Annotated in this window: 55 protein-coding genes and 1 tRNA gene (1 of these 56 running past the window's edge); 36 read left to right on the top strand and 20 right to left on the bottom strand. The window is 69.4% G+C overall.

The window, feature by feature from the left end; genetic code table 11:
- A protein-coding gene (locus tag ABZ659_RS20200; RefSeq protein ID WP_360221594.1) for a hypothetical protein crosses the window boundary here: on the bottom strand, positions 1–186 show its beginning. Its footprint begins 225 nt before the window's first position; 186 of the gene's 411 nt are visible here — the first part of the coding sequence; the start codon lies at positions 184–186; its stop codon lies beyond the left edge, outside the window.
- Positions 187–1,281: 1,095 nt separating this feature from the next.
- On the opposite strand from ABZ659_RS20200, the gene ABZ659_RS20195 reads away from it, so the two are divergent.
- The 4 genes from ABZ659_RS20195 (at position 1,282) to ABZ659_RS20180 (ending at position 3,996) form a co-directional block, all read left to right on the top strand.
- Positions 1,282–2,028, top strand: coding sequence for a hypothetical protein (locus ABZ659_RS20195; RefSeq protein WP_360221591.1), 747 nt, complete (start codon positions 1,282–1,284; stop codon positions 2,026–2,028).
- A 1-nt stretch (position 2,029) separates the two neighbouring features.
- Positions 2,030–2,896 (top strand): DNA-processing protein DprA, encoded by an 867-nt coding sequence (locus tag ABZ659_RS20190; protein WP_360221588.1) that lies wholly within the window; start codon positions 2,030–2,032, stop codon positions 2,894–2,896.
- Positions 2,897–2,968: 72 nt separating this feature from the next.
- Positions 2,969–3,415 carry a GntR family transcriptional regulator gene (locus ABZ659_RS20185; protein WP_360221585.1) on the top strand — a complete coding sequence of 149 codons (447 nt, stop codon included), beginning with the start codon at positions 2,969–2,971 and terminating at the stop codon, positions 3,413–3,415.
- 11 nt (positions 3,416–3,426) lie between these two features.
- A complete protein-coding gene (locus ABZ659_RS20180) occupies positions 3,427–3,996 on the top strand; it encodes an HD domain-containing protein (protein ID WP_360221582.1) in 570 nt (189 codons plus the stop codon).
- On the opposite strand, the gene ABZ659_RS20175 is transcribed toward ABZ659_RS20180, so the two are convergent.
- On the bottom strand, positions 3,984–4,457 hold the full coding sequence (locus ABZ659_RS20175; RefSeq protein ID WP_360221579.1) for an NUDIX domain-containing protein: 474 nt from the start codon (positions 4,455–4,457) through the stop codon (positions 3,984–3,986). The genes ABZ659_RS20180 and ABZ659_RS20175 overlap by 13 nt on opposite strands.
- Positions 4,457–5,224, bottom strand: coding sequence for a helix-turn-helix transcriptional regulator (locus ABZ659_RS20170; RefSeq protein ID WP_360221576.1), 768 nt, complete (start codon positions 5,222–5,224; stop codon positions 4,457–4,459). The genes ABZ659_RS20175 and ABZ659_RS20170 overlap by 1 nt, the downstream gene beginning before the upstream one ends.
- A gap of 592 nt (positions 5,225–5,816) precedes the next feature.
- Here ABZ659_RS20170 and ABZ659_RS20165 point away from each other — a divergent pair.
- The 13 genes from ABZ659_RS20165 to ABZ659_RS20105 all read left to right on the top strand — a co-directional run bounded on the left by ABZ659_RS20165 (position 5,817) and on the right by ABZ659_RS20105 (position 16,995).
- Complete coding sequence (locus ABZ659_RS20165; RefSeq protein WP_360221909.1) at positions 5,817–6,107, top strand: hypothetical protein; 291 nt, start codon at positions 5,817–5,819, stop codon at positions 6,105–6,107.
- 23 nt (positions 6,108–6,130) lie between these two features.
- A complete protein-coding gene (locus ABZ659_RS20160; protein ID WP_360221906.1) occupies positions 6,131–6,556 on the top strand; it encodes a Pycsar system effector family protein in 426 nt (141 codons plus the stop codon).
- Positions 6,553–7,695, top strand: a complete 1,143-nt coding sequence (locus tag ABZ659_RS20155; protein WP_360221573.1) for a conjugal transfer protein — start codon at positions 6,553–6,555, stop codon at positions 7,693–7,695. The genes ABZ659_RS20160 and ABZ659_RS20155 overlap by 4 nt, the downstream gene beginning before the upstream one ends.
- The gene (locus tag ABZ659_RS20150; RefSeq protein WP_360221570.1) at positions 7,692–8,516 is read left to right on the top strand and encodes a phosphoadenosine phosphosulfate reductase; all 825 of its coding nucleotides are present in this window, start codon (positions 7,692–7,694) and stop codon (positions 8,514–8,516) included. The genes ABZ659_RS20155 and ABZ659_RS20150 overlap by 4 nt, the downstream gene beginning before the upstream one ends.
- 77 nt (positions 8,517–8,593) lie before the next feature.
- Positions 8,594–10,819 carry a cell division protein FtsK gene (locus tag ABZ659_RS20145; protein ID WP_360221567.1) on the top strand — a complete coding sequence of 742 codons (2,226 nt, stop codon included), beginning with the start codon at positions 8,594–8,596 and terminating at the stop codon, positions 10,817–10,819.
- A gap of 141 nt (positions 10,820–10,960) precedes the next feature.
- Complete coding sequence (locus tag ABZ659_RS20140) at positions 10,961–11,212, top strand: hypothetical protein (RefSeq protein ID WP_360221564.1); 252 nt, start codon at positions 10,961–10,963, stop codon at positions 11,210–11,212.
- A gap of 18 nt (positions 11,213–11,230) precedes the next feature.
- A complete protein-coding gene (locus ABZ659_RS20135) occupies positions 11,231–11,425 on the top strand; it encodes a hypothetical protein (RefSeq protein ID WP_360221557.1) in 195 nt (64 codons plus the stop codon).
- A 16-nt stretch (positions 11,426–11,441) separates the two neighbouring features.
- Complete coding sequence (locus ABZ659_RS20130; protein WP_360221554.1) at positions 11,442–11,909, top strand: hypothetical protein; 468 nt, start codon at positions 11,442–11,444, stop codon at positions 11,907–11,909.
- Between the two features lie 12 nt (positions 11,910–11,921).
- A complete protein-coding gene (locus ABZ659_RS20125) occupies positions 11,922–12,389 on the top strand; it encodes a hypothetical protein (protein WP_360221551.1) in 468 nt (155 codons plus the stop codon).
- Between the two features lie 136 nt (positions 12,390–12,525).
- Complete coding sequence (locus ABZ659_RS20120; protein ID WP_360221548.1) at positions 12,526–13,401, top strand: bifunctional DNA primase/polymerase; 876 nt, start codon at positions 12,526–12,528, stop codon at positions 13,399–13,401.
- Positions 13,402–13,729: 328 nt separating this feature from the next.
- Entirely contained in the window at positions 13,730–15,277 is a 1,548-nt protein-coding gene (locus ABZ659_RS20115) for a YfjI family protein (protein ID WP_360221903.1), read from the top strand.
- A 321-nt stretch (positions 15,278–15,598) separates the two neighbouring features.
- Complete coding sequence (locus ABZ659_RS20110) at positions 15,599–15,820, top strand: helix-turn-helix domain-containing protein (RefSeq protein ID WP_360221545.1); 222 nt, start codon at positions 15,599–15,601, stop codon at positions 15,818–15,820.
- Positions 15,817–16,995: a site-specific integrase gene (locus ABZ659_RS20105; RefSeq protein WP_360221542.1), complete on the top strand. Its 1,179-nt coding sequence runs from the start codon at positions 15,817–15,819 to the stop codon at positions 16,993–16,995. Before ABZ659_RS20110 ends, ABZ659_RS20105 begins: the two co-directional genes overlap by 4 nt.
- 65 nt (positions 16,996–17,060) lie before the next feature.
- Here ABZ659_RS20105 and ABZ659_RS20100 read toward each other — a convergent pair.
- From ABZ659_RS20100 to ABZ659_RS20090, 3 genes are all read right to left on the bottom strand, one after another.
- A tRNA-Pro gene (locus tag ABZ659_RS20100) sits at positions 17,061–17,134 on the bottom strand.
- Positions 17,135–17,167: 33 nt separating this feature from the next.
- Complete coding sequence (locus ABZ659_RS20095) at positions 17,168–17,935, bottom strand: Pr6Pr family membrane protein (RefSeq protein ID WP_360221539.1); 768 nt, start codon at positions 17,933–17,935, stop codon at positions 17,168–17,170.
- Positions 17,936–17,999: 64 nt separating this feature from the next.
- The gene (locus ABZ659_RS20090) at positions 18,000–18,929 is read right to left on the bottom strand and encodes a metallophosphoesterase (protein ID WP_360221536.1); all 930 of its coding nucleotides are present in this window, start codon (positions 18,927–18,929) and stop codon (positions 18,000–18,002) included.
- A gap of 185 nt (positions 18,930–19,114) precedes the next feature.
- On the opposite strand from ABZ659_RS20090, the gene ABZ659_RS20085 reads away from it, so the two are divergent.
- The 3 genes from ABZ659_RS20085 (at position 19,115) to ABZ659_RS20075 (ending at position 23,298) form a co-directional block, all read left to right on the top strand.
- Positions 19,115–19,579: a GatB/YqeY domain-containing protein gene (locus ABZ659_RS20085; protein WP_360221533.1), complete on the top strand. Its 465-nt coding sequence runs from the start codon at positions 19,115–19,117 to the stop codon at positions 19,577–19,579.
- Positions 19,580–20,146: 567 nt separating this feature from the next.
- Complete coding sequence (locus ABZ659_RS20080) at positions 20,147–22,387, top strand: glycoside hydrolase domain-containing protein (protein ID WP_360221530.1); 2,241 nt, start codon at positions 20,147–20,149, stop codon at positions 22,385–22,387.
- Between the two features lie 143 nt (positions 22,388–22,530).
- Entirely contained in the window at positions 22,531–23,298 is a 768-nt protein-coding gene (locus tag ABZ659_RS20075) for a hypothetical protein (protein ID WP_360221527.1), read from the top strand.
- A gap of 115 nt (positions 23,299–23,413) precedes the next feature.
- On the opposite strand, the gene ABZ659_RS20070 is transcribed toward ABZ659_RS20075, so the two are convergent.
- Positions 23,414–23,920: a hypothetical protein gene (locus ABZ659_RS20070; RefSeq protein WP_360221524.1), complete on the bottom strand. Its 507-nt coding sequence runs from the start codon at positions 23,918–23,920 to the stop codon at positions 23,414–23,416.
- Between the two features lie 197 nt (positions 23,921–24,117).
- Positions 24,118–26,400 carry a transglycosylase domain-containing protein gene (locus tag ABZ659_RS20065; RefSeq protein ID WP_360221521.1) on the bottom strand — a complete coding sequence of 761 codons (2,283 nt, stop codon included), beginning with the start codon at positions 26,398–26,400 and terminating at the stop codon, positions 24,118–24,120.
- A 601-nt stretch (positions 26,401–27,001) separates the two neighbouring features.
- Between ABZ659_RS20065 and wblA the strand changes: the two genes are divergently transcribed.
- Positions 27,002–27,340 (top strand): transcriptional regulator WblA, encoded by a 339-nt coding sequence (gene wblA / locus ABZ659_RS20060; protein WP_210923016.1) that lies wholly within the window; start codon positions 27,002–27,004, stop codon positions 27,338–27,340.
- Between the two features lie 149 nt (positions 27,341–27,489).
- On the opposite strand, the gene ABZ659_RS20055 is transcribed toward wblA, so the two are convergent.
- Positions 27,490–28,857 carry an ArsA family ATPase gene (locus ABZ659_RS20055; RefSeq protein WP_360221899.1) on the bottom strand — a complete coding sequence of 456 codons (1,368 nt, stop codon included), beginning with the start codon at positions 28,855–28,857 and terminating at the stop codon, positions 27,490–27,492.
- Positions 28,858–29,003: 146 nt separating this feature from the next.
- Positions 29,004–29,981, bottom strand: a complete 978-nt coding sequence (locus tag ABZ659_RS20050; protein WP_360221518.1) for an ArsA-related P-loop ATPase — start codon at positions 29,979–29,981, stop codon at positions 29,004–29,006.
- A 137-nt stretch (positions 29,982–30,118) separates the two neighbouring features.
- Between ABZ659_RS20050 and ABZ659_RS20045 the strand changes: the two genes are divergently transcribed.
- The 4 genes from ABZ659_RS20045 (at position 30,119) to ABZ659_RS20030 (ending at position 32,659) form a co-directional block, all read left to right on the top strand.
- Positions 30,119–30,280, top strand: a complete 162-nt coding sequence (locus ABZ659_RS20045) for a DUF4177 domain-containing protein (RefSeq protein ID WP_003975360.1) — start codon at positions 30,119–30,121, stop codon at positions 30,278–30,280.
- A complete protein-coding gene (locus ABZ659_RS20040; RefSeq protein ID WP_360221515.1) occupies positions 30,277–30,744 on the top strand; it encodes a RidA family protein in 468 nt (155 codons plus the stop codon). Before ABZ659_RS20045 ends, ABZ659_RS20040 begins: the two co-directional genes overlap by 4 nt.
- A gap of 218 nt (positions 30,745–30,962) precedes the next feature.
- Positions 30,963–31,832, top strand: coding sequence for an NUDIX hydrolase (locus ABZ659_RS20035; protein ID WP_360221512.1), 870 nt, complete (start codon positions 30,963–30,965; stop codon positions 31,830–31,832).
- Positions 31,829–32,659 (top strand): MBL fold metallo-hydrolase, encoded by an 831-nt coding sequence (locus ABZ659_RS20030; protein ID WP_360221509.1) that lies wholly within the window; start codon positions 31,829–31,831, stop codon positions 32,657–32,659. Before ABZ659_RS20035 ends, ABZ659_RS20030 begins: the two co-directional genes overlap by 4 nt.
- Before the next feature lie 36 nt (positions 32,660–32,695).
- On the opposite strand, the gene ABZ659_RS20025 is transcribed toward ABZ659_RS20030, so the two are convergent.
- Positions 32,696–33,370 carry a Crp/Fnr family transcriptional regulator gene (locus ABZ659_RS20025; protein WP_020129286.1) on the bottom strand — a complete coding sequence of 225 codons (675 nt, stop codon included), beginning with the start codon at positions 33,368–33,370 and terminating at the stop codon, positions 32,696–32,698.
- Between the two features lie 330 nt (positions 33,371–33,700).
- Here ABZ659_RS20025 and nth point away from each other — a divergent pair, with 330 nt between their 5' ends.
- The 3 genes from nth (at position 33,701) to ABZ659_RS20010 (ending at position 36,743) form a co-directional block, all read left to right on the top strand.
- Positions 33,701–34,621, top strand: coding sequence for an endonuclease III (gene nth, locus ABZ659_RS20020; protein ID WP_360221506.1), 921 nt, complete (start codon positions 33,701–33,703; stop codon positions 34,619–34,621).
- Positions 34,622–34,772: 151 nt separating this feature from the next.
- A complete protein-coding gene (locus tag ABZ659_RS20015; RefSeq protein ID WP_360221503.1) occupies positions 34,773–35,468 on the top strand; it encodes a CoA pyrophosphatase in 696 nt (231 codons plus the stop codon).
- Between the two features lie 75 nt (positions 35,469–35,543).
- The gene (locus tag ABZ659_RS20010) at positions 35,544–36,743 is read left to right on the top strand and encodes a MarP family serine protease (RefSeq protein ID WP_360221500.1); all 1,200 of its coding nucleotides are present in this window, start codon (positions 35,544–35,546) and stop codon (positions 36,741–36,743) included.
- Between the two features lie 34 nt (positions 36,744–36,777).
- On the opposite strand, the gene ABZ659_RS20005 is transcribed toward ABZ659_RS20010, so the two are convergent.
- From ABZ659_RS20005 to ABZ659_RS19980, 6 genes are all read right to left on the bottom strand, one after another.
- A complete protein-coding gene (locus ABZ659_RS20005; RefSeq protein WP_360221497.1) occupies positions 36,778–36,960 on the bottom strand; it encodes a hypothetical protein in 183 nt (60 codons plus the stop codon).
- A 155-nt stretch (positions 36,961–37,115) separates the two neighbouring features.
- Positions 37,116–38,066 (bottom strand): alpha/beta hydrolase, encoded by a 951-nt coding sequence (locus ABZ659_RS20000; RefSeq protein ID WP_360221494.1) that lies wholly within the window; start codon positions 38,064–38,066, stop codon positions 37,116–37,118.
- Positions 38,063–38,569: a phage holin family protein gene (locus ABZ659_RS19995; protein ID WP_360221490.1), complete on the bottom strand. Its 507-nt coding sequence runs from the start codon at positions 38,567–38,569 to the stop codon at positions 38,063–38,065. The genes ABZ659_RS20000 and ABZ659_RS19995 overlap by 4 nt, the downstream gene beginning before the upstream one ends.
- A gap of 78 nt (positions 38,570–38,647) precedes the next feature.
- Positions 38,648–40,078, bottom strand: a complete 1,431-nt coding sequence (gene nhaA / locus ABZ659_RS19990; protein WP_360221487.1) for a Na+/H+ antiporter NhaA — start codon at positions 40,076–40,078, stop codon at positions 38,648–38,650.
- A gap of 221 nt (positions 40,079–40,299) precedes the next feature.
- A complete protein-coding gene (gene acs, locus ABZ659_RS19985; RefSeq protein ID WP_360221484.1) occupies positions 40,300–42,255 on the bottom strand; it encodes an acetate--CoA ligase in 1,956 nt (651 codons plus the stop codon).
- A gap of 272 nt (positions 42,256–42,527) precedes the next feature.
- Complete coding sequence (locus ABZ659_RS19980) at positions 42,528–45,344, bottom strand: SulP family inorganic anion transporter (protein WP_360221481.1); 2,817 nt, start codon at positions 45,342–45,344, stop codon at positions 42,528–42,530.
- Positions 45,345–45,653: 309 nt separating this feature from the next.
- Here ABZ659_RS19980 and ABZ659_RS19975 point away from each other — a divergent pair, with 309 nt between their 5' ends.
- Positions 45,654–46,925 (top strand): hypothetical protein, encoded by a 1,272-nt coding sequence (locus ABZ659_RS19975; RefSeq protein WP_360221478.1) that lies wholly within the window; start codon positions 45,654–45,656, stop codon positions 46,923–46,925.
- Positions 46,926–47,082: 157 nt separating this feature from the next.
- On the opposite strand, the gene ABZ659_RS19970 is transcribed toward ABZ659_RS19975, so the two are convergent.
- Positions 47,083–48,066: an ATP-binding protein gene (locus ABZ659_RS19970; protein ID WP_360221475.1), complete on the bottom strand. Its 984-nt coding sequence runs from the start codon at positions 48,064–48,066 to the stop codon at positions 47,083–47,085.
- Positions 48,067–48,184: 118 nt separating this feature from the next.
- Here ABZ659_RS19970 and ABZ659_RS19965 point away from each other — a divergent pair, with 118 nt between their 5' ends.
- Positions 48,185–49,012, top strand: coding sequence for an oxidoreductase (locus ABZ659_RS19965; RefSeq protein ID WP_360221472.1), 828 nt, complete (start codon positions 48,185–48,187; stop codon positions 49,010–49,012).
- A gap of 354 nt (positions 49,013–49,366) precedes the next feature.
- Here the strand turns inward: ABZ659_RS19965 and ABZ659_RS19960 are convergent, their stop codons facing one another.
- Positions 49,367–50,200, bottom strand: a complete 834-nt coding sequence (locus ABZ659_RS19960) for an HAD-IB family hydrolase (RefSeq protein ID WP_360221468.1) — start codon at positions 50,198–50,200, stop codon at positions 49,367–49,369.
- 575 nt (positions 50,201–50,775) lie between these two features.
- Between ABZ659_RS19960 and ssd the strand changes: the two genes are divergently transcribed.
- On the top strand, positions 50,776–51,876 hold the full coding sequence (gene ssd / locus ABZ659_RS19955; RefSeq protein WP_360221465.1) for a septum site-determining protein Ssd: 1,101 nt from the start codon (positions 50,776–50,778) through the stop codon (positions 51,874–51,876).
- Positions 51,877–52,012: 136 nt separating this feature from the next.
- A complete protein-coding gene (locus ABZ659_RS19950; RefSeq protein ID WP_360221462.1) occupies positions 52,013–52,888 on the top strand; it encodes a TadA family conjugal transfer-associated ATPase in 876 nt (291 codons plus the stop codon).
- A 28-nt stretch (positions 52,889–52,916) separates the two neighbouring features.
- On the opposite strand, the gene ABZ659_RS19945 is transcribed toward ABZ659_RS19950, so the two are convergent.
- Entirely contained in the window at positions 52,917–53,312 is a 396-nt protein-coding gene (locus ABZ659_RS19945; protein ID WP_360221459.1) for a helix-turn-helix transcriptional regulator, read from the bottom strand.
- A gap of 134 nt (positions 53,313–53,446) precedes the next feature.
- On the opposite strand from ABZ659_RS19945, the gene ABZ659_RS19940 reads away from it, so the two are divergent.
- The 4 genes from ABZ659_RS19940 to ABZ659_RS19925 all read left to right on the top strand — a co-directional run bounded on the left by ABZ659_RS19940 (position 53,447) and on the right by ABZ659_RS19925 (position 55,602).
- Positions 53,447–53,683, top strand: a complete 237-nt coding sequence (locus ABZ659_RS19940; RefSeq protein WP_360221456.1) for a helix-turn-helix transcriptional regulator — start codon at positions 53,447–53,449, stop codon at positions 53,681–53,683.
- Positions 53,680–53,871 carry a hypothetical protein gene (locus tag ABZ659_RS19935; protein ID WP_360221453.1) on the top strand — a complete coding sequence of 64 codons (192 nt, stop codon included), beginning with the start codon at positions 53,680–53,682 and terminating at the stop codon, positions 53,869–53,871. Before ABZ659_RS19940 ends, ABZ659_RS19935 begins: the two co-directional genes overlap by 4 nt.
- Positions 53,872–53,959: 88 nt before the next feature.
- Positions 53,960–54,961, top strand: a complete 1,002-nt coding sequence (locus ABZ659_RS19930; protein WP_360221450.1) for a hypothetical protein — start codon at positions 53,960–53,962, stop codon at positions 54,959–54,961.
- Positions 54,958–55,602, top strand: a complete 645-nt coding sequence (locus ABZ659_RS19925) for a hypothetical protein (RefSeq protein WP_360221447.1) — start codon at positions 54,958–54,960, stop codon at positions 55,600–55,602. The genes ABZ659_RS19930 and ABZ659_RS19925 overlap by 4 nt, the downstream gene beginning before the upstream one ends.
- Positions 55,603–55,715: the final 113 nt, after the last annotated feature.

The following is a 55,715-nucleotide window of genomic DNA, read 5'->3' as shown; positions in this document are numbered from 1 at the left end:
TTCGACCTCGAGTGGAGTGCCGGCCGGTGCCGCCGCCACCCGAGACCAGTTGAACGTGATGTCCAGGCTGTCGACTGCCTCGCTGTTCACGACCTTCGACAGCGCTTGGCACAACTCGTAGGAGACGCCCTCCCCAATGGAGTCGGTGATCTCACTGGGAGTGGGGACCCTGTCGGTGCCAGCCATCTCCTCCAGTACGCCTAGCGCTCGCGGCGTGTGCCTCGTCAGCCCGCATGTCGGCGTCCGTCCTCCGTTGTCCGGGCTCGTCGATATTGCTCAGCACTGACAGGCACGTCGCGTTCGTCGAACGAGCCCCCTCCGCGGCCCATGTCCACAGGGCATGACGGAGCTCCCAGGCTCGGAGTTCTGAGGCACCTCCACGGTCGAGTCGGCGACTGGTCGTTCGCGAACGTGCAGGTGCGGGTCGGCGCAGCTGAGACATGTTGCTAATGCTCGACGATCACCTGTTGGGAGACGCCGACCAAGATCTTCTCCCGGACTTCTCCCAAACGATCACCGGAGACGCAGGAAGGGCCTGATCCGTTTCCGGATCAGGCCCTTGACCTGGTACTTCACTGTCGGGGTGGCGGGATTTGAACCCACGACCTCTTCGTCCCGAAGCAATCTTGGTAGTGATCAGACCAGGGAGAATCAAGGCGCTGACCTGCTCCGACTGTCCCTGAACGTGCGTGGACGTGCGCCACCGTACGCGGTCGTTGTCACGCAGTTAGACACACAGGTTGCGCGGACGCCGGCGTTCCCAGGACGGATGAGACCTGATCCGATACCAGGCCCCATCTGGCTGGACGCTTGAGGTCAGCGTGCGCAACGGATGTTATCCACAGGCCCTCACGTGGTTGCCCGCTACGGCATACGGTGCTGCTCCCTGTTCAACGACCCGGGAGCGCGGATGCCGTACAAGTCGAGGCTGACGTTTCAAGTGGAGCCCGCTGCTTACACAGCACTGGACAGGCGGGCGGGCGGTGCGGCGGGTTGGCCGCCGTCGACGACCTGGTGCACGCACTGCCTCGATCGTGCACGAGGCCTGTTGTCAGTGCCCACGTCCATACTGCCCTCATGACCAGATTCGAACGTGTGATCCATTGCTGCGAAGGGCTGACGGGCAAGCGCGAGAGGGCTCCGTGATCCTTGAGACAAGCCTCCCCCGTGTCACTAGGCTGACTTGGTTAGCCAGTTGGTGGAGGGGGTGGCCAGGTGCGCATCGTGTGGCCCGCATTCATACCGGATGGTCGTGCGAACCGCCTGAAGGAGTACGCGCTGATGAAGCTCGCCGAGAAGGTGGCGCCGGATCGGTGGCTCTATCTTTGCGGCCCGGAGGAAGTAGCGCACCAGATACGGCTGCTCGGTAAGTGCACGCCTGAAGAACTCGCGGACGAAAAGAGGAGGGAATGGACTCATAGATTCCATCTAGTGGAATCAGATAAAGAAGAGCTCCGTTCCGTGTGTGAACTCCTTAAGGTCGTTTTATCTTTGACGACAAAGGATGACCTCGACTTCGCGATCGCCTTCGATTGGTACAAAGATCCAGTCGGGGACGATCCCATGAAGTGGCCTAACACGGAATCTGGTGAGCTCATTTATCGAAGTAAGTACTACTCGCCGGGAACGGCTAGAAATAGGGCTCGAACGGAACTGCTGGACAAATTTTCCAGCGTGATCGATAGGCATCCTCTTCTTCGGGAATGCCCTAATATCGTAACAGTTCCAGGCCATAAGGCGGACGGGCAGAGCTTCGGGGAGCAGCTTGCGGCTAAAGTGGCATCGGGTACCGGCAAGCAAATCATACGAACGGAATCTCCGGGTGGATCGCGGCCTCAGGCTAAAGAGGGGACGGCGGCAATAGCTGACGGTCACTTCGCAATGCCTGGCGGGATTTCCGGCGACGTGATCGTCTTGGATGATGTTTATAGGAGCGGCACGACAATGAATGCAGTCGCTAGAGCAGCGAAGCGTGCTGGTGCACGGCGCGCCTTTGGTCTGGCGGCGGTGCGAACGATGAGGAACTGAGATGTCTCAAAAGAAATATGACTCGATGTTCCTAGCTCTGGTTGCCTTCGAGACGGCAAGGACCCCGGCGCGCATAGACGCTGTACTGCGCGAAAAGGGGCCCGCAGGGCTGGAGGAACTAGCACTCGACCTAGACGAGGCAGTGACTCAAGCGTGCCGCCAGAAGGCGGCAGCGCTGGCTGAGCGCGGGGTCTATGCCGTCCTGCGTGGGGAGTCATCCTATCCGGACATGTTAATCCATCGGGAGAAGTCGAGCGCTCCTGTGCTTTTCTGCTACGGCAATGCAAACTTGCTGAAAGCAGAAGGAATCGGAATGTGTGGCTCCCGTGCTGTTAGTGATCTAGGCCTTAAAGCAGCGATTGCTTGCGGGGAAGAGGTGAGTAACCGTGGCTTGAGTGTGATTTCGGGATACGCGAAGGGCGTGGATACGGCTACTCACTTGGCGGCACTCCGTAGCGGGGGCTCCACGGTTATAGTCCTTGCCGAAGGGTTTGACCACTTCAAGGTCAAGAAGGCTTTTGCTGAGGATTTCGATCGCGATCGTGTACTTGTCCTCTCGCAGTTCCCGCCCACCCAACCCTGGCTAGCCCATGCCGCAATGACGAGGAATAGGATCATCTACGGTCTAGGCCGGGCGCTTGTGGTTGTCGAAGCGGGAGAGCGGGGCGGGACACTGGCCGCAGGTGAAGGCGCCATCCGGATGGGTCGGCCAGTCCTGGTTCTGAACTTTGGAAAGGAAACCCCTGCCGGAAACAGAATTCTGCTCGGCAAGGGGGGATTTCCGGTTGATTCGCGCGAATCACTTGGCCGCATCCTTGATAAGCGACCTCGCAACAACGGCGCTTCACAACTAACTCTGCCTGTTTGATGGCCTCAACCCCTCCCACGTGCCTGTGGCACCCTTGGCATCGAGTGTCGGAGTGAAGCGAGAGGAGCCGAAGTGCCGGAGGCCAGTCCGCGCGGAACCTACCTGGTCATCGCAGAGGCACTGCGAACCGCGATCGAAGAGGGGGAGGGCATCGAGACCCTGCCGTCGGAAGCCGACATGATGCGGTCGCACGGCGTCGGCCGCAACACGATCCGTCGCGCCCTCAAGGTTCTCGAAGCCGACGGCCTTGTTGAGTCGGCCCCCGGAATTGGGTGGCGCGTCGCTAAGGGTGAGGACCGCCGGTCTCTCGCCGAGCGTATGACCGACGTGATCGCAGAGGACTCGCTGTCGGTGGGCGACACGTACCCGTCCGAAGCGAAGCTCTGCGAGCGGTTCGGCGCGTCTCGTACTGCCGTGCGCCGTGTCCTTGCCCAGATGGAGGGAAACGGCCTGCTCGCCACGGTCCACGGCAAAGGGCGAACCGTGCGCGCTCTCCCGACTCCCACCGGCCGGCCGTAGTCTTGGCAGCCATGGGACTGACTGAGTGGGCGTACGCGCTCTCTGAATCGCTGCTTTCCGATCCGCTCCCGCGCCGGTGGGCGCACTCGCTCGGGGTCGCCAAGCGCGCTCGCTCCCTGAGCCCGATTCTGGGAGACGACGCGGAGCTGTTGGAGGCCGCCGCCGTGCTGCATGACATCGGCTACTCGCCAGCCATTGCCGCCACGGGGTTCCATCCCTTGGACGGTGCGCGGTTTCTCAGGAATCAGGAAGGTGCGGACGAACGGGTTGTTCGTCTTGTGGCGCATCACTCCTGTGCCTTGCTGGAAGCGGAGGAACGCGGACTTCGGCAGGAACTTGAGGGCGAGTTCGAGCTAGAGCGTCCCGACCTGGTTGACGCCTTGCTCTACTGCGACATGACGACGACGCCGGACGGGACGCAGACGACGCCGACTGAGCGGTTGGATGAGATCGTGCAGCGATACGGCCCCGACACCATCGTCGGGCGGTTCATCCAGCGCGCGGCCCCCGAGATCCATGCAGCGTCGAAGCGCGTAGGGGAGCGGATGGCGGACGCCTCCGTTGGTGGTCAGCCGATGTAGGGCTCTCGCCGCGCGGCATCGAGACCGTGCCGGATGCGCAACATCATCGAAGGGTGGATGTCCAGCCCGTCAAGGTCCGCCGGATCAATCCATCGGACCTCTTTCGATTCGCTGCTTGTCCGTAGGGAACCGCCGACCGGGTGGGCCCGGAAGCAGATGGAGAACTGTTGCCGGACCTCGCCGTCGTCGTACGCCAACACGTGCTCGGGGTCGGTGTAGAGCCCGACGATGTTGTCTACCTCAACGTCGATGCCGGTCTCTTCACGTACCTCACGAACGACCGTGTCCGCGATGCGCTCGCCGATGTCGTGGCCACCACCAGGCAGGGCCCAAAGGTCGTTGTCGGTCTTGTGGATGAGCAACAGCCGTCCCGCATCGTCCCGGACAACCGCCGTCACCGACGGGACCACCGAGTTGGCCTCAGGGGCGTGCGGGTCGCGGAAGTAGTCAATCCGGCTCATCAGCGTGTGCCTTCCCAATCGGCGGGTGACGAGATCGGACGGGCCGACTGCCACACCTTTTCAACGCTCTCAGCGTAGGCGTCGAAGAGTTCACCGCCGGGGACGCGTCGCAGATGGAGCACGGGAGCCATGTAGGCGCCTACCCCGTAGAGGTGGCCGTTCGCCAGCATCTCGTCATCGGCCCGGTAGATCGAGTTGTAGAGCGTGGTGCCGTGCAAGCGGAACTCGACACCCGGGAGGCCGAAGAGCGGGGCGTAGTTGATGAGGGCGTTGCGAATCTTGCCCGCCATCGCGGCGCCGATCCCTTCGTCGTCGCCCCTCACGGCCACGGCCGGCGAGTCCGGTTCTCCCAGCATGAAGCGGATGGGGACTCCGTCAGCCGCCTTCTCCTTCACGATGCGGTGAAACGTCGCATCCTCGGTGAGCCAGAACCCCGAGTACACCAGTAGGTCAAACTGCCGGGTCGCCTTGGAGTACAGGTTGGTCCAAAGGGTCTGCATCACGACGGACCGGTGCGGATACAGCCTGACCAACTCTGCGTTGCCGGTTGCGGTCACTTCGGCTGACGTGCGTTCGTCCGGCCAGAGGTACGAGACTTCGCACTTCAGAAGTGAGGCGGTCGCGTACTGGAAGCGGCGATACGGCTTGCGGTCCGGGTCGTTGATCCAGCGTTCGACCGTCTTGGCCGAGACACCGAGACGTTCGGCGACCTCATCAAGGGTCAGGCCCAAGTCGACTATCGCGCCGCGCAGTCGCTCGTTCGCCACGTCCAACCTCCGCTCAGTCGGGACGACTTGGTACGACTTCACGCTAGCTAAGAACGACCTGAGTCGTACAGGTGCGAAGTCGAGCGTCGCGGTCGTCGGCGCCACTCTGTAGGTACATCGAGCGCGAGGGGCGCGCGAACTCCAACAGCCGAAGGGCTTGACGGGGCGAACTCCCCTCTGCAGGATGAGGAACACGTAATACATGTTCCTCTCGATCAGGAAGCTTCGGCGATCCGATCGAGCGCACGAAATGGGCCCCGAGAGGGGTCATGAGGCCCCGCTTCGGCGGGGGCGAGGGACCCGGGGCCCTTGGCACTCCCGGAGGGCTTAGACCGAAAGGTCACGTCTCCATACGCCTGAAACGGGAGCCCGTGTTCCCGAAGGAGACAGCGCATTACCCCACCTCGCCGCCGTGCTTCGGCCCGGCGGCTGGCTGCCTCCCCCGCTCGTCTCGTACGAGCGGGGCTGAGGGGAGCCGGAACAGTGCCCAACCTCCCGCCGCACTCGCGGCCCGGCTTTCCGGGCGGTCGCCTCTCGCCAAAGACCGCGACCGCACCGGCACCCCTTCGACGTCAGGAGTTCTGTCATGCGTATGCGCACCTTTGTTGGGGACCAAGAGGCCCACGGTGAGGCCGAGTTCGCTGAACTGGCCCTCGGTATCGACATCGACCTGTTCCGGGGCCCGCTGGAGTTCGAGACGGACGACGAGCGTGCGGCCCGTGAGGACGCGGCCCGTGACGTGCTCGCCGACCTGGTCGCGATGGGCGAGGCCGGTGACGAGATCGCCGGTTGGGACGCCTTGTACGCCGACGCGCTGACCCGCACGGTGCCGTTCCTGCGCGCCGTGCGTGGCCACCGATCGGGGACGGGGGAAGCGGCGTGACCACCACCGCTACGCAGAACCTGATGGCCGCGCACGCTGAGGTGAAGGCGGAGATTGCGCGGACCGACGCCAAGACGGCGCTGTTGCTGGCGTTCGTCGGGGCGGTGCTCGCCGGTGCGTGGACGGTCGCCCGTGACCTGCCGTTGAACGTCCCCGCGTACGTGGCGGGCGGGTTGGGGCTGGCGCTGCTGATCGGGGCGGCGGGTCTGCTGCTGTGGTCGGTGCGCCCCAACATCAAGGGGCGGCACGGTTTCCCGCTGTGGGCCACGCTCACCGCGCAGGAGATCACCGACGTTGCCGCGTCCCGGGACCTCGCCGCTGACATCGCGGGTCTGTCCCGGCTTGCGGTCGCCAAGTTCACCTGCCTGCGCCGCGCGGTCGACCTGACGTGCGCGAGCGGGGCCCTGCTCATCCTGTCCGTCGTGTTCGCCCTGGGAGGTGTGGCATGAGCGAGACCCGTAAGCCTCTGACGAAGGTTCAGGTCGGTGTGCTGACGGCCGCGTTCGTGCCGATGCTGGCCACGGGCGTGGTCGGCGGTATCGGCACGTACAGCAACATCGGGCATGCCTACGGCACCGGTACCGCCCTCGGTGCTCTCGGCGCCGGTGAGGGCGCGACGGCCGTGCTCGCCCTGGTTCTGCTGGGCCTGACCATGCTGGGCCAGTCCTCCCCGCGCGTCGTACGGATCGGGCTGTGGGCGCTGCCGGCCGCCGCCGCCGTCATGGGTGCGATGGCCGCGCCGGACGCGGGCCGGACGGTCGTCTACGCGCTGACCCCGATGGGCATGTCCGTCTCGGCTGAGGGCATGGCGTTCCTCGCCCGCCGCATCGTCGTCCACACCGATGGCCGCGACGCGGAGAACGAGCGGCACACCGCCGACATCGTGCAGGCTCTCGCCTACCACCGCGCCCGTGCCGCCCACCACCCCAGCGACCGGGTCAGGAAGCGGTCGGACCGGGCGTCATGGCGTCTGGCCCGCAAGGTCGGAGTCGGGGACGCGGCGCTCGGATCGAGGCTTCTGGATGTCCAGCGCGCCCGGGTGACCGCCGGTGCGGATGTCGCGCTCGCGTCGATGTTCGGCGGCTCTGCCCCCGCGCCCGCCCTCGATCCCGCCCCGGTCACGAATGCGGAGGAATCCACCGAGACTGTAAGGAATCGGTCTATGGCTGACCTGCGGGAATCGACCCCGGCGCCGTCGGTGGTGCTGACTCGATTCTCGGTGCCCGATCCGGTGGCGGTCGACTTCGTGAAGCCGACGCTCCCGCTCAAGCCCGTGCCCGCGATCGCCCCGGCGGTCGACCCGGTCAAGGCCGATCCGGCGCCGACCGGGCGGCGGGCGGTGGCGGCCGACTCTCCCCGGTCCCGCCGGGCGACCGGCAAGGTTCCGGTCGTGGCGAGGTCGCCCCGACCGAAGCGCACGGCGGATCAGTTGCTCGCTGAGGCCCGGACCGCGACCGCCGATTGGCCGGACAGCCGGATCACGGCGGAGGGCATCCGCCGCGAGATCCGTACCTCGCCGGCGAACGCGCGGACGCTGCGGGACACGCTCCTTGCGGAGCGGGCCCGCACGGCGGAGGTGGCGTCATGACCACCCCTGTCGTCGCGCCGGTCAAGGCGTTCAGTTTCGGTGGCGGGGTGCAGTCGACGGCCGCCCTGGTTCTCGCGGCCACGGGTGAGCTGGACTTCCGCACGTTCCTCATGGCGAACGTGGGCGACGACTCCGAGCACCCCGGCACCCTCGCCTACCTGCGCAAGTACGCCATCCCGTACGCCGAAGCGAACGGCCTTGAGCTGGTCGTCCTGGACCGGGTGATGAAGCGCTCGGGTGAGGTCCGCACGCTGTATCAGGACCTGACCCGGGAGGGCTCGCGGTCGCTGAAGATCCCGGTGCGGATGTCGAACGGGGCCCCCGGCACCCGTTCGTGCACGGCTCAGTTCAAGATCAAGGTCATCGGCGATGAACTCAAGCGCCGTGGGGCGACGAAGGACGCGCCCGCGACGGTCGGGATCGGGATCAGCCTCGATGAGATCTCCCGGGCCAACAACCGGCGCTGTGAGCCGCATGAGCGGATCGAGTATCCGCTGTTGGAACGCGGTATCCGGCGTATCGACTGCGCCCGCATCATCCGTGAGGCCGGTTTGCCGGTGCCGCCGAAGTCGTCGTGCTGGTTCTGCCCGTTCCACCGCCCCGAGACCTGGCACGACATGCGCCGCGACGAACCCGACCTGTTCGAACGCGCCTGCCAGCTCGAAGAACTCCTCAACCGCCGCCGTGACGAACTCGGCAAAGACCACGTCTGGCTGACCCGGTTCAACCGGCCGCTGCGCGCCGCGATCCCGGACGGCGTGGACACCCTGCCGTTCGACGAGTGGGACTCCGGATGTGACTCCGGATGGTGCATGACCTGACCACCCCTGCCGGGCCCGGCCGCCCACCTTCCACAGCAACCGGCCGGGCCCCCAACTCCCGAAGGAGCACGTACATCGTGACCGAGACGACGACGTTCACGCCCGCCGGGGACCCGGAGGGCACCGAACAGCCGACGGCCGACATCGTGCCGTTCCCGCTGAAGAAGACCGACCCCGCCGACCCGGTGACGCCGGCCGGTGTGGTGAAGCCGGGGGAGTGGGAGGCCGAACTCCCCGACACCGACGACCCGGAGGCCGACGGCCTGAGCGAGGGGGCCCCGGTCGACCCGCCGCGCGAGGTCTACCCGCCCTCGGTCGCGGAGTGGATGGAGGCCAAGGACAAGGCCCGTCTGCCGGTGCTGCCGGACTGGGTGAAGCTCCCTGACCAGCGCACGGCTGTCCGCAAGTGGGCCATCCGGCACTACTCCGCCGTGGTCGGCTACCACGCCGTGCGGCTTCCGCTGGTCTACACGCCGAAGATCTGCCTGTACTCGCCGCGCGGCGCGTGGCGGTGGTCGACCGCGATCGGCCGGTGGGTGTTCGACGCGGAGGGCAAGGCTCTGCGGCTCGCCTCTGTGGCGAACGAGGACGCGGCGGAGTACCTGAAGCTGTCGCGGCAGCGCAACGACCGTGTCCGGCTGCGGGGGATCGTGGCGACGATCGCCGGTTTCGTCGGTCTGGCCGCCGCGCTGACCCTGTACGTCATGGCGCCGTCGTGGCTGCTCATGCTGGCCGTGGCGACGCTGACCACTACCCTCGGTGTGGTCGGGGCCCCGGCGGACCGGCCGCTGATCGGCCTGGCCAAGGTGACGTTCCGCAAGCGCAAGCTGTCCTCGGACATCGTCATCCGCGCGCACGAGGTGGCCGGGCTGACCAGCAAAGACCAGACCATCGCCTTCCCCCGGCCGATCGGCCGTGACGGGGACGGCTGGCGCGTGGTGGTGGATCTGCCGTACGGCAAGACGTTCGAGGACGCGATGAAGGCTCACGCGCGTCTCGCGTCCGGTATGGACATCGCCCCCACTCAGCTCTTCCTCGACAAGGACGAGACGAGCGGGCGGCGGGTGTCGTACTGGATCGCCGACCGTGACCCGCTCGCCGTGCCGTCGGGCAAGTCCCCGCTGCTGGGGGCGACGCGGGTGGACTTCTGGAAGCCGTTCCCGTGGGGTGTCGACGAGCGCGGCAACCCGGTCATGGCCACCATGCTGTGGCTGTCGCTGCTGGTCGGCGCCGTGCCGCGTCAGGGCAAGACGTTCTCCGCCCGCACGATCGCGCTCGCCGCCGCGTTGGACCCGTACGTCAGGCTGTACGTGTTCGACGGCAAGGCGTCGCCGGACTGGCGCACGTTCGCCAAGGTCGCCCACCGCATCGGGTTCGGCATCGTGCCCAAGAACGGGTTTGACCCGGTTCAGCACCTGCTGACCTCGCTGCGGGAACTCAAGGCGGACGTCGAAGACCGGTACCACCGGCTCTCCGAACTGCCGCTGCACGTCTGCCCGGAGGGCAAGCTCACCCCGGAGATCAGCCGGGACAAGAAGCTGAACATGCCCCTGACCCTGTTCGTGGTGGACGAGGTGCAGGAGTACCTGACCCACCCCGAGCACGGCAAAGAGATCCTGTCCCTGATGGTCTACCTCGCCCGGGTCGCCCCGGCCGTCGGTGTCTCGGTGATGACCGCGACGCAGAAGCCGGACGACAAGGCGTGCCCCTCGGAGCTGCGTGACCAGCACCAGGCCCGGTTCGCCCTGCGGGTCGGCGCCTACCAGGTGTCGGACACCATCCTCGGTGCGGGCTCGTACTCGGAGGGGCTGGACGCGTCCAAGCTGCTGAAGTCCCACAAGGGCGTGGGTCTGCTCAAGGGCATGTCGGACGACTCCGGGATCGTACGGACCTACCTCGCCGACGGCCGCGACGCCGACCGCATCCTGACCCGCGCCGCCGCCCTGCGCGAGGCCGAAGGCACCCTGTCCGGCGACGCGGCCGGCGAGGCCCCGGCCCCGGAGACGTCCGTGACGATCCTGGACGACGTCGCGACCGTGCTCGGTAAGGGCGAGGCCAAGGTGTGGTCCGAAACCATCGTGGACCGGCTTGCCGACCTGCGCCCGGATGTTTACGGCCCGTGGGCGGAGCTGGAGGCCAAGCCCAAGGCCGAAGCGCTCACCGCCGCGCTCAAGCCGTACGGGGTGGCCACCGAGCAGATCAGCCGCCGCATCGACGGCAAGGTGGTCAACAAGCGCGGCATCAAGCGCGAGGACATCGCCGCCGCGATTACGGAGCGCAACAATAAGCGGGACGCCGGATAGGTCCCCGGGGTCGCTTGCGCAAGCACAGAGCGTCGCTTGCGCAAGCGACCCCGCTAGCGACCCAAACAGCCCCTGATCAGGCCGCTAGCAACTAGCGGCCGACCTGCGAAAACCCCTCCAACCCCCTCAGAGAGGCCCCTGATGAGCCTTGCTCTGCTCGCTTCCGCCTGCCTACTGATCGTCACCCTCGGTTACGTCGTCAAGTGCTGGCTGAGCCCGTTCGGGGACTGCCGCAAGTGCGACGGCATGGGCCACGGCTTCAAGACCGACCGCAAGGGCAAGACCCGGCGCGGCAAGGACTGCCGCCGCTGCCACGCCACCGGCAAGCGCATACGCGTCGGCCGCTGGATCTACAACCGCGCCGCGCGCACCTACCGCGCCGGCACCCGCTGAGACCCGCCCGGAGGCCCCGTGGACATCACCATCTCGCTCGTTCTGCTGCTCGCCGTCGGCGTCGCGCTGCTGCTGCGCTTCAAGGCCGTCGGCGCCGGTGCGGCCGTCGTCGTCGCGCTCTTCGGCTTCTACCTCGCCGGCACCGACGCGAGCGACACCGTCAACCAGCTCGTCACCGCCGTCACCGGCGCCCTCGCCGACGCCGGCCGCTAGAAGGGAGACCAGCACCGTGAACGAACCCACCGCGTACGGCCGTCCGGCCGGACACGAGACGGCGGCCGTGGAAGTCCACACCCCCACCCCGATCGTCCCCGCCCACACCGCCCCGCTCATGCCCGTGCAGTCGGGCACCATCCCGGCCGTGGCGAGCGTCGTCCTCCCGGACGGCCGGGTCGTCACCGGCTACGCCATCGGGCCGGCCAAGCCCGAACCGGTCGCGCACAAGCCGGCCGTCTCCCGCGCGGCGGTGAACATCGCGCTTGGGGGCGTGGGGTTCCTCGCCGTGTGCGGCGGACTGCTCATGCTCACCGCCTTCATCACCGCTCTGACCGCCCTGGTCACCCAGTTCGTCATCCTCGCCGCCGTCATCTTCGGCGGCTGGATCGCCGTGCAGGTGTTCAGCGCGGGCGGCCACGGCGGCGGGACGACGGTCAACATCCGCAAGGCCGTCATCAAGCGGAACAAGTTCTACGGCTGACAGGAGTCCTTCGTGTTCGAGATCCGCGTCATCTGCGACCCCGCCGACACCGACCGCGTCACCACCGCACTGACCACCACGTTCGCCACCGGCGACGTGCGCCGGTACCCGACCCGCGACGGCAAGCGCACCCGCCTCTACCTCACCGCCGACCACCGCCCCGCTCCGGCGGACTGGCCCACCCCCGAGCAGGCATACGCGGGTGCCCCGAGCATCAACAGCGAGATCGGATGGATCTCCCACAGCCTCGCCGACGCCGAGTGCTACACCGAGCTTGACCGGGAGTTCTACCTGCGCAAGGCCGCCCTGCTCGACCGTATCGCCCTGCTCGACGAGCCCGACGCCCCGGACGGCGACGCCACCGAGACCGCGCACGCGGCGGCCGTGTTCCTGCTCGACATGGACCAGCCGGGCGCCATCTGCGACCCGCGCGCCTACGTCCGCCAGCAGTACGCGCACACGCTCACCGACTGCCAGTAGCTACGCCCGGGCGGGCGCCTCTCGCCAAAGACCGCGCCCGCCCGGTTCTCCGTCCCTTCGACAGAAACAGGAGACCTTCAGCATGACCCAACTGCGCGTTTTCGGCGAGGGCCCCTTGGCCCCGGCCACTCGATCGGTGCCCGAACGTCTGCGGGTCGCCCTCGCCCTCGCGGCGGCCGGCGTCCCGGTCCTGCCCCTGCGGGCGGGAAAGGTCCCGTTCGGCAACTGCCGTTCCTGCGCGGGCCGCCCGCCCCGGTGCGGCGGCCGACCCAACATGAAGGCGGCCGGGCCGTGCCGGTGCCCCGCGCCGTGCCACGCGTGGGCCGCCGCGACCACCGACCCGCACGTCCTCACCTCGCCCGTGTGGGCGCCTGTGTGGTGTGAGGCGGTGGCGGTCGCCTACCACCCCGGCGGGGCGGGGCTGACGGTGGTCGACCTGGACAACGCGGCGGCCGTCGCGTGGGCCTGCGAAACCCTCCCCGCGACCCGCGTCGTGTCGACGACGCGTGGTGAGCACTGGCTCTACCGGGGCGCCATGGCGTCGTCCAACGCGGTCCGGCCGGGCGTCGACATCAAGTCCCTGACGCAATACGCCCGTTGGCTCGGACCCGGAACCGGCCGTATGGCCGTTCTACCGGCGGCCGTCCGCGCCTTGGTGGTGAAGGAAGAGACCACCCCCGCCCCGGGGGAGGTGGCATCTTCCCTTCCCACCCGCGCCACGTGGTCGCGGCAGGTTGCCACCGGGTGCCGCCACACCGAGCGCTACGTCCGTACCGGCCTTGAACGCGGCCTCGCCCTCGTACGGGCCCGCACCGAATCCGGCGCCGGATCACAGGCGTTCGGGGTCGCCCGGTTCCTCGCCGCACAGCACACCGCGTGCCCGGGACCGTGCGGACTCGCGGCGATCGGCGAGGAGATCGTCACCGCCGCCGTCTCCGTGGGCGTCCCGGAGACCTACGCTCGCCGTGCGGTCGCCAACGGCCTTGAGACGGCTGTGGAGCGAGCGGCATGAACAAAGCATCCCGAACCCCCACGAACGGCCCTCAGGGCGCAGTACAGGGCCCGCCACGGCCGACCGTGGGCGAACCGAAGGTCGCCGCCCGCAAGGGCGTCCTTTCTGCCGTTGGTTCTGACCCGCAGACGGTCACCGTCACAGGCATCACCCCCGGGCTTCAGATCCAGTGCGAGGGCGTACCGGTCGCGGACTGGCTGTGTGCCTGTGGGCACCACGAACGCGCCCGGGGCCGTGCGGCCGTCATCAGGCTGACCGCCCGCGTCCGCGTCGGCGTCTGCCCCCACACCATCGCCGAAGGGAGGGCGGCCGCATGACTCCACAGCCTGTGGACAGCCCCGACCTGTGGGCCGGACTGCCCACCCTGGAAGACCCGCCCGGCGAGGACGACGCGGCACCGGATGTGTGGGAGGACCCCATTCCCCTCACCGGCCGCCGTGAGCGTCCGCCGTTCCCCGCCCACGTCCTCCCCGCCTGGTTGGGGGAGTTCGTGGCGGCCGTCGCGGAGGAGACGCAGACCCCGGTGGATCTCGCCGGTTCGATCGCCCTGGCCGTGCTCGCCACGGCGGCCGGCGGCCGGTCGGTGGTCCACGTACGCGGCAACTGGCGTGAGCCCACCAACCTCTACACCGTGGTGGCGCTCCCGCCCGCCAACCGCAAGTCCGCCGTCTTCGCGCTGCTGACCAACCCCCTGTATGAGGCGGAGAAGCAGCTCAAGACCGCGATGAAGCCCGTGATCGTGGAAGCGGAGTTGACGGCGAGGTTGGCCAAGGAAGCGGCGGACAAGGCCGCCGCCAAGGCCGCGTCCGCCGACGGCGACAAGCGCGATGAGATGGTGGCGACCGCCGTGGGTCTGGCGCAGACGGCCGACACGCTCACCGTCCCCGCCGAACCGGTCCTGTTGGCGGACGACTCGACACCCGAGACGGTCACCTCGCTCATGGCGGAACAGGGCGGCCGACTGTCGGTGATGAGCGCTGAGGGCGGCATCTTCGACATCATCGCCGGCCGCTACTCCGGGGCCCCCAACATGGAAGTCTTCCTGAAAGGGCACGCGGGGGACCGGCTGAGGGTGAACCGGCAGACCCGCCGCGAGTACATCGACGCCCCCGCCCTGACCATCGGCCTCGCCGTGCAGCCGGACGTGCTGCGGGACATCGGCAAGGTGAAGGGGTTCGAGGGGCGCGGACTGCTGGCCCGGTTCCTGTACTCCCTCCCCGCGTCCACGGTCGGCGAACGCGAGATCATCACCGACCCGGTCCCCGAGCAGACGGCCGCCACCTACACCGCGAGGGTCATCGACCTCACCCTGTCCCTCGCGGAGTGGACCGACCCTGCCGTCATCCAACTCAGCCCCGACGCCGACGCGGCCCTGATCGCCTATCAGAAGCGCATCGAACCGCAGCTCAAGGCACGCGGCGGCAAGCTGGGCCACATCTCCAACTGGGCCGGAAAGCTGGCCGGGGCGACCGCCCGCATGGCCGCGCTGCTGCACCTCGCCGAACACGGCGGCAACGGCTATGCCCACCCGGTCACCGCCGACACCATGAACGCGGCGATCGAGCTGGGGGAGTACTACACCGCTCACGCCCTCGCCGTGTTCGACGTCATGGGCGCCGACCCGGTCCTGTCCCGCGCCCGCAGCGTGCTGGAAGCGCTGAGGGACAACGGATGGGAGGACGTCAGCCGACGGGACGTCTTCACCGTCCTGTCCCGCAGCGAGGTTCCCACCGTCGCCGACCTCGAACCGGCCCTCGCGCTGCTGGAAGACCACGGCTATCTGCGGTCCTACCAGCCGGAGCGCACCGGCAAGCGCGGACGCCCCCCGGCGCCCCGCCTACTGGCCCACCCCGCCTTGCGGCAGGGCGGCCGGTGACACGGTCCGAACCCTCAACCCCTCCCGCACAAACCGCGAAATCCGCAATAAACCCCGGACACCCTCGCTGACCTGCGACGCGGACCCCGCCCCATCCCGGTCGGGGGCCCGTCGCGCAATCCCGCGATATTCCGCAAAAAACCGAGCACCACCCCCCGGGGCCCGGTCACCGACCGCCCCTGATTTTTGCGGAATATCGCGGGTTTCTGCGGAGCGCTTCCCGTCACCTCTCGCGCATCGCATCACCGCAGGCCAACGGCCGGTCCCGGCTTTTCTGCGGATTTTGTGGTTTGTGCGGAGCACTTCCCCTCAGGAGACGCCATGACCCTCGCCTCTCCGGAGCGAGCCACGACCGTCGAACCCGTCCTCTATAAGGTCTCGGACGCCGAACGCGCCCTGAGGCTGAGCCGCACCGTGATCTACGGCCTGATACGCACCGGACGCCTCCGCACCGTCAAGGAAGGACGTGCCCGGCGTATCCCCGCATCCGCCATCCACGAGTACACCGCGCTGTTGGAGCGCGAGGCAGGAGAGAGCAAGTGACCAAGCGCCGCAGCCGGGGAGACGGCGGCCTTCACTGGGACGACAAGCGTCAACGCTGGATTGCCACGGCCAGTCTCGGCTTCGACCCGAGTGGAAAGCGGATCGTGAAGCGGGCCAGTGGCAAGACCAAGACGGCCGCCAAGGAGAAGCTGAAGGAGGTTTTGCGGGACTACGAGGACGGTCTTGCGATCGCGCCCACCGGCTACACGGTCAAGGACGCGGTGACGGACTGGCTCGCGTACGGGTTGAACGGTCGGGACGCCGGGACGGTCACGACGAACACGATCCTGTGCAACACCCACGTCGTCCCGGCTCTGGGGGCCCGGAAGCTCCGGGACCTCAGCGCCGACGACGTTGACAAGTGGCTCGCCGACAAGGCGAAGGTACTGAGCACCCGTTCCCTGGAAGCGATCCGCTCGTGCCTGAACCGTGCGGTGAAGCGGGCCATGGCGCGAGACAAGGTGAAGCGCAACGTCGTGGAACTGTGCTCGGTCCCCACCGGCCGCCCCGGGCGGCCGTCGAAGTCCCTGACGTTGGCGCAGGCGGAGGGGGTGTTGGATGCGGCGGCGGACTCCCCGCTGTACGCCTACATCGTGGTGTCCCTCCTCACCGGTGGCCGGACGGAAGAGGTTCGCCCCCTGCGCTGGGATCACGTTGACCTTGACGGCGACCCGAAGGCGATCCCCGAGATTCCGCCCCACATCGCCGTGTGGCGCTCGGTCCGCAGCACCGGGGACACGAAGACGCGCAAGTCACGGCGGACGCTCGCGCTGCCGGGACGCGCCATCGATGCGCTGAGGATTCAGTGGGAGCGTCAGGGGTGGCAGCGTCTCGCGGCCGGCACCAACTGGAAGGAGAACGGTCTCGTCTTCACGTCCGCCGTGGGCACGGCATTGGACTCAGCCAACGTGCGGCGCGAGTTCCGGCGCGTGCTCGCCCGGGTCGACGGGATCACCGCTGAGGAGTGGACACCGCGAGAGCTGAGGCAGACGTTCGTGTCGATCCTCTCGGACGGCGGGATGCCGATTGAGGAGATCTCCCGGTTGGTCGGTCACTCAAGTACGGCCGTCACCGAAGAGGTCTACCGGAAGCAGATCCGCCCGGTGATTCAGTCCGGCGCGACCGCGATGGACGGCATCTTTGGCGCCGGTCCGAAGCGACAGTCACGCAGTTAGTCACTCACAGCAAATCAGGCCCGGCGCTGATCTCTCAGTACCGGGCCTGACCTGGTGTTTCCCTGTCGGGGTGGCGGGATTTGAACCCACGACCTCTTCGTCCCGAACGAAGCGCGCTGCCAAGCTGCGCTACACCCCGATCGTCGCTGCTGTCGCGGCGACGACGTTTACTTTAGCCCACCGGTGGCTGGAGACGAAATCCGGTTTTGGCGTGGGAGCGGATCGGGTTCGGGCGGAGATGGTCGAGGGCGACCAGGAGGACGGCGAGGGCGTAGCAGGCGAGGCCAAGGAGGAGGGCGTTGCCGAGGGTGCTCTTGTAGCCGTGGGCCGCGATGTCGAGGAAGGGGTAGAGGTAGCGGTCGGCGGAGGGTACCGGGAGCAGCTCTCCGCGGACGACGGTGAAGGCCAGGTAGGCCAGGGGGTACAGGAGCCAGGCGCTGGCCTTGCGGAGGTGGAGGCGGGCCGGGGGCGTGAGCAGGAGCCAGTCCAGAAGGGCCGCCAGGGGGAGGGCCGTGTGGATCAGGTGGCCGGCCAGAGTGGACTGCCAGGAGGCCGGCTCGGTGAGCGTCGGCGTGGTGGTCGGCAGGAGGTGGTGGACCAGGGCGCCGATCGTGACGTAGAGGACCGTCGCGCCGGTGAGGGGGGCGGGGAGGGGGCGCCGGGCGGTCCAGGAGCGGCGGGCCGACAGGGCGAGGACCAGGGTCAGCAGGATCGTGCTCTGGACGGCGAACAGGCTCAGCACCGTCAGCGGGTCGCCGTGCAGGAACGCCAGCGTCACCGCCGCTGCCGCTGTCAGGGCCGTCAGCAGGCGGAGGGTGGCCGTCACCGGGCGGCGTACCGGAGGTATCACCGCCGAGGCGGGGACGGGCGCGGGGAGCAGGCCGGGCACACCGGGGATCGCGGGGATGTCCGGGATGTCCCTGGGGATGGGGGCGGTCATGCCCCCAAAGTAGGCAGATTGGGGGAATGGGGCGATGTTGGGTGAGCTGTCCGGGTTAGGGAGGTTAGTCCTCCTTGCCCACCAGTGTCAGCAGTGTCGCCTCCGGTGGGCAGGCGAAGCGGACCGGCGTGTAGCGGCTCGTGCCGCAGCCCGCCGAGACGTACAGGTTCGACGTACGGCCCTCCGCCGTGTGCGTCGACAGGCCCTTCACCCGGTCCGTGTCCAGGTCGCAGTTGGTGACCAGGGCGCCGTAGAAGGGGATGCAGAGCTGGCCGCCGTGGGTGTGGCCGGCGAGGATCAGGGGGTAGCCGTCGGCGGTGAAGGCGTCCAGGGCGCGGAGGTACGGGGCGTGGACCACGCCCATGGAGAAGTCCGAGGACGTTGAGGGGCCCCCGGCCACCTCCTCGTAGCGGTCCCGCTTGATGTGCGGGTCGTCCACGCCCGTCAGCTCGACCGAGACCCCGTCGACCTTCAGCGAGCCGCGGGTGTTCGTCAGGTTCAGCCAGCCCGCCGCGTCGAAGCCGTCCCGCAGGTCCTCCCAGGGGTTGTGCACGGCGCCTACGACGGGCGGGTTGCCGTTCAGACCGTGGCGGCCCTGGAGCTTTTCGAGGAGGTAGCGGGCGGGGTTGCGCAGGGTGGGGCCGTAGTAGTCGTTGGATCCGAAGACGTAGGCGCCAGGGAAGTCCATCAGGGGGCCGAGGGCGTCCAGGACCTCCGGTACGCCCTCCGGGTCGGACAGGTTGTCGCCCGTGTTGACCACGAAGTCGGGGCGCAGCCCGGCGAGTGAGCGCAGCCAGCGCTGCTTCTTGCGCTGGCCGCTGACCATGTGGATGTCGGAGACGTGCAGCACGCGCAGCGGGCGCATACCCGAGGGCAGTACCGGGACCGTGACCCGGCGGAGGCGGAACGAGCGGGTTTCGAAACCCGCGGAGTAGACGAGACCGGCGGCTGCGACCGCCGTGGTGCCCAGGGGAACCTTGTATCGCGCGCGCATGTCTCCATCGTGTCAGACCTCGCCGGTGCGTCACGTCCGGGCCGTCCCGGACATCGCCCTGAGGGAACCCCGAGGAGGGCCCCCGGGGGGTGTCCGGGGAACAGCGGGGGATTGCGGGATCCGCCGGGGCGCCGGTGCGGAAACCTGCGGGCGTACGGGCGTCCACACCTGCGACAATCGACCGCATGACCACGCTCAAGTCGAAGCTGCACGATGACCTCAACGCCGCCATCAAGGAGCGTGACGAGCTGCGCTCCTCGACGCTCCGGCTGACGCTCGCCGCGATCACCAAGGAGGAGGTCGCGGGCAAGGAGAAGCGGGAGCTGTCCGACGACGAGGTCCTCAAGGTGATCACCAAGGAGGCGAAGAAGCGGCGGGAGGCCGCGGACGCCTTCGCGCAGGGTGGTCGTGCCGAGAGCGCCGAGCGGGAGAAAGCGGAGGGCGAGGTGCTCGCCGCGTACCTGCCCAAGCAGCTCAGCGACGAGGAGCTGGAGCAGATCGTCGCCCAGGCCGTCGAGGAGGCCAAGGCCGGTGGCGCCGAGGGGCCGCGTGCCATGGGTGCGGTCATGAAGATCGTGAACCCGAAGGTGGCCGGTCTGGCGGAGGGCGGCAGGGTCGCGGCGGCGGTGAAGAAGCGGTTGGCCGGTTGAGCCTGTTGGCGGGTTGAGCCTGTTGCCGGTTGAGCCTTGCGTAAGCGAAGCCCAACCACCGGGGTGCGGCGGGTCGTTGCGGTATGAGCGGCGGCCCGCCGCACCCCTTGCCTGTTGCTTGACGCCCGAGCCCCTGACCGTCAAGACCCTGACCTGCGGCCGACCGGCCGACCCAGCCAGATGACCGAGAACCGCCTCTGGGTGGTGGTGGCGAGGTAAGGACCAGGGGCACCCGGTGGCGGGCAGCCGCCCCGCATGGTTCCCTTTTGCGTGTTTTGGGTGCGCGTCCGGGAGGCGTGCTGATGGGGAATTCGTACGGTACGTACACAGTACATGCGTCTTGAAAAGTATTCCCGGGACGCTTGGGCGAAGGCAAAATCCGGCCTTTGTGCTTTCGGCGGACTGGGATCCTTCTCGCGCCACCCCCAGATGATCTAGGTTTCTACTAACCGCGAGGGGGGCTCGGGGGACGAGTGAAATCCGGGGGTTCCGCGTATTCCTGTGAGTTGCGGGGTTTTCCCATGCCCTCCTCTTGGTTTTGAGGTCGATCCGAGAGGAAGGAAGCCAATGGCTGACGAGATGGTGCTGCGTGCTCAGAGGTTCATCAACACGACCTACGGGGACGGCGCCACCCTCGGTATCCCGAAGTTGGATGAGAACGGCCGTACCGGTTGGATTGTCATGTACGCGCTAACGCGGGCCCTGCAGTACGAGATGGGTATCTCTTCGCTGTCGAACAACTTCGGTCCGACCACGCTCGCCACCCTCCAGGAAAAGTACGGAAAGCTCGACGAGACCACGATCCCGTCGGCGAACTTCTGCCGCATCATCCAGTCGGCGCTCTACTGCAAGGGCTACGACGGCGGTGAGATCGACGGCACCTACAACGACCGCGTCAAGGCGGCGGTGGCGCAGCTGAACGCGAACATGGGCGTCAGCGGTACCTATCCCGGCAGCTCCCTGTGGCCGAAGGTGGTCAAGGGCCTGCTGAACATGGACGCCTATGTCACGGTCAACAACGGTTCGGAGACCATTCGTTCCATTCAGCAGTGGCTGAACGGGCGCTACGTCCTCCGCAAGGACTTCTACATCATTCCCTGCGACGGCCATCACTCCCGTGACGTCGCCAAGTCGATGCTCTTCGCCATTCAGTACGAGCTGGGTATGGCCGACGGTGTCGCCAACGGGGTTTTCGGGCCCGGAACCCAGTCCGGGCTGAGGAGTCACACGGTCTCGACCGGGTCGTCCGGGGTGTGGGTGCAGCTGTTCACCGGGGCGATGGTGCTCAACAAACGGCCGGTCTCGTTCTCCAGCTCCTTCACGTCCTCGCTGGCCAGCAGCGTCAGTACGTTCCAGTCGTTCATGAAGCTCGGGGTGACCGGGCAGGGGGACTTCCCGACCTGGGCGGCGCTGCTGGTGTCGTACGGGGACCAGAGCCGTCAGGGTGAGGCGTGTGACGGGGTCACGAAGATCACGCCCGCGCGGGCGCAGGCCCTGAAGGCGGCTGGCTACAGGTACGTGGGGCGGTACCTCTACAACCCCTCGTCCACCTCACTGCCGGAGAAGGAGATCCAGCCGGGTGAGCTGGCGACCATCAAGGAATACGGGCTGCGCTGTTTCCCCATTTACCAGACGTGGGCGCGCTCGGTCGACTACTACAGCCCCGACCAGGGAGTCACGGACTGTCTGACCGCCTCGTACAAGGCGGAGGAGCACGGCTTCAAGCCGGGTGCGCGTATCTACTTCGCCGTCGACTACGACGCCGTGGACGAGGAAGTCACGGCGTACATCCTGCCGTACTTCCAGAAGATCAGAGAGCAGATGGACAAGCTGGGCAGCCCGTTCAAAATCGGGGTGTACGGTCCGCGTAACGCCTGTTCCCGTATTTCTGCGGCGGGGTACGCGGATGCCAGCTTCGTATCGGACATGTCGTCCGGGTTCTCCGGAAACCTCGGCTATCCGATGCCCGAGAACTGGGCGTTCGACCAGATCGTGACCAAGACGGTCGGTTCCGGTGACGGGCAGATCGAGATCGACAACAACATAGCGTCGGGTCGGGACACCGGGCAGGGCGACTTCTACCCGTCTTCCACCTGGAAGCTGGACATCGGGTTCGACATCGACCTGTGGCCTTCCCTGCTCCAGGAAGTCCAGGACTATATGGCGTCGATCGGGAAGCCCGGCGGAGAGCGCATCTACACCCTCCAGGAATGCCTGGAGACGATCATCAGTTACGACGCCCTCATCACCTCGGGGGCGCGTAGGCACCGTATGCGCAAGGCGCTCATCCAGACCTCGGCCTTCTGGGAGTTCTGCCACTACAGCCAGAAGGACCTGATCGAGGACGCCGGTGTCTGGCTCTACCACTCCGGATATGTTCCGGACTGGGCCAAGGACTTTCCCGTGGTCGAGCGACTGGTCGACAGCAGTACCGGGATCGGCAAGATCTCCGGTCGTACCTGCATTCTGGCGCGCAACAACTCGATCCGGTCGGGGCTCCTGGAGGGCTCCATCCTCGACGCGACCTCCGAGAGCGATCGCTGGGCGATGTGGCAGAAGGTCAACCAGGACAACGTCTTCAACCTGAGCACGGTGCCGCACATGCACATCTGGGGGGCCGACGGGAAAGCGGGCGACCACGAGGAGACCCCGATCCGGCGCCCGGCCCTCGACTACTCCGAGACGGAGATCTACGAGGTCCTGCGGCGGTACCAGGGCTTCGGCTCCGAGGCCGAGGAGCACGCGACGCAGCGTATGCCGCTCTACGCCATCTTCGAGAAGTACAACTTCGCGATTCGCGGGCTCTGACGGACTCGCAGTCAGTCATGGCACACCAACAGAACCATTGGCACCAAGAGTCGGTGGCACCAAGAGTCGGTGGCACCAAGAGTCCACGGCACCTGGCAGCCATCACAAGGAACGCACGACAGCAGGGAAGAGAGGTCGAGTCGTTGAGCAACTCCGGCATCACCCGCAGAGCCACCCTCGCCACCGGTGTCATCGCCGCCGCGAGCCTCACCACCACCGGTTTCCTGTCGACGCCCGCCGCGGCCGGGCCGACGGCACCCGGGGCCGCCGCACCGAAACCGCCCGCGAACGAGGAGCTGAAGGAGGCGATACGCCGCGCCGAGGCGCGCCGTCGTCGTCTCTCCACCGGCCGTCCGTCCGCCAACGGCTGGGAGATGCAGAAGGCCGTGGACGACGACGGTGACATCGTGACCTGTCCCGTGGCCGGAACCGGGCTGACCGTCGCACTCCGCATGGGCGACGTGGAGACGGTCCTGGTCCATGTGGTCCGTCGCTTCCACTACGAGCTGGACGCCCTGCGCGCGGGCGAGGAACCGCTGCCCCTGCAGGGCTGGGTCGTGCCGTCCGCCGTACGCGACAGTCGGCGCCCCGAGTCGAACCAGGCGTCCGGCACCGCCGTCGTCATCCGGCCGGGCTCCTACCCGGCGGGCGCGCGGGGCGCGTTCTCCGCGGGTCAGGAACTGGTCATCCGCGACATCCTGGCCGACACGGAGGGCGTCGTCCGCTGGGGCGGGGACGACCGTCGTCCGCAGGAAGGGCTGTTCTACCTCGGCGTACCTCCGGGCGACGCCCGTCTGTCCCAGGTCGCCGCCAAGATCCGTGGCTGGAGTCTGACCCCGGGCGCCGGGGCCGGAGTGGTCCCGGACGTGACCGACGCCTCGCGACGCCGCCGGGCGGCCCGGTTCAGCTGAGGCCGGGTGCCGTTCGGCAGGCCGGAGAGGGCGCAGGGAGACGGGCGGGACGGCGCTGGTGCGTCGTCCCGCCCGTGGTCGGTCGGGGCCGTCGGGATGACGGCCCCGGGTCCGGTCAGTACCAGGGGGTGCAGCTCTGGTCGCCCGACGGGTCCTCGACGCAGGCCCGCATCATGTGGGTCGAGGGGTTGTAGTACATCGGGGTGCGCGTCCAGTAGTAGTTGGTGCCGCCGGGGATCTTGGCGGTCCAGCCCGAGGCGCCGCCCGACTTCTCGCCGAGGCGCCAGTAGCAGGTGGACTGGTCCTTGGTGCAGCGCTGGACGTACACGCTCCAGTCGCCCTCGTTGGAGCCGCTGATGTAGTGCAGCCGGGCCCAGCTGTACTGGTCGCCGTCGGTGCGGCCCCACCGCAGCTCGTAGAGGAACGATCCGCCGAGCTGGTAGGGGCCGTACGGGGAGACCGGGCCCTCCTGCCAGGTCTGGATGTTCGGGTCGTGGCCGTCGCAGCCGAAGTTGTCACAGGCGAGCGCCTGCGCCGACGCGGAACTCGGGATCATGAGGGCCAGGGCGAGGGAGCTGAGCAGGGCACCGAACATCACACCGATCCGTGACCGGAATCTCACGTGTCCTCCTTGGGCGACAGCAGACGAAAGCGCCCTGGTGGGGCGCCGGTCGTGATCATGTCATCTGCTCGTGGAGGCGAGAAAGCCCTTACTGACACGTTGGCGTGATCATGTCGGTGCGGGTGGTGCCCCTGGTCAAGGGCTTCTTCGCGCACAGGGGCACCCCTCCGATGTACGTCACATCCGTGGCCGCGGGGTCAGTCCCGTCCCCCGATGCCGTTGCCGCCCTGTCCCTGGATGAAGTTCTCCGGGATGGAGAAGGTCGGGTCCGGCTCGGTGGAGCCGCCGTCGCCGCCCCCGTTCGCGTCGCCGCCGCCGATCAGGCCACCGATGAGACCGCCGTTGCCGTTGTCGCCGTTGCCGCCGTCGTCATCGCCCTCGTCGTCCTTGTCCTTGTCCTTGTTCTTGTCGGGGTTGGGGATGTCGACGAGGTTGAAGGGCGGCGCCTCCTTGCCCTCCAGCGCGCCGGTCATCGCGTCGCGCCAGATGGGACCCGGGACCGAGCCGCCGTAGACCTGGGCGTGGTAGACACCGCCGATGCTCAGGTTCGTCATCTTGACCTGCTGGCTGGCGCTGCCGACCCAGACCGCGCCCGAGAGGTTCGGCGTGTAGCCGACGAACCAGGCGTTCTTGCGCTCGTCCGTCGTACCCGTCTTACCGGCGTTGGCGCGGTCCGTCAGACCGGCTTCCTGGCCGGTACCGGAGTCGACCACGCCCTGGAGCAGGGTGTTCACGGTGTCCGCGGTCTTCTCGCTCATGGCACGCGAGCAGGTCGACTTCGGCACCTCCAGCGACTTCTTCTTGTCGCCGATCTTCTGCGTGATCGACGTGATCGCGACCGGCGTGCAGTACATGCCCCGGGAGGCGAAGGCGGCGTACGCGCTCGCCATCGTCAGCGGGGAGATGCCCTTGGAGCCGAGTGAGACGGCGGGGACCTCGGGCAGCTTGTCGCCGTTGCCCTGGACGACGTGCAGGCCGTCGGTCATGTTCATCACCGGGCACAGGCCGATGTCGGCGACCATCTGCACGAAGTAGGTGTTGACGGAGAGCGCCATCGCCTCCTTCAGCCGGTACGGACCGACCTCCGTCTCGCTCTCGTTGGGGACGCTCTCGTTGCCCTCGTTCGTCCACGGCTTGCCGCTGCACGTCTGCACGGGCTCGGGGTAGGGCATCTCGTACGGCGACGAGTACTCCTGGGTGACCGGCCGCCCCTCCTCCAGCGCCGCCGCCGCGACGAACGGCTTGAACGTCGAACCGGTCGGGAACCCGAAGTTGGAGCCGCCCACGCTGTGGTTGACCGAGTAGTTGATCTCGGTCTCGTTCTTGCCGTAGCCGTACGGCTTCGACTGGCCCATGCCGAGGATCCTGCCGGTGCCCGGCTCGACCAGGGTGACCGCCGCGGCGACCGAGTCGCCCTTGTTGATGTGGCTCTTCAGCGACGCCTGGACCGATTCCTGCGCCTGCGGGGTGAGGGTCGTCTTGATCGTCAGGCCGCCCTGGTTCCAGACCTTGGCCCGGGCCTCCCTGGTCTTGCCGAAGACCGGGTCGCTCAGGAACACCTCACGCACGTAGTCACAGAAGAAGCTGGCGTTGTTGACCGCCGTGATGCAGCCGTTCTTGGGGTTGCTGATCTTCAGGCCCAAGGGCTTCGCCGCGGCCTTCTCGGCCTCCGCCTCGGAGATGTCGCCGACGTCGGCCATGCGCCGCAGCACGGTGTTGCGCCGCTTGGTGGCCTCCGCCTCGTCGTTGACCGGGTCGTACCGGCTGGGCGACTGGACGATGCCCGCCAGCAGGGCCGCTTCCTGGAGGCTCAGGTCCTTGGCCGACTTGGAGAAGTACCGGCGGGCGGCGGCCTCGACGCCGTACGCCTGCTGGCCGAAGAACGTGATGTTGAGGTAGTTCTCCAGGATCTTCTTCTTGCCCAGCTCCTCCTCGACCTGGATCGCGTACTTCAGCTCGCGGATCTTGCGGCCGATGGTCTGCTGGGTGGCCTGAGCGACCTTGGTCGGGTCGTCGCCCGCCTCCTCCACGAAGACGTTCTTCACGTACTGCTGGGTGAGGGTCGAGGCGCCCTCGGCCACGCCACCGCTCTGCGCGTTCTTGTTGAGCGCGCGCAGGACGCCCTTCAGGTCGACCGCGCCGTGCTCGTAGAAGCGGGAGTCCTCGATCGCGACGATCGCCTTCTGCATGTACGGCGAGATGTCCTTGAGCTCGACCACCGTACGGTCGCGGGAGTAGACGGTGGCGATCTGGCCGCCGTCGGCGTCGAGGATCGTGGTGCGCTGGCTCAGCGGCGGGGTCTTCATGTTGGCCGGGAGCTCGTCGAAGCTCTCGACCGAACCCTTCGCGGCAAGACCGAGCGCCCCTACGGCGGGCAACGCGATGCCCGCCATGAGGGCTCCCGCGAGCACACTGACACCGAGGAACTTCGCGGCCTGCTGCGTTGGCGACAGACCACCGCCCGAGCGCTTCTTTGGCATGAGGGCAGCCTAATCCGTAGAGATGAGCGATCCGAGGGAGCGGTCGGTCTCGGCACGGTGAACCCCCCGCGCGCGGAGATCCGGCCGCCCGCCGACCCGGACCAAGCTGGGTGGGGCAGGGCAGGTCACGGCACGGCAAAGTGGAACGGTCCGCGTTCCCATTCGCCGGACACGCACGCAGGCATTGGCCTAAGCTGCTCTCAACTGTCACAGCAGTGCGGTCATGTATCAATACGTCCGGCGACCCCGAATCGTTCCGGATCTCCTCGGGTCTCCTCAGGTTTTTCGGTTTTCCGCCGTCTGGGGCGTGTCGGGGCGTGCTGGCTATGTGTGGGGGCCGTGTCCGAATCGGCCTTGTGTGTCATCTGGTGTCCGTTGTGACGCAACAGAACCATCCCACTTCGTCGCGATTGTCGCGCATGTCGCCAGCTCACTCCCGCGGGTGATCTGCCGCTTACGCATAGTCCGTTCGGGCCATTCAAGATTGGGCCCGAAGGGGGTGTTGCGCTGTGCCCACCTTCCGTAACGTCCTCAACTGGCGGCGGTGAATATGCCGCTGCCGCCGTGGGGGAGCCTCGATTCGGGAGAGGACGGCGCCGGTATGGGCTGGGTAACCGACTGGAGTGCGCAGGCGGCCTGCCGCACTACCGATCCGGATGAACTGTTTGTTCAGGGAGCAGCGCAGAACAGAGCCAAGGCGGTGTGCACCGGGTGTCCGGTGCGGACCGAGTGCCTGGCCGACGCGCTCGACAACCGCGTCGAGTTCGGCGTGTGGGGAGGCATGACGGAACGGGAGCGCCGCGCACTGCTGCGCCGGCGGCCCACCGTGACCTCCTGGCGCCGACTGCTGGAGACCGCGCGTTTGGAGTACGAGCGGGGAGCCGGGCTGGTTCCCCTCGACAGCGACGAGGTGTACGAGAACTATGCGGCGGTGAGTTGAGGGCCTCCGGTCCCTCACCCACAGGCGCACCTCACCCACCTGGTGTCTAGCTCAGGCAGTCGGGCTCAGGCACTTCCCCCGCACGCCCACATGCGGCGCTCCTCGCGCGCCGCCCCATGCGGTACTCCTCGCACGCCTTCCGTGCGGGGCTACTCGGACGACGGCTCGGGCAGCTCCGGCCTGTTGTCCGCGAGACGTTCGCCGATGTCCCGCAGTCCCGCGAGGTCGTGCACGTCGCCGGGGAGCGCGGCCACCTCGGCCACCGCCACCTCCGGGTGCAGTGCCGTGAAACGGTCACGCGTACGCTGCTCGCGCGAGAGCAGCCGCATCCGCTCGGCGTGCAGCCTCAGCAGGCCCGCGGCGAGCTGGTCGACGGATCGCTCCTTGTCTGCGGCGGGGTACCTGCCCTCCGTGTCCCTGGCGGCGGGGGAGCCTCCGTCGGGACCCGACTCGAGAGCTGAACTGCCGGACGTGTAAGGGAAGTTACGAAGTCCAGCTTTCCCGTCCAGCTGATCCACAATGCGGGGCTCCGCAAGATTCTCCCCGGCGACGGATTCGTCGAGGTCCGGCTCCGCTTCCGCTTCGTGGGTGGGATCGTCGAGGTCCAGCTCCTCCGCGGCGGAGAGTGCCCGTTCGGCCGACAGCTGGGCGGCGCCGCTGCCGTGCACCCGGTTCAGCACCAGACCGGCCAGCGGCATGTCCTCCGCGGCCAGCCGCTCCACGAAGTACGCCGCCTCGCGCAGCGCGTCCCGCTCCGGCGCCGCGACGACCAGGAACGCCGTGCCGGGTGCCTGGAGGAGCTTGTACGTCGCGTCCGCGCGGGTGCGGAAGCCGCCGAACATCGAGTCCATCGCCGCCACGAAGGTCTGTACGTCCTTCAGCAGCTGACCGCCCAGCAGCTTGCCCAGGGCGCCGGTCATCATCGACATGCCGACGTTCAGGAACTTCATGCCCGCGCGACCGCCGACCTTCGCCGGCGCCAGCAGGACGCGGATCAGCTTGCCGTCGAGGAACGAGCCGAGCCGCTTGGGCGCATCCAGGAAGTCCAGCGCCGACCGGGACGGCGGGGTGTCGACGACGATCAGGTCCCACTCGTCCGTCGCCCGCAGCTGCCCCAGCTTCTCCATCGCCATGTACTCCTGCGTGCCCGCGAAGCCAGCGGAGAGCGACTGGTAGAAGGGGTTGGAGAGGATCGCCGCCGCCCGCTCGCCGTCCGCGTGCGCCTCGACGATCTCGTCGAAGGTGCGCTTCATGTCGAGCATCATCGCGTGCAGCTCACCGTCGCCCTCGACGCCCTTCACCCGGCGCGGGGTGTTGTCCAGCGAGTCGATGCCCATGGACTGGGCGAGCCTGCGTGCCGGGTCGATGGTGAGGACGACCACCTTGCGGCCCCGCTCGGCGGCCCGCAGCCCCAGCGCCGCCGCCGTGGTCGTCTTGCCGACGCCGCCCGCGCCGCAGCAGACGACGATGCGGGTGGCCGGGTCGTCCAGCAGCGGGTCGACGTCGAGGGTGCGCATGGGGGACAGGTGGTGGGGATGCGGGTGGGGGTGCGGGTGCGGGCGGCCGGGGTCGTGCGGGTGGGCGGCGCGCTCGGCCGGGGCCGGTTGGTTCGGGTCGTACGGGTTGTCGTACGGGTTCACGGGGTGCTCGGCCGGGTCCGGGCTCATGACATTCCCTGCTTCCGCAGCTCGGTGGCCAGTTCGTACAGACCCGCCAGGTCGATGCCCTCGGTCAGCAGCGGCAGTTCGTGCAGCGGCAGACCCAGTTCGGCCAGGGCGGTGCGCTGCTCGTGCTCCAGCGCGTACCGCTCGGCGTACTCCTCGGCCTGGGTCAGCAGCGGGTCCACCAGGCGCTCAGCGTGCTGTCCGCGGCGCGCCCCGCCCAGCCCGGCGGCCGACAGGGACCGGGCCACCGCGGCCCGCGGCACCATCCGCAGCAGCTCCAGCTCCTCGCCGTCCAGGACGTCCGGACGCACCATGTTCACGATGATCCTGCCTACCGGGAGCCGGGCCGCGCGGAGTTCGGCGATGCCGTCGGCGGTCTCCTGGACGGGCATCTCCTCCAGCAGCGTCACCAGGTGCACCTCCGTCTCCCGCGACTTCAGCACCCGCATCACGGCCTGCGCCTGATGGTGTATCGGGCCGATCTTGGCCAGCCCGGCGACCTCGTCGTTGACGTTCAGGAAGCGGGTGATGCGGCCCGTCGGGGGCGCGTCCATCACGACGTAGTCGTATGCGAAGCGGCCGTGCTTGTCCTTGCGGCGGACCGCCTCGCAGGCCTTGCCGGTCAGGAGTACGTCGCGCAGGCCGGGCGCGATGGTGGTGGCGAAGTCGATCGCGCCGAGCTTCTTCAGGGCCCGTCCGGCGCCCCCCAGTTTGTAGAACATCTGGAGGTAGTCCAGGAGGGCCAGTTCGGGGTCGATGGCGAGGGCGTACACCTCCCCGCCGCCGGGAGCCACCGCGATCTTCCGTTCCTCATAGGGCAGTGCCTCCGTTTCAAAGAGCTGGGCGATGCCCTGCCGACCCTCGACCTCGACGAGGAGCGTCCGCTTCCCCTCTGTGGCCAGGGCCAGCGCGAGAGCGGCGGCGACCGTCGTCTTACCGGTCCCGCCCTTGCCGCTGACGACCTGGAGCCTGCTCACATCTTCGAGCGTAACCAGTTCCCGCCCGGCCTACGCCGGGGGCTGTGGATAACTGCCCCTTCGGTACGACAATCGTTCCGGTGTCAGGCGGGTGGGAGCTGCCGAACCGCTGGTCGACAGCGGATACAGTCGGCCCCATGACCAAGTGGGAATACGCAACCGTGCCGCTGCTCGTCCATGCCACCAAGCAGATCCTGGACACCTGGGGCGAGGACGGCTGGGAACTCGTCCAGGTGGTGCCGGGCCCGAACAACCCCGAGCAGCTGGTGGCCTACCTGAAGCGGGAGAAGCAGGCGTGAGCGCGGTCGAGGCGCGCCTCGGCGAGCTGGGCCTGACGCTGCCGGACGTCGTGCCGCCGCTGGCGGCCTACCAGCCCGCCGTGCGGACCGGTCCGTACGTCTACACGGCGGGCCAGCTGCCCATGGTGGACGGCAAGCTGCCGGTCACCGGCAAGGTGGGCGCGGAGGTCACCGCGGACGAGGCCAAGCAGCTCGCCGGCATCTGCGCCCTGAACGCGCTGGCCGCGGTGAAGTCCGTCGTCGGTGACCTGGACCGCGTCGCGCGCGTCGTGAAGGTCGTCGGCTTCGTCGCCTCGGCAGCCGACTTCACCGGCCAGCCCGGCGTCCTGAACGGCGCCAGCGAACTCCTCGCCGACGTCCTCGGCGAGAAGGGCGTCCACGCGCGCAGCGCGGTCGGCGTCGCGGTGCTGCCGCTGGACGCTCCGGTGGAGGTGGAGATCCAGGTGGAGGTGACGGAGGGGTAGGCGTCACCGGTGCGCGCGTGGGGCGGGTTGCCGCCCCTCCAGCGCGGGCGGACGGGTGTGCGGTGGGGTGAGAGGACCCACCCTCCCAAAGCGGGTGTCACAGGGCCGCTCGCGCGCGTGCAGAACGGCCCCACGCCCCCTCCGCCGGTGCCGACCGCACGTCAGGCAGGTGATCGTCGCCTCTCGAACATCCGCGCACTACGGGATAGCCTCCGGCCATGGCGAACGGTCAGTGGTACCCCCCGGAGTGGCCGGACCGGATCCGCGCGCTGGCGGACGGCACCCTCTCCCCGGTGACCCCGAAGCGCGCGGCCACCGTCATGCTGCTGAGAGACGGTGACACCGGACCCGTCGTCCACATGCTGCGCAGACGCGCCTCCATGGCCTTCGCCGCGGGCGCGTACGCGTACCCGGGCGGCGGCGTCGACCCGCGCGACGACGACCGTGGCGTCCGCTGGGCGGGCCCCACGCGCGCGTGGTGGGCCGACCGGCTCGGCGTCGACGAGGCGGCGGCCCAGGCCATCGTCTGCGCGGCCGTGCGGGAGACGTACGAGGAGGCGGGCGTCCTGCTCGCCGGGCCGACGCCCGACGCCGTGGTGGGCGACACGACGGGCGCCGACTGGGAGACCGACCGCGCCGCCCTGGTCGCCCGCGAGCTGTCCTTCGCCGAGTTCCTGGACCGCCGCGGCCTGGTCCTGCGCTCCGACCTGCTCGGCGCCTGGACCCGCTGGATCACCCCCGAGTTCGAGTCGCGCCGCTACGACACCTGGTTCTTCGTGGCCGCCCTCCCCGAGGGCCAGCGCACCCGCAACGCCTCCACGGAGGCGGACCGCACGGTGTGGATCCGGCCGTCGGAGGCGGCGGCGTCGTACGACAAGGGCGAGCTGCTGATGATGCCGCCCACGGTCGCGACCCTGCGCCAGCTCGCGCCGTACGGCAGGGCCGCCGACGCCCTCGCCGCGGCCCCCGGCCGTGATCTGACGCCGGTGCTGGCGAAGGCACGGCTGGAGGGCGACGAGCTCGTGCTCTCCTGGCCGGGACACGACGAGTTCACCAAGCACATCCCGACCGGTGGAGCCCCCGCATGACGGACGCGAGCACCCTGCCCGGCCAGCCCCGGGGCGGTGTCCGCACGGGCCCCGCCACCGAGCGGGCCGTCAACGTCCTCGCGCCCAACGCCTCCGCGATGACCCTGGACGGCACCAACACCTGGATCCTGGCGGAGCCCGACTCCGACCTCGCCGTCGTCGTCGACCCGGGCCCGCTGGACGAGGGGCACCTGCGGCACGTCGTCGGGACGGCTCAGGCCGCGGGCCGCCGGGTCGCCCTGACCCTGCTCACCCACGGCCACCCCGACCACGCCGAGGGCGCCGCCCGCTTCGCCGAGCTGACCGGCACGAAGGTCCGGGCCCTGGACCCGGCGCTGCGCCTCGGGGACGAGGGCCTCGGGGCCGGGGACGTGGTCCGGGTGGGCGGTCTGGAGCTGAGGGTCGTCCCGACGCCGGGACACACCGCGGACTCGCTCTGCTTCCATCTGCCCGCCGACCGGGCCGTCCTGACCGGCGACACGATCCTGGGGCGCGGTACGACGATGGTGGCGCACCCTGACGGCCGTCTCGGCGACTACCTGGACTCCCTGCGCCGGCTGAGGTCCCTCACGGTCGACGACGGCGTGCACACCGTGCTCCCGGGCCACGGGCCCGTCCTGGAGGACGCCCAGGGCGCCGTCGAGTACTACCTCGCCCACCGCGCCACCCGGCTCGCCCAGGTCGAGACGGCGGTCGAGGACGGCTACCGCGCCCCGCGCGAGATCGTCGCCCACGTCTACGCCGACGTGGACCGCTCCCTGTGGCCCGCCGCGGAACTGTCCGTGCGGGCGCAGCTGGACTACCTGACGGAGCACGGGCTCATCTAGAGCCCGTGCCCGGTGTGTCAGGTCCGTCCGTCGTGTTCAGCGGGACCGCTTGGCCAGCCGCTCCACGTCCAACAGGATCACGGCCCGCGCCTCCAGGCGCAGCCAGCCGCGCTGGGCGAAGTCCGCGAGCGCCTTGTTGACCGTCTCGCGCGAGGCGCCGACCAGCTGGGCCAGCTCCTCCTGCGTGAGGTCGTGCACGACGTGGATGCCCTCCTCGGACTGCACGCCGAAGCGGCGCGAGAGGTCCAGCAGGGCGCGCGCGACGCGCCCGGGGACGTCCGAGAAGACGAGGTCGGACATCGCGTCGTTGGTCTTGCGCAGCCGTCGGGCGACCGCGCGCAGCAGCGCGGTGGCCACCTCGGGGCGGGCGTTCAGCCAGGGCTGGAGGTCGCCGTGGCCGAGGCCCAGCAGCTTGACCTCGGTGAGCGCGGTGGCGGTCGCGGTGCGGGGGCCCGGGTCGAAGAGCGACAGCTCTCCGATGAGCTCGCTGGGACCGACGACGGCCAGCATGTTCTCGCGTCCGTCGGGGGACGTGCGGTGGAGCTTGACCTTGCCCTCCGTGACCACGTAGAGCCGGTCGCCCGGGTCGCCCTCGTGGAACAGGGAGTCGCCCCGTGCGAGGGTCACCTCACTCATGGAGGCGCGCAGCTCCGCGGCCTGCTCGTCGTCGAGCGCCGCGAAGAGCGGATTACGCCGCAGAACGTCATCCACGAGTTCTCTCCTTGTCGACCTGCTCAGGGGATCTTTCTCCCCCTTGGTACCAGGGGACCGTGGTGCCCATTTTGCCGGACGGTCCAAACAGTGTGATCTGTCACAAGGATGCCGCACGTGTGTCGCCTGGTAAGCGGCAGGGGTCCAATTGGGGGCTGATCCACCAGGTCCGGGGCGGATGTCAGTGGGTAGCCGTAGGCTGGCCGGGTGTCCAAATCGCCGGTGAGAGCACAGGGCTGGGGGGCTGCGCGGATGGGTGTACGTCGCGATTCCGCTGTGGGCGAACAGGGCCCTGATGGCGGTAAGAAAGCGAAGGAAGCGACGAAGCCGATGAAGCCGACAAAGGCGGCGAAAGCGACGAAGGGGGCGGTGGCCAAGAAGGCGGTGGCCAAGAAGGCGACCGTCGCCCCGAAGAAGGCCACCGCGGCCGTCAAGGACGCCGCCCCCGCCCGCACCGTCGCCGCGCACCCGCCCAAGGGCGAGTCCCGTACGGCGCTCGTCCGCCGGGCCCGCCGTATCAACCGCGAACTCGCCGAGGTCTACCCGTACGCCCACCCGGAGCTGGACTTCGAGAACCCCTTCCAGCTCCTGGTCGCCACGGTGCTGTCCGCCCAGACCACCGACCTGCGCGTCAACCAGACCACCCCGGCGCTGTTCGCGAAGTACCCGACGCCGGATGACCTGGCCGCGGCCAACCCGGAGGAGGTCGAGGAGATCCTGCGGCCCACCGGGTTCTTCCGGGCCAAGACCCGGTCGGTCATAGGGCTGTCGAAGGCCCTGGCAGCCGACTTCGGCGGCGAGGTCCCCGGCAGGCTGGAAGACCTCGTCCAACTGCCCGGCGTAGGCCGCAAGACCGCGTTCGTCGTGCTCGGCAACGCCTTCGGGCGGCCCGGCATCACCGTCGACACGCACTTCCAGCGGCTGGTGCGGCGCTGGCAGTGGACCGACGAGACCGACCCCGACAAGATCGAGGCGGCGATCGGCGCGCTGTTCCCGAAGAGCGACTGGACGGACCTGTCGCACCACGTGATCTGGCACGGACGCCGCATCTGCCACGCCCGCAAGCCCGCCTGCGGCGCCTGCCCCATCGCCCCGCTCTGCCCGGCGTACGGCGAGGGTGAGACCGACGCGGAGAAGGCGAAGAAGCTCCTCAAGTACGAGAAGGGCGGCCTGCCGGGCCAGCGGCTCAACCCCCCGCAGGCGTACCTGGACGCCGGAGGCAAGGCCGCGCCGCCGCTGGGGGCCGGATGACGGGCCCACGGCGGCCGGTCGCGCCCCACCCGGTCCCGGCCACCCAGGGCCCACCCACCCGCCGATTCCCGCGGTTCCCGCACATCCCGCGCCCCCCGCTGGAACGATCTCGAAGGTCCGGGGCGTTGGAATGGGCAGAACGGGGGTGGCGATGACGCGGGCGAGTGAGACGCGGGGCGGTGCGGTGACGCTCAGCAAGGAGGGTCTGCCGGGCTGGCTCGACCCGGTGGTGCACGCCGTGGAGACGGTCGAGCCGCTCCAGCTGAGCCGCTTCCTGCCACCGGAGGACGGCGCGGGCCGGCAGTCCGCCGTGCTGATCCTCTTCGGCGAGGGCGAGCGGGGCCCGGAATTGCTGCTCATGGAGCGGGCCAGCTCGCTGCGCTCCCACGCGGGGCAGCCGTCGTTCCCGGGCGGCGCCCTCGACCCGGAGGACGGCGATCCGCTGACCGACGGTCCACTGTGGTGCGCGCTGCGGGAGTCCGAGGAGGAGACCGGCCTCGACCCGGCGGGCGTCCAGCTCTTCGGTGTGCTGCCGAAGCTCTACATCCCGGTCAGCGGCTTCGTGGTGACCCCGGTGCTGGGCTGGTGGCGCGAGCGGACCCCGGTCGGCGTGGTCGACCCGAACGAGACCGCGCGGGTGTTCACCGTCCCCGTGGCGGACCTCACGGACCCGGCGAACCGCGCGATGGCCATGCACCCCCTGGGCCACAAGGGCCCGGCATTCCTGGTCGAATCAACCCTGGTGTGGGGGTTCACGGCCGGAGTGATCGACCGTCTGCTGCACTACGCGGGATGGGAGCGGCCCTGGGACCGCGATCGGCTGGTCACGCTCGACCTGCGGTCATGACAGGGTGGGCGCCGAGCTTTAACTGACGATCCCGGCGATCGAAGCGACGGAAGTGACGAGGCGAGGCGTGAAGCGGTGAACGTGCTGGACATCCTGTTGCTGGTCGCCGCCGTCTGGTTCGCGATCGTCGGCTACCGCCAGGGCTTCGTCGTCGGCATCCTGTCGGTGATCGGCTTCCTGGGCGGCGGCCTCGTGGCCGTGTACCTGCTGCCCGTCTTCTGGGACGCCCTGACGGACAACGCCGAGGTGAGCACGACCGCCGCCGTCGTCGCGGTCGTCGTCGTGATCGTCTGCGCCTCGGTCGGCCAGGCGCTCACCACCCACCTCGGCAACAAGCTGCGCCGCCACATCACCTGGTCCCCGGCCCGCGCGCTGGACGCCACCGGCGGCGCCCTCGTCAACGTCGTGGCGATGCTGCTGGTCGCCTGGTTGATCGGTTCGGCCCTGGCCGGGACCACACTGCCGACGCTCGGCAAGGAGGTCCGTAACTCCAAGGTGCTCCTCGGCGTGTCCAGAGCCCTGCCCGACCAGGCCGACACCTGGTTCGCGGACTTCTCCTCGGTCCTCGCGCAGAACGGCTTCCCGCAGGTCTTCAGCCCGTTCTCCAACGAGCCCATCACGGACGTCCAGCCGCCCGACCCGGCCCTCGCGGAGAGCGAGGTCGCCACCCGCGCCCAGCGTTCCATCGTCAAGGTCGTGGGCACGGCGACGAGTTGCGGCAAGGTCCTTGAGGGCACCGGCTTCGTCTTCGCCGACCGCCGCGTCATGACCAACGCCCATGTCGTCGGCGGCGTCGACGAACCCACCGTGCAGATAGGCGGCGAGGGGCGGCGGTACGACGCCACGGTGGTGCTCTACGACTGGAAGCGCGACATCGCCGTACTCGACGTACCGGACCTGTCCGCGCCCGCGCTCCGCTTCACCTCGCAGGACGCGGCCAGCGGGGACAGCGCGATCGTCGCGGGCTTCCCGGAGAACGGGTCGTACGACGTGCGCGCCGCGCGCGTGCGCGGCCGGATCACGGCCAACGGCCCGGACATCTACCACCGCGGCACCGTGCGCCGCGATGTGTACTCCCTGTACGCCGTCGTCCGCCAGGGCAACTCCGGCGGTCCGCTGCTCACCCCTCAGGGTGAGGTCTACGGCGTGGTCTTCGCCAAGTCCCTCGACGACGCCGAGACCGGGTACGCCCTCACCGCGGACGAGATCCAGGAGGACATCACCGAGGGCCGTACCGCCAACCAGCAGGTGGACAGCGACAACTGCGCCCTGTGAGGCGAGGGACCGTGGGGACGGGGAGCTGGCTGCGTCAGCCGCGCGGGTGACGTAGGCGTACCGAGACCCAGCGGGCGCGGCGGCGCAGAATGCGCGGAATGCCCACCCTCGGATCGGTGCCCGCCAGCTGGGGTGTGCCGCCCCGCTGGTGGGTGCCCAGGGCGCGGCCCGAGCGGCGGTTGCGTGCTGCGTCACTGAAGTCGTGCGTCCAGCCCATACCCCGACGTCTGCCCCCGGCCCAAGGTCGATAACCGCCTCCGGCGCCCTCAATTGGCCTATGCGCCGGGCAAGTGGCAGTCCGTCGTACGGGCGTTCCGCGGCCTCGGTACCGGGCGCGTCGGAGTGGTCACCGACAGGCGTCGGACCCGGTGTTCACCGGTCGGGCTCGGGGTCCTTCAGCCAGTTGACCAACTCGGTGGAGAAGGCGACGGGGTCCTCCTCGTGCGGGAAGTGCCCGAGCCCGTCGAACAGCCGCCAGCGGTACGGCGCTTCGACGTACTCCCCGGACCCCGCCGAACTGCGGGTGCGCAGCACCGGATCGAGGGAGCCGTGCAGATGCAGCGTGGGCACCCGCACGGGCCGCTTCATGCGCCGGTTGAACTGGATGCCGTCGGGGCGGGCCATGGACCGGACCATCCACCGGTACGGCTCGATCGAACAGTGCGCCGTCGACGGGATGCACATCGCCCGCTGGTACGCCTCCACCGCCTCGTCGTCCGGTAGCCGCGGCCCGGACCACTCCCGGATCAGCCGTCCGACCAGCGCGCCGTCGTCGGCGACGAGGTGCCGCTCCGGGAGCCACGGCCGCTGGAAGCCCCAGATGTAGGAGCCCGCGGTGGTCTGCTTGAGGTCGGAGAGCATCGCCGACCGCCAGCGCCGGGGGTGCGGCATGGAGGCGACCGCGAGCCGCCGGACCAGCTTGGGCCGCATCGCGGCGGCCGTCCACGCCAGATAGCCGCCGAGGTCGTGGCCGACCAGCGCGGCGTCCGGCTCGCCCAGGGAACGGATCACCCCGGTGATGTCGAGGGCGAGGTTGGCGGGGTCGTAGCCGCGCGGGGTGCGGTCGCTGCCGCCGACGCCGCGCAGGTCCATGGCGACGGCCCGGAACCCCGCGTCGGCGAGCGCGGCCATCTGGTGCCGCCACGTCCACCAGAACTGCGGGAAGCCGTGCAGCAGCAGCACCAGCGGCCCGTCGCCCAGTTCGGCGATGTGGAAGCGGGCGCCGTTGGCCGCCACGTCGCGGTGGGTCACTTCCCGCCCGCCGGGGAGGTCGAGTCGTACGAGGGAGGCGGGTTGCGCCCAGGGGGTGGCGGGATCCGTCATGACGACGAGCGTGCCACAGCCTCGATGGCCTCGGGGGCCCGTTCCCCAGGCCGCTCGGTCAGCTCCGGCCGCTCGGGCCGGGGGTGCGGCTTGGCCTTCTGGAGCACGCCCGCCGACTCCTTCATGGACGCCGCCACCTTCTGCGGGCCCTTGCTCTTGCTGGCCTTCTTGGCGAACACCACGCCGACCAGACCGAGGACGACCGCGACGAGGACGTTCGCCGCGAAGGACAGCAGGAAGCAGACAGCGAGGTTCCAGTCGCTCCAGGTCCGGATGCCGTACGCCAGTGCGAAGTTCAGCATCGGCAGCGAGAACACCAGCACCGCACCGGCCGCGGTGAACGCGCCACCGCTGGTCGCGCCGCGCTTGACGTCCTGCCTGAGCTGCGCCTTCGCCAGCGCGATCTCGTCGTGCACCAGCGCCGACAAGTCCGTTGTCGCCGAGGCGAACAGCTCTCCGATGCTGCGTTCGGCGCCGACCGGGCTGCCGTCGGGTGCGCTCATCGCTGTCTCCCTCATCTGTGGGCGGTTCCGTCTGTGCCTGACTGCGTACGGTCCCGTCATTTGTACCGTCTCGTCAGATCATGCCGGACGGTTCCCCTCCTCGCCTGCCCCGGCCGACACTTCGGCAAGCGCGCGTCGCTCCTCGTCCTTGACGTGGGCGATCCTGCGGTGCTCGGCGGCCTTGCGCTCGTAGATCTCCGCCATCCGAAGGTGGTACGCCGGGTTGTCCTCCTCGTAGATGTCGGGGATGCCGTCCTCGTCCTCGTCCCGGTCCTCGGCGTCGCACAGCCGCCGGTACTTGGCGTTGCGCAGCTTCAGCAGCACGGACGCCAGCAGCGCCGATATCAGGGAGCCGAACAGTACGGCGGCCTTGACCTCGTCGGTCAGGACGGCGTCGCCCTCGAAGGCCAGCTCGCCGATGAGCAGGGAGACGGTGAAGCCGATACCGGCGAGTGAGGCGACGGCGAAGACATCGGCCCAGGCCAGGTCGTCGCTGAGGGAGGCCCGGGTGAAGCGCGCGGTGAGCCAGGTGCCGCCGAAGATGCCGAGCGTCTTGCCGACGACGAGACCGAGGACGACGCCGAGGGTCTCGGGCCGCTCGAACACGTCGCGCACCGCGCCGCCCGACACCGAGACACCCGCGCTGAACAGCGCGAACAGCGGGACGGCCAGACCGGCCGAGACGGGCCGCACCAGGTGCTCGATGTGCTCGCCGGGGGAGTGCGCCTCGCCCTTGTGGGTGGTGCAGCGCAGCATCAGGCCCATGGCGACACCGGCGATGGTGGCGTGGACGCCGCTGTTGTACATCAGTGCCCAGATGACCAGGGCGAGCGGGACGTAGACGTACCACCCGCGTACGCCCTTGCGCAGCAGCAGCCAGAAGACCGCGAGGCCGATGGCGGCGCCGCCGAGCGCGGCGAAGTTGAGGCTGTCGGTGAAGAAGACCGCGATGATCAGGATGGCGAAGAGGTCGTCGACGACGGCCAGGGTGAGCAGGAAGGCGCGCAGCGCGCTCGGCAGCGAGGTGCCGATGACGGCGAGTACGGCGAGCGCGAAGGCGATGTCGGTGGCGGTGGGCACGGCCCAGCCGTCCATGGACCCGCCCCCGGCGACGTTGGTCAGCACATAGACGAGCGCGGGTACGGCCATACCGGCCAGGGCGGCCACGACCGGCAGTACGGCTGCCTTCGGGTCGCGTAGGTCACCGGCGACCAGTTCGCGCTTCAGCTCGATACCGGCGACGAAGAAGAAGATCGCCAGGAGCCCGTCGGCCGCCCAGTGCTCGAGGGAGAGGTCCAGGCCGAGCGAGGCGGGGCCGATGTGGAAGTGGCTGACCGTCTCGTAGCTGTCGTGCAGCGCCGGGATGTTCGCCCAGACCAGTGAGGCGATGGCGGCGAGGAGCAGCAGCACGCCGCCGACCGTCTCGGTGCGCAGTGCTTCAGCGACGAAGTTCCGCTCGGTGAGGGAGAGACGGCCGAGGGCCTTGCGGGTGGTGCTGGGCGCGGACAAGAAGAGACCTCCGGTCGGTGGGCAGGGCGGAGCACATGCCGACCAGACTTCCCGGCGCACCTCTTCGACGTGGTTTTGCTTAGTTTACCTAAGTTGACTTTGTTTACTTTACCTAAGGTGCCCCGGATGGCGGGGTAAACGTGATGATCCTCATGTTATGCACAAAGGGGGCACCCGGCGCGTTCACGCCGGGTGCCCCCTCTCGCGGGGTCGAGACCAGGTCAGTCCTCGCTGGGTGCCGCGGGGAGCTTGGCCTGGATGAGGTCCATGACGGTGGAGTCGGTGAGCGTGGTGACGTCACCGAGCTGCCGGTTCTCGGCCACGTCGCGGAGCAGGCGGCGCATGATCTTGCCGGAGCGGGTCTTGGGGAGTTCGGCGACCGGCAGGATCCGCTTGGGCTTGGCGATGGGGCCGAGGGTGGCGCCGACGTGGTTGCGCAGGTCGGCGACGAGGTCGGCGGTCTCGGCGGCGGTGCCCCGCAGGATGACGAAGGCGACGATGGCCTGGCCCGTCGTCTCGTCCGCGGCGCCGACGACGGCCGCCTCGGCGACGGACGGGTGGGAGACGAGGGCGGACTCGACCTCGGTGGTGGAGATGTTGTGGCCGGAGACGAGCATGACGTCGTCGACGCGGCCGAGGAGCCAGATGTCGCCGTCGTCGTCCCTCTTGGCGCCGTCACCGGCGAAGTACATGTTCTCGAAGCGGGACCAGTAGGTGTCCAGGAAGCGCTGGTCGTCGCCCCAGATGGTGCGCAGCATGGACGGCCACGGCTCGGTCAGGACCAGGTAGCCGCCCCCGCCGTTGGGCACCTCGCGGGCCTCGTCGTCGACGACGGTGGCGCTGATGCCGGGCAGGGGGCGCTGGGCGGAGCCGGGCTTGGTGTCGGTCACGCCGGGCAGCGGGGAGATCATCATGGCGCCGGTCTCGGTCTGCCACCAGGTGTCCACGATCGGGGTGCGGTCGGCGCCGATGTGCTTGCGGTACCAGATCCACGCCTCCGGGTTGATCGGCTCGCCGACGGAGCCCAGGACGCGCAGGGAGGTCAGGTCGAACTTGGCGGGGATGTCGTCTCCCCACTTCATGAACGTGCGGATCGCGGTGGGCGCGGTGTAGAGGATCGACACCTTGTACTTCTGGATGATCTCCCAGAAGCGGCCCTGATGGGGGGTGTCGGGGGTGCCCTCGTACATGACCTGGGTGGCGCCGTTGGCCAGCGGTCCGTAGACGATGTAGGAGTGCCCGGTGACCCAGCCGACGTCGGCCGTGCACCAGTACACGTCCGACTCCGGCTTGAGGTCGAAGACCGCGTGGTGGGTGTAGGCGGCCTGGGTGAGGTAGCCGCCGGAGGTGTGCAGGATGCCCTTCGGCTTCCCCGTCGTACCCGAGGTGTAGAGGATGAACAGCGGCTGCTCGGCCTCGAACGCCTCCGGCGTGTGCTCGGTCGACTGGCGGTCCACGATCTCGTGCCACCACACGTCCCGGCCGTCGTTCCAGGCGACGTCCTGCCCGGTGCGGCGCACCACCAGGACGTGCTCGATGATGCCCGCCTTCTCGGCGGCCTCGTCGACGGCGGGCTTGAGCGCGGAGGGCTTGCCGCGCCGGTAGCCGCCGTCGGAGGTGATGACGACCTTGGCGTCCGCGTCCTGGACGCGGGTGGCGAGCGCGTCGGAGGAGAACCCGCCGAAGACCACTGAGTGCGCGGCGCCGATGCGGGCGCAGGCCAGCATGGCGACCGCGGTCTCGGGGATCATCGGCATGTAGACGGCGACCCGGTCGCCCTTCCGCACGCCGAGTTCGAGCAGGGCGTTGGCGGCCCTGGACACCTCGTCCTTGAGCTGGGCGTAGGTGATGGCGCGGCTGTCGCCGGGCTCGCCCTCGAAGTGGATGGCGACCCGGTCACCGTGCCCGGCCTCCACGTGCCGGTCGACGCAGTTGTAGGCCACGTTGAGCTGGCCGTCCTTGAACCACTTGGCGAACGGCGGGTTCGACCAGTCCAGCGTCTCGGTCGGCTCCTTGGCCCAGGTCAGCCGCCGGGCCTGCGCGGCCCAGAAGCCGAGCCTGTCAGCCTTGGCCTGTTCATACGCCTCCGCCGTGACATTGGCATCCGCGGCCAGGTCAGCGGGGGGTGCGAACCTGCGCTCTTCCTTCAGCAGGTTGGCCAGGCTTTCGTTGCTCACGACATCTCCCTTTCCCAGGGTGTCCGTTGTGTCCCAGGCCACAGCTCATCAGACCCGGGGGGCCGATGACAAGGGTCGACGGGAAATTGGTTTAGACCTGTCGTCGGGTAGTCGGGCCTTGATCGGGATCTGGGGACGGACCTCTACGGGTGGTGCGGGCTTGGACCGTTGCCCCTTCCCACGGACGGCACGCCGACCGGGTTCAGGGCGGTTCGGGGCTGTAACGCCCCTCACACCGAGCCCACGTCCGCACCCTCACCCGGGCCCGGTCCTCACGCCGGACTCCGCAGCTCATCCACCCCTTCCACGTGATCGAAGACGTGCTCACCGTCTTCGACTTCGCTGAGCAGGTACGCCTGTGCCTCACCGACGTGGAAGTACATGCCGTGCAGTTCCAGACCGTTCTCCCGCAGCGCCCGCGCCACCGAGGGGTGGGTCCGCAGGTGCTCCAACTGCTGGACCACGTTGGTCAGGCACAGTTGCTCCACCGCGTCGGCGGGCCTGCGCACCGCGAGCCGTGCCCAGGTGCCGCGGTCGTCGGCCATGCGCTCCAGACTCGGCAGCCCGTGCCGCAGCCACCGCCCGAGCGGGGTGCGGGTGTTGCCCGCTCCGGAGTTGAGCAGCGCCTGCATCGCCCCGCACCCCGAGTGTCCGCAGACCGTGATGGACCGCACCTTGAGCACGTCCACCGCGTACTCGATCGCCGCGGCCACCGAGTCGTCACCGCTCTCCTCACCCGGCAGTGGGACCAGGTTGCCCACGTTGCGCACCACGAACAGGTCTCCCGGACCACTGGAGGTGATCATCGAGGTGACGACCCTGGAGTCGGCGCAGGTCAGGAACAGCTGCACCGGCCGCTGCCCCTCCCGCGCGAGCCGCGCCAGCTCGCCCCGCACATGGGGCGCGGTGTTGCGCTGGAACGCGGTGATGCCGCGGAGGAGGTGACGCCCGCCGGAGCCGTCGCCGGAGCCGTTGTGCGCGGCGGGTCCGCCGCCTGGGTTCAGGTCGACGGGGCTGGCCTGAGTGCCGTACGTGCCACACGTGCCGTAGGTGCTGCTGGTGCCGTGCGTGGGGGTCTTCGCGGTGGTCGTCGCGTCCGGTCTGCCGGGTGCCTCCTGCCTCTCCTTCCTCTCGATGTCGCTCTCCTGGTGCCGCCCCGCTCCGGCGGTCTCCGATGAGTCCTCGGACGGGTCACCGGGCGGCGTACTGGCCCCGGTGGGTGCCCCCTCGGACGAGGCTGACGGCGCAGGTGGTGCCGAGGGCGGGACGACCTCGCACTGGTGGTTGCGCCAGGGCGTCCAGGGGCGGCAGCGGCAGTCGGCGACGGGCGTCTGACCGGTCACCCCGGACCGCTCGGCGCCTGGAGCCGGGGAGGCAAGGGGCTCGGCGGTCTGGGTACCGGCGCGGCGGCCGGTCAGTTCGACGCTGCCGCCCTGTGCGGTGTGCGTGTTCTGCCAGTCCTGCAAGGTCTCGTATGCCGCGTGGTCCATGAACGAACCGTCCAGTTCGACGACCGCGTCGGCCCCGTGGGGCACGTGGTGCAGGGTCCGGCTGAGCCGGGGCACCGCGAGGAACGTCAACTGCCCTCTGACCTGGACGTGATGGACTCCCTCCCTCACTTCATGGGTGATACGGGTACGGGTGAGTCGGTGCAGTGCGACACCGACCGCGGCGGCGATGCCCAGCGCCACGCCCTCCAGGACGCCGAGGAGCACCACGCCGAGGATGGTGACGATGTACACCAGCACTTCTCGGTGGCGGGTCACCGTGCGAATGTGGTGCAGGGACACCATCTGGATGCCGACGGACATCACCAGGGCGGCGAGCGAGGCGAGCGGGATCAGCTCCAGGATCGGGACCATCAGCAGCGCGGCGACTACTACGAGAACGCCGTGCAGCATCGTGGAGTTCCGGCTGACGGCACCCGCGTGGACATTCGCGGTGCTGCGTACCGCGACGCCCGCGACCGGCAGTCCGCCGAGGGAGCCGGCGACGATGTTCGCGGCGCCTTGGCCGAGGAGTTCACGGTCGAGGTTGGAGCGGCCGACGCGGGGGGTGGTTCCGCGAGGGTCGGCGGAGGGCTCGCGTACGGCTGGCTGGTCCGGGGTGGGGGGATCGGCGGTCGCCTTACGGGCACTACTGGTCTGGTGGCTGGCGGCCTCGGTCGGGCGGGCCTGGCGTGTCTGCTGGTCGGCGGTCCTGTGGGCGGCCTCGCGGGTCGCGGCCAGCTTGTCCACGGCGACCGCCCCGAGCAGCGACTGCACGCTGCACACCAGAGTGGTGGTGATCACGGCGGTGACGATGCCGAGCACCGGCCCTTCGGGCATCCCGGCCAGGGCGTGGCTGCTCCAGGTCGGCAGATCGACCTTGGGCAGCCGCAGCCCGGCGAGTGAGGCGGCGGCGGTGGCCCCGGCGACGGCGATCAGCGCGGCCGGCACCTTCCGCAGCAGCCGCCCGGCCCGGCCGGGGATCCGCGGCCAGAGCAGCAGCAGGGCCAGGGTGAGCGTGCTGACCACGATGGAGGACGGCTGTAGCTCCGCCAACTGGGCCGGCAGCGCGGCGAGGTTGTCGGGCACGGAACTCTGCGGCGTGCCGCCGAGGACGATGTGCAACTGGGCCACGGCGATGGTGACACCGATTCCGGCGAGCATCCCGTGCACGATGGCGGGGCTGACGGCGAGTGCGCCGCGCGCCACCCGCAGGCAGCCCAGACCGAGTTGGGCGAGACCGGCGAGGACGGTGATGGCGCAGGTCGTCCGCCATCCGTAGCGCTGGATGATGTCGGCGGTGACGACGGTGAGCCCGGCGGCGGGGCCGCTCACCTGGAGCGGGGAGCCGCCGAGCCGTCCAGCGACGAGGCCGCCGACGGCTGCGGCGACCAGACCCGCCTGGAGCGGCGCTCCGGTGGCGAGGGCGATGCCGAGGGACAGCGGCAGGGCGATCAGGAAGACGGCGATGGAGGCCGAGACGTCGGCGCCCGCCACATGGAAGCGGCGGCGCCGGGCGGGCGGGGGGCTGTGGGACTGCCGTACGGGCTTCGACTGCTGTGAGTCGTCGACGGTGCGGTGAGTGGGGGCGCAGGCTGACATGGTTTCCCGTCTCCTCCGGGGCAGCGCGGTCGCGGAACAGGTGGTCCCCGCTCGACGGCGGGGGCGGGTCGCGGCCGTGGGTCACGGCGTACAGCGGCGGGATGCATCAACAATCAGTAAACGAATCGTAATGCAGAGTAAAGGCAAAGCATGGATATTCCGGGCAAATGGGCTAGCCAATCACTCCGAGGAGTGACGTGAGCATTTGATCGGCTTGTCATACAAATTCCTTCTTCGTTCCGTGCGACCTTGGCGACGCCGTCATCGAGTTCGCCGGAGTTCGTGAGAGAAGGAAGAAGGTGGGCGGACATGGCCGCCACCCAGAGGATCGCCGCGGGCGCAGTGGTCGCCGCGGTCTGTGCCGGGTCACTCGCCGGTTGCGGGACCGGCTCCGACGAGACGGGGGAGGGAGCCGCCGGACCGCAGAAGGCCAAGCCCGCCCCGGCACCCGGGAGCGTGGTGCGCCTGATCGGCGACGGTTCCACCGCGTTCACCGGGGCGCAGCCGCACCTGGCGAGACCCGAGCGGCTGAAGCCCGGCGAGAAGCCGCCGCAGTTCGTGGTCTTCTCCTGGGACGGCGCGGGTGAGGACAGCCAGAAGCTGTTCTCCCACTTCCGCCAGGTCGCCAGGGAGAACAACGCGACCATGACGTACTTCCTCAGCGGCGTGTACCTGCTGCCGGAGGACAAGCGCGACCTCTACCGGCCCCCGCAGCACTCGCCCGGCCGCTCCGACATCGGCTTCAACGACGAGCAGGGCATCATCGACACCGTGAAGCAGCTGCGGCTGGCCTGGCTGGAGGGCAACGAGGTCGGCACCCACTTCAACGGTCACTTCTGCGGCCGTGGCGGAGGCGTCGGCCAGTGGTCGGTCGAGGAGTGGAAGGACGAGATCGCCCAGGCCAAGGCCTTCGTGAAGTCCTGGAAGACCAACACGGGGCTGAGGAACTCCGCGCCGCTGCCCTTCGACTACGACAAGGAGCTGATCGGCGCCCGCACCCCCTGCCTGGAGGGCCAGCGCAACTTCACGAAGGCCGCCCGCGAACTGGGCTTCCGCTACGACACCAGCGGCGTCAACAACCAGGTGTGGCCCGGGAAGAAGGAGGGCCTGTGGGACCTGTCGATGCAGCTGGTGCCCTTCCCCGGCCACTCCTTCGAGCAACTGGCCATGGACTACAACTTCATGGTCAACCAGTCCGGCAGCACCAGCCAGGGCGACCCCGCCAAGCACCAGCGCTGGGGCGACGAGATGCGCGACGGCCTGCTCCAGGGCTTCCAGCGCGCCTATGACGGCAATCGCGCGCCCCTGATCATCGGCAACCACTTCGAGTCCTGGAACGGCGGCACCTATATGCGGGCCGTCGAGGAGGTCATCGAGCGGGTGTGCACCAAGGAGGACGTGCGCTGTGTGTCCTTCCGGCAGCTCGCCGACTGGCTGGACGCCCAGGATCCACAGGTCCTGGCCAAGCTGCGCACCCTGAAGGTCGGCGAGGCGCCCCAGCAGGGCTGGGCGTCCTTCCTGTCCGCCCGCCCGGCCCCGGCTCCCAAGGGCGTGCCCGGGGCACCGGCGGGCGGCCGGTAGCCACCGCGGCCGGGCAGTACGGCGGTCGGAGTTCGGGTGCACGGCCGGGCAGTACGGCGGCCGTGAGCCGTGTGCCCGCGGCTCGTGGCTTGTCGCCTGTTGCTTGTAGCGCGTGGACTGTGACGACGGCGGTGGGCCACACTCGGCCGGGCGCGTGTCAGGCGGTGGCCGCGACGACGCGCTCGCTGAGTACGAATGCGGGGTCGACCTGCGCGGCCAGGTCGGCTCCGGTGCGCTCGTTGCCCCAGGACCGGGCGTTCTTCAGGTGGAAGTGCACCATCTGGCGGGTGTAGTGCTCCCAGTCCCGCTGCGGGTAGGTGGCGTCGGCGGTGGAGCGCAGAGTGCGCAGGGCGTCGCGGTTGGCCTCCTCCAGGAGGTCGAAGCGGGACGGGCGGCCCTTCTCCATGGCGCGCACCCAGTCGGAGTGGCCGACCGTGACGACCAGGTCGTCCCCGACCTCCGCGCGGAGGAAGTCAAGGTCGTCCTGGCCCAGCACCTTGTTGCCGACGACCTTCAGGGTGACGCCGTAGTCGCGGGCGTACTCCTTGTACTGGCGGTATACGGAGACCCCTCTCCGGGTCGGTTCGGCGACGAGGTAGGTGGTGTCGAAGCGGGTGAACATGCCGGAGGCGAAGCAGTCCGCGCCCGCGGTCATGTCGACGACCACGTACTCGTCGGGGCCGTCGACCAGGTGGTTCAGGTACAGCTCCACCGCTCCCGTCTTGGAGTGGTAGCAGGCGACCCCCAGGTCGGCGTCCGTGAAGGGGCCCGTGACCATCAAACGGACGGCGCCGCCGTCGAGTTCCACCGGCCGGGCGCAGGCGTCGTAGACCGGGTTGTTCTCGCGCACCCGCAGCAGCCGGGAGCCCGCGCCGGGCGGCGTGGTCTTGATCATCGTCTCGGCGGAGGCGATGCGCGGGTTGCTGCCGCGCAGGTAGTCCTTGATCAGCGGCAGCCGGTCGCCCATCGCGGGCAACGCCGACGCCACCGCCTCGTCGAGGCCGAGCGCGGCGCCCAGGTGCTGGTTGATGTCCGCGTCTACGGCGATGACCGGCGCGCCGGTGGCCGCCAGGTGGCGGACGAAGAGGGACGACAGCGTGGTCTTGCCACTGCCACCCTTCCCAACGAAAGCAATTTTCATGTTCAGTAAGCGTAGTCGTGGGAGGGGCGCCGGATGTGCGCGAACGTGAAGAAGACCACTCAATAGTGGGGCGTGAGCCCGGGGTGTCCGGGACGGGACAGGCCCTAGGGTCGTACTCATGAGTACGACAGGCGGAGCGACCGCCGATCCGCTCGCCGCCCTGGGCTCCCTGCCCGGCGTGGCCGACTCCGTGGAGTCCGTGCGCAAGGCCGTGGACCGGGTGTACGGGCACCGGATCATGCGGCGCCGCAGCAACGAGATCACCTCCGAGGCAGCGCTGCGCGGCGCACGCGGATCCGCCGCGCTGTCCGGCGCGGACTGGGAGCTGGAGGAGGTGCGCAGGCGCAGTGACTTCAGTGGCGACGACGAGGCCCGCGTCGTCGGCGCCGCCCTGCGGCTGACCGCTGAGGCGGGGCAGCTGCTGTCCATCTGGCGGCAGTCGCCCCTGAGGGTGCTGGCCCGCCTGCACCTGGTGGCGGCGGCGGACCAGGTCGACGAGGTGGGACGGCCACGGCAACAGGGCGAACCCGTCGACGAGCCGTTGATCACCCAGCCGCTGCCGAGCGCCGCCGAGGTGTCCGGTCGACTGGAGGGCCTGTCGGAGCTGGTCATCGCGGGCAGTTCCGCTCCCGCGCTGGTCACGGCCGCCGTCGTACACGGGGAGCTGCTGGCGCTGCGTCCCTTCGTCTCCCGCAACGGCCTGGTCGCGCGGACGGCCGAGCGGATCGTGCTGGTCGGCAGCGGTCTCGACCCGAAGTCGGTGTGCCCCGCCGAGGTGGGACACGCGGAGCTGGGCCGTGAGGCGTACCTGGCCGCCTTCGACGGCTATCTGTCCGGCACTCCGGACGGGATGGCGGCCTGGATCGCCCACTGCGGCAAGGCGGTCACGCTTGGCGCGCGCGAGTCGACGGCGGTGTGCGAAGCACTTCAGCGGGGCGCGGCGTAAATGTCGTAGGACCCGCGGGGTGTGGAAAAGAGTTGCGGCGGTACGAGTTCTCGTACCGCCGCTGGCATGTCCACCGGGTTACCAAGCGTCCTCGATGTGTGCCCATCAGGTGGGGTGCTTTGCCCGTCACCTGGTGCGGCTGGCCCGTAATCGACGGGTCGACGTCGCGTGGGTGCTCGATGTCCATGCTCGGTCCGTGGGGCCAATCCTGCGTTCTTAAAGGCGATCCTTTCGGATGTTCCTTTGGTCTCGCGGGCCGTTAACCCCTTTGTACTCCAGGCGTGGAGCGAGCGGAAGTGTCGACTGTGCTTCTTTACTTTTAGGTTCAAAGACGCATTAATCGGACGTCGGTCTTCAGGCGGACACCGACCGGCGTCGGCTGGCGTACCAGACGAGGCCGGCGGTGGCCGCCGCCGCTCCTATGGCCGCCGCGGCGACAAGGGCCGGTCGGGGCGGTACGGAGAGCCGGGGGAGCCTCTGCTTGAGGCGGACAGGCCGGTGGAAGTCGAGGATCGGCCACCCGCGTGAGAGGGCCTCCCGGCGCAGCGCCCGGTCCGGGTTGACGGCGTGCGGATGGCCGACGGACTCGAGCATCGGCAGGTCGGTGGCCGAGTCGCTGTAGGCGTAGCAGCGGGAGAGGTCGTACCCCTCGGACAGGGCCAGCTCCTTGATCGCCTCGGCCTTCGTCGGACCGTAGGCGTAGTACTCCACCTCTCCCGTGTAGCAGCCGTCCTCGCCCACGACCATGCGGGTGGCGACCACGCGGTCGGCGCCGAGCAGTTCGCCGATGGGCTCGACGACTTCGGAGCCGGAGGTGGAGACGATCACCACATCGCGTCCGGCGGTGTGGTGCTCCTCGATGAGGGAGGCGGCCTCGTCGTAGATGATCGGGTCGATGATGTCGTGCAGCGTCTCCGCGACGATCTCCCGGACCTGCTGGACGTTCCAGCCGCGGCACAGCGCGGAGAGATACTCACGCATCCGCTCGATCTGGTCATGGTCGGCGTCTCCGGCGAGGAAGACGAACTGGGCGTATGCGGTGCGCAACACGGCCCTGCGATTGATCAGCCCGCCTTGGTAGAACGACTTGCTGAAGGTGAGCGTGCTCGACTTCGCAATGACCGTCTTGTCCAGGTCAAAGAAGGCCGCTGTGCGGGGCAAGGAGTGGTTTTCCACAAGCCTGAGCATAGGCGCAGCCCATTCGGCGTAAGGTGGGGCGTGTGGGTTTGCCTGAGAAGGCTCTCGGGTACACCATGGAAGTCACGGATCGTTCGCGACCGTGCTAACCCGGTCCGACTCCTCCCCCCCCGAGTCGGCCGTGGGGACGACCCCCGCTCTCCCCCCCGGCGGGGGTCGTCGCATGTCCGGAGGGGTTTTCCTTTCTCTGTCTGGCTTCACTGGGTCGCCGGACCGCGTGATGTCCAGTTGTTGTCATGCACATGACTGATAACTCTATGTGTTCATGGAGCTCCTCTGCGGGAGTCGCGCGCGGGCGGCGCGGAGGTCACCGGTATGGGTGAGGGCGATATTCACAACCGTCGGCACGTCCACAGTTTTGGACCAAGATCCACATGATTTCCGGGATCGCTGCACCGTGATTCCAGCGCGCCTCGTGGCGAGTTCACGGCCGGTTCTGTTTCCGGGGCGCGCATGGCCGGTTCCTATCGGCCGCTCATATGGAGGCCGGTCGCCGGTTCTCCACGGGTTCGGGAATCGCGGGGCCGCAGGCCCGCGCGGAGGAAGCAGCGAAGGGGGAGCACACAGTGGCCGGAGCCGACATCCAGGAACCGCCGCCCACCGTCGGAGGCAGGCAGGGCGGACCGCTGATCGTTACGGAGGACGCCGACCTGCTCGACGACCTGCTGCGCCTGTGCGCCGCGGCCGGTGCCACACCCGAGGTGCGCCACTCGGTGCCGGAGCGCGGCGGTGGCTGGGAGACCGCACCGCTCGTCCTGGTCGGCGACGACGCGGCGCGGCGCGTCCGCGGGGCCACCCGCCGCCGCGGCGTGGTGCTCGTCGGACGCGACCAGGACGACCCGGGCGTCTGGCAGCGCGCCGTCGTGATCGGCGCCGACCACGTCCTGATGCTGCCCGACGGCGAACAGTGGCTGGTCGACCGCATCGCCGATGTCGCCGAGGGCGTCGGCCGCCCCGCGCTCACCGTCGGCGTGATCGGCGGTCGGGGCGGGGCCGGAGCGTCCACACTCGCCTGCGCCCTCGCCGTGACCTCCGCGCGGGAGGGGCTGCGCACCCTGCTGGTGGACGCCGATCCCCTGGGCGGCGGGCTCGACGTGCTCCTCGGCGGCGAAGGCGCGGACGGCCTGCGCTGGCCCGCTTTCGCTGGCTCACGCGGGCGGGTCGGCAGCGGCGCCCTGGAGGAGTCCCTGCCCCGGCTGCACTCGCTGCGGGTGCTCAGCTGGGACCGCGGTGACCGGGTCGCCGTCCCGCCTCAGGCCGTACGGGCGGTGCTCGCCGCGGCCAGAAGGCGGGGCGGGACGGTCGTCGTCGATCTGCCGCGCCGGATCGACGACGGTGTCGCCGAGGCCCTCGCCCAACTCGACCTCGGGCTCCTGGTGGTCCCCGCCGAACTGCGCGCCGTGGCGGCGGCCGGTCGAGTCGCCTCCGCCGTCGGCATGGTCCTGCGCGATCTGCGGCTCGCGGTGCGTGGGCCGTACCCGCCCGGTCTCGACGACCGTGAGATGGCCCGGCTGCTCGGCCTGCCGCTGGCCGGTGAGGTGCCCGTCGAACCGGCGCTGCTGCGCCCGGACGGGGGCAAGGAACCACCGGGAAGCGGGCGGGGGCCGCTCGCCCGGTTCTGCACCGGTTTCTGGGAGCGGGCGCTGATCGAGGCGGGAGCGGCGTGAGGGTGTCTTCCGTGGTGGTGAGGGAGAGGGCTGCCGCTGTAGCGCCGTGTGCCGGCGCCTTCGACGGCGGTGACGGAAGGGGAGGCCGCCGTGTGCGGGGGCCTTCCACGACCGAGACGGAGAGGAGGGCCGCCGCATGATGGCGCCGTACTGGACGCCCGGTGGTCCGGCGCTGCTGGACGGGGTGCGTCGCAGACTGGCCGAGAGCGGCGACGAACCGACGCCCGCGCGGGTCGCCCAGGCGCTGCGCGAGCAGGGGCGGGTCCTCGGCGACGCCGAAGTGCTCGGCACGGCGGCACGGTTGCGGTCCGAGCTGGTCGGCACCGGGCCACTGGAACCGCTGCTCGCCGACGCGTCGGTGACCGACGTGCTGGTCTCGGGTCCGGACCGGGTCTGGGTGGACCGCGGCGGCGGCCTGGAGCTGACCACCGTCACCTTCCCGGACGCGGCGGCCGTACGACGCCTCGCCCAGCGCCTGGCCGCCGTGGCCGGACGCAGACTCGACGACGCCCGCCCCTGGGTCGACGCCCGGCTGCCCGACGGCACCCGACTGCACGCGGTGCTGCCACCGGTCGCGGTCGGCTGCACGCTCCTGTCGCTGCGTGTCGTACGGCCGCGGGCGTTCACCCTCGACGAACTGGTGAAGGCGGGCACCGTGCCGCCGGGCGGCGACCAGGTGCTGCGCGCTCTGCTCGACGCCCGGCTGTCCTTCCTGGTCAGCGGCGGTACCGGCAGCGGCAAGACGACCCTGCTGAGCGCCCTGCTGGGGCTGGTCGGACCGGGTGAACGCCTCGTCCTCGCGGAGGACTCGGCGGAGCTTCGGCCGGATCACCCGCACGTCGTACGGCTGGAGACCAGACCCGCCAACCAGGAGGGCGCGGGCCTGGTGACGCTGGAGGACCTGGTGCGCCAGGCACTGCGGATGCGGCCGGACCGGCTGGTCGTGGGTGAGGTACGCGGTGGCGAGGTGGTGCATCTCAACCTCCGTCACGCACCAACACTCGTGCCCTGATCGAGCCAGGTTGGAAGCGAGCGCCTGTCTATGCGCTGTTGCGACCCTGAGTCTTCGCCTCACGCAGCATGTCGATGATCAACTTCCGGTCCTCCACGGAGAGTGGCATCTCCCACGCCGTCCGCTCCAGCCGGTCCGACAGATCGGCGTAGACGGCGTCCTGGTCCGCTTCGGCGTCGGCCACCTCGATTGGCGTCCCGTCGCGGTAGGCGCGACTGATCGTGCCTGTCTTGAGACCCAACGCCCTTTCCCAGTCCGCGCGCTTGCTGCGGCGGATCTGGGTGTGCCCTCGCTCGGTGACGCTGACGGTCGGCGCTGAGATGCCGACGCGCCTCGCGAGGGCTTCCTGCGTGAGATCGAGATCTTCGCGGCGGCTTGCGAGCTGCTGGCCGACCGAGGTGGGGGCGCTCGGAGTCTGGCTCATGGTGCCCAAGCTTGACACTCACTCTCATGGAAATCTACGCGGACTCTAAGTGACCACTTGAGATTCCAATCACTCTCCCATCCGGGACTGGTCGACTGCTTGCGAATCTAATTAGATTCTGCTTCGATTCACGTATGGAACTTAGGTCGAACGGATCCGAGATCCGCCGTCGCCGCGTGCTCAAGGGCCTCTCGCTCACCGAGTTCGCGCAGATGACGGGATACACGCTGAACCACGCCAGCCAGGTAGAGCTGGGCAACAACAAGGCCGGTCCCGCCTTCCTCCGTAAGGCCGCGCACCTCTTCGAGTGCGAGGTCAGCGACCTCCTCATGGAACAGCGCCCGCAGGGGCGCAGGGGCGCGGCGGCGTGAGCGGCCGGGTCTGCCTGACGCCCGATGAGGCGTTCGAGGCCGGGTTCAACGAGCCGTGTCAGCACGGCCTTTCCGACCCGGAGGACTGCCCGCGCTGCCGACTGAGTGACGCCGAGATCGGCCGCCTGGTCGTGCTCCTGTCCGGCTCTCTCGGCCAGCGCCCACAGTCCACGGCCAGCGCCGCCTGACCAACAAGTGCGGGGCCGTGCCCGGCTCCACCCGTGCACGACCCCTCGGCACATCCACACCCATACCTCTGACCAGGAGTGGACACCCGTGACCGCATCATCCCAGACGCCCGGGGCGCAGCCCCCGCGGCATGACCCACGCCCCCAACAGGCCGTCGTCGCCTCCTACAGCGGGGTGGTCCCGGCGCCCGCGGGCTCGGCGACGCCCGCCCCCGCGAGGACCACCCCGGTGGACGCCGCGACCACCGTCATCACCGCGGCGATGGCGCGGGGCGAGTCGACCGCACGCGACCTCGCCCAGGCCGAGCAGGACGCCGGAGTCCTCGCCGACGCGACCCGCGAGCAGGCCGCCATCGACGCCGCCCGCGCCCAGGCCCGCACCGAGTGCGCCGCCGAGATCGCCGAGCTGCGCCAGCAGTTGGCTGCGATCGCCGGTTCGCGCCGACAGGTCCAGGCCGTACTGCGGCTGTGCGAGGGCCGCCGAGGCGACGACATGCTCCTCGTCTCTGCTGTCGCGGTCGCCGCCGAGTGCGGCACCACCGCCCTCGACGGGCTGCCGATGAAGCTCACCTGGAACGGCGACGCCCAGGTCCCCGACGCCCACACCACGCACAAGCAGGTGATCGTCAGGTGCACGTCCGCGTACGGCGGCCGAGCCGACCTCGTCATCGACGGCGAGGACCGTACGAAGCTGGCGTCACTCCTCGACTCCGAGATCATCCGCGACATCAACGCCCCGTGCCCGCACGAGGAGAACTGCGGCAGCACGCACGACCTCGACGGCACCGACGTCTTCGGCTGGTTCCACCTGGACGTAGCCGGTATCGAGGGCGGTCCGCGCTGGTACTGCTCGCCCGGCTGCGTGAACGCGGCGATGCTCCGCGCCGGTGACGACCTCGCCCTCATGGACCAGGCCGCCGCCGTCGACCCCGACCAGCAGGCCCCGGGCCTGCCGTACGAGGGGGACCCGCTGACGTACGGGCCGAGCGGCATCCGGTGCGGCTGCGGCCTGGACGCCCACTCCAACCTGGTGCCCTGCCAGCCCGTCGCCGAGGCCGACCGCCAGGCCGAGCAGGGCGGTGCCTGGTGAAGCCGACCCAGGACACCTACCTCGGGTGGGAGGAACTGGTCCACCGCCGCGGCTGCGAGCAGCCCCGCTGGGAGGTCGACCTGCGCCTCACCCACGACGAGTCCCGCTACCGGGGCCACGGTGAGGAGCCGCTGAAGCACCAGTGCCCGGAGGAGCGCTGCGACCACGGCAACCGGTTCGCGGCGATCACCGTCCGGATCGTGTGCCGGTCCTGCGGCACGGCCGAGGTGATCACCGGTGAGAAGAACGACGACACCGGCCGCTCCAGCACGAGCACCGCCTTCCTCGGGTACGGGCTGCCGCCCCGCAAGGTCGCCGGGCTGTTCCTGTGGCCCGGTGCGCCGTTCTTCTCCTACGGCCGCCTGACCACGACCGAGCCGCACGACTTCCTCGTCACCGCCGACCGCGTCGACCGCGTCGAGAAGAAGGCGGTGGCCGGGCAGATCACGCAGACGCGCGGCAAGCGCGGTGGCGTGGTGTGGTCGGCGGCTGCCGTGCAGTCCGAGAGCGGCCCGTACGGCGCCGGGATGGGCCTGCGCTGGGCGCACGCGGAGGAGGGTTTCAAGACCATCACCGCGGCGGCCAAGTGGATCGCCGCCCGCCTCGCCGAGCACACCACGGCGGGCGGTGGTCAGCGGTGACCGCCATCGAGGAGGCGACCGGTACGGCCGGGCGAGGGAAGAGCACCCGCAGCGGCACCCAGCCGTTCGTGGGCGATGCCACCCACGCCCCGTCCGTACTGCCCCACCTGCCC

The organism is Streptomyces sp. NPDC006997, assembly GCF_040635175.1.
Lineage (GTDB): Bacteria > Actinomycetota > Actinomycetes > Streptomycetales > Streptomycetaceae > Streptomyces.
The sequence above is the reverse complement of the archived record's forward strand: the minus strand, read 5'-3'. Positions and strand labels throughout refer to the sequence as shown.

Bases quoted from the DNA above. Each gene is read 5' to 3' on its own strand.
- ABZ659_RS20195 (WP_360221591.1), top strand. From the start codon at position 1,282: ATGAAGCTCGCCGAGAAGGTGGCGCCGGATCGGTGGCTCTATCTTTGC.
- ABZ659_RS20190 (WP_360221588.1), top strand. From the start codon at position 2,030: ATGTCTCAAAAGAAATATGACTCGATGTTCCTAGCTCTGGTTGCCTTC.
- ABZ659_RS20180 (WP_360221582.1), top strand. From the start codon at position 3,427: ATGGGACTGACTGAGTGGGCGTACGCGCTCTCTGAATCGCTGCTTTCC.
- ABZ659_RS20175 (WP_360221579.1), bottom strand. From the start codon at position 4,457: ATGAGCCGGATTGACTACTTCCGCGACCCGCACGCCCCTGAGGCCAAC.
- ABZ659_RS20165 (WP_360221909.1), top strand. From the start codon at position 5,817: ATGCGCACCTTTGTTGGGGACCAAGAGGCCCACGGTGAGGCCGAGTTC.
- ABZ659_RS20160 (WP_360221906.1), top strand. From the start codon at position 6,131: ATGGCCGCGCACGCTGAGGTGAAGGCGGAGATTGCGCGGACCGACGCC.
- ABZ659_RS20155 (WP_360221573.1), top strand. From the start codon at position 6,553: ATGAGCGAGACCCGTAAGCCTCTGACGAAGGTTCAGGTCGGTGTGCTG.
- ABZ659_RS20150 (WP_360221570.1), top strand. From the start codon at position 7,692: ATGACCACCCCTGTCGTCGCGCCGGTCAAGGCGTTCAGTTTCGGTGGC.
- ABZ659_RS20140 (WP_360221564.1), top strand. From the start codon at position 10,961: ATGAGCCTTGCTCTGCTCGCTTCCGCCTGCCTACTGATCGTCACCCTC.
- ABZ659_RS20110 (WP_360221545.1), top strand. From the start codon at position 15,599: ATGACCCTCGCCTCTCCGGAGCGAGCCACGACCGTCGAACCCGTCCTC.
- ABZ659_RS20095 (WP_360221539.1), bottom strand. From the start codon at position 17,935: ATGACCGCCCCCATCCCCAGGGACATCCCGGACATCCCCGCGATCCCC.
- ABZ659_RS20090 (WP_360221536.1), bottom strand. From the start codon at position 18,929: ATGCGCGCGCGATACAAGGTTCCCCTGGGCACCACGGCGGTCGCAGCC.
- ABZ659_RS20085 (WP_360221533.1), top strand. From the start codon at position 19,115: ATGACCACGCTCAAGTCGAAGCTGCACGATGACCTCAACGCCGCCATC.
- ABZ659_RS20080 (WP_360221530.1), top strand. From the start codon at position 20,147: ATGGCTGACGAGATGGTGCTGCGTGCTCAGAGGTTCATCAACACGACC.
- ABZ659_RS20065 (WP_360221521.1), bottom strand. From the start codon at position 26,400: ATGCCAAAGAAGCGCTCGGGCGGTGGTCTGTCGCCAACGCAGCAGGCC.
- wblA (WP_210923016.1), top strand. From the start codon at position 27,002: ATGGGCTGGGTAACCGACTGGAGTGCGCAGGCGGCCTGCCGCACTACC.
- ABZ659_RS20055 (WP_360221899.1), bottom strand. From the start codon at position 28,857: ATGCGCACCCTCGACGTCGACCCGCTGCTGGACGACCCGGCCACCCGC.
- ABZ659_RS20045 (WP_003975360.1), top strand. From the start codon at position 30,119: ATGACCAAGTGGGAATACGCAACCGTGCCGCTGCTCGTCCATGCCACC.
- ABZ659_RS20035 (WP_360221512.1), top strand. From the start codon at position 30,963: ATGGCGAACGGTCAGTGGTACCCCCCGGAGTGGCCGGACCGGATCCGC.
- ABZ659_RS20030 (WP_360221509.1), top strand. From the start codon at position 31,829: ATGACGGACGCGAGCACCCTGCCCGGCCAGCCCCGGGGCGGTGTCCGC.
- nth (WP_360221506.1), top strand. From the start codon at position 33,701: ATGAAGCCGACAAAGGCGGCGAAAGCGACGAAGGGGGCGGTGGCCAAG.
- ABZ659_RS20015 (WP_360221503.1), top strand. From the start codon at position 34,773: ATGACGCGGGCGAGTGAGACGCGGGGCGGTGCGGTGACGCTCAGCAAG.
- ABZ659_RS20005 (WP_360221497.1), bottom strand. From the start codon at position 36,960: ATGGGCTGGACGCACGACTTCAGTGACGCAGCACGCAACCGCCGCTCG.
- ABZ659_RS20000 (WP_360221494.1), bottom strand. From the start codon at position 38,066: ATGACGGATCCCGCCACCCCCTGGGCGCAACCCGCCTCCCTCGTACGA.
- ABZ659_RS19995 (WP_360221490.1), bottom strand. From the start codon at position 38,569: ATGAGCGCACCCGACGGCAGCCCGGTCGGCGCCGAACGCAGCATCGGA.
- ABZ659_RS19980 (WP_360221481.1), bottom strand. From the start codon at position 45,344: ATGTCAGCCTGCGCCCCCACTCACCGCACCGTCGACGACTCACAGCAG.
- ABZ659_RS19975 (WP_360221478.1), top strand. From the start codon at position 45,654: ATGGCCGCCACCCAGAGGATCGCCGCGGGCGCAGTGGTCGCCGCGGTC.
- ABZ659_RS19970 (WP_360221475.1), bottom strand. From the start codon at position 48,066: ATGAAAATTGCTTTCGTTGGGAAGGGTGGCAGTGGCAAGACCACGCTG.
- ABZ659_RS19965 (WP_360221472.1), top strand. From the start codon at position 48,185: ATGAGTACGACAGGCGGAGCGACCGCCGATCCGCTCGCCGCCCTGGGC.
- ABZ659_RS19960 (WP_360221468.1), bottom strand. From the start codon at position 50,200: ATGCTCAGGCTTGTGGAAAACCACTCCTTGCCCCGCACAGCGGCCTTC.
- ABZ659_RS19950 (WP_360221462.1), top strand. From the start codon at position 52,013: ATGATGGCGCCGTACTGGACGCCCGGTGGTCCGGCGCTGCTGGACGGG.
- ABZ659_RS19945 (WP_360221459.1), bottom strand. From the start codon at position 53,312: ATGAGCCAGACTCCGAGCGCCCCCACCTCGGTCGGCCAGCAGCTCGCA.
- ABZ659_RS19940 (WP_360221456.1), top strand. From the start codon at position 53,447: ATGGAACTTAGGTCGAACGGATCCGAGATCCGCCGTCGCCGCGTGCTC.